Annotated in this window: 47 protein-coding genes (2 of these 47 running past the window's edge); 23 read left to right on the top strand and 24 right to left on the bottom strand. The window is 43.1% G+C overall.

All coding sequences use genetic code 11. From position 1 onward, the window contains the following. The 3 genes from GVT53_RS04745 to cobA all read right to left on the bottom strand — a co-directional run. Positions 1–767, bottom strand: partial view of an alginate export family protein gene (locus tag GVT53_RS04745; protein WP_166247668.1) — the 5' portion only. 529 nt of this gene lie to the left of the window's left edge; only the first 767 of its 1,296 coding nucleotides appear in the window; it begins with the start codon at positions 765–767; its stop codon lies beyond the left edge, outside the window. 50 nt (positions 768–817) lie between these two features. Further along, positions 818–2,218, bottom strand: coding sequence for an MFS transporter (locus tag GVT53_RS04740; protein WP_166247667.1), 1,401 nt, complete (start codon positions 2,216–2,218; stop codon positions 818–820). A gap of 204 nt (positions 2,219–2,422) precedes the next feature. Next, entirely contained in the window at positions 2,423–3,202 is a 780-nt protein-coding gene (gene cobA / locus GVT53_RS04735) for a uroporphyrinogen-III C-methyltransferase (RefSeq protein ID WP_309474619.1), read from the bottom strand. Between the two features lie 119 nt (positions 3,203–3,321). On the opposite strand from cobA, the gene nirB reads away from it, so the two are divergent. The 9 genes from nirB to GVT53_RS04690 all read left to right on the top strand — a co-directional run bounded on the left by nirB (position 3,322) and on the right by GVT53_RS04690 (position 13,389). Continuing rightward, positions 3,322–5,841 carry a nitrite reductase large subunit NirB gene (gene nirB, locus GVT53_RS04730; protein WP_166247666.1) on the top strand — a complete coding sequence of 840 codons (2,520 nt, stop codon included), beginning with the start codon at positions 3,322–3,324 and terminating at the stop codon, positions 5,839–5,841. A 10-nt stretch (positions 5,842–5,851) separates the two neighbouring features. After that, entirely contained in the window at positions 5,852–6,229 is a 378-nt protein-coding gene (nirD, locus tag GVT53_RS04725; RefSeq protein WP_166247665.1) for a nitrite reductase small subunit NirD, read from the top strand. A gap of 20 nt (positions 6,230–6,249) precedes the next feature. Next, on the top strand, positions 6,250–6,840 hold the full coding sequence (locus GVT53_RS04720; RefSeq protein WP_166247664.1) for a DUF4202 domain-containing protein: 591 nt from the start codon (positions 6,250–6,252) through the stop codon (positions 6,838–6,840). A 9-nt stretch (positions 6,841–6,849) separates the two neighbouring features. Further along, on the top strand, positions 6,850–8,709 hold the full coding sequence (locus GVT53_RS04715; RefSeq protein ID WP_166247663.1) for a sensor histidine kinase: 1,860 nt from the start codon (positions 6,850–6,852) through the stop codon (positions 8,707–8,709). Further along, positions 8,699–9,076: a DUF7009 family protein gene (locus GVT53_RS04710; RefSeq protein WP_166247662.1), complete on the top strand. Its 378-nt coding sequence runs from the start codon at positions 8,699–8,701 to the stop codon at positions 9,074–9,076. Before GVT53_RS04715 ends, GVT53_RS04710 begins: the two co-directional genes overlap by 11 nt. Before the next feature lie 1,439 nt (positions 9,077–10,515). After that, the gene (locus GVT53_RS04705) at positions 10,516–11,073 is read left to right on the top strand and encodes a TetR/AcrR family transcriptional regulator (protein ID WP_166247661.1); all 558 of its coding nucleotides are present in this window, start codon (positions 10,516–10,518) and stop codon (positions 11,071–11,073) included. Positions 11,074–11,143: 70 nt separating this feature from the next. Then, positions 11,144–12,118 carry an alpha/beta fold hydrolase gene (locus GVT53_RS04700; RefSeq protein ID WP_240905144.1) on the top strand — a complete coding sequence of 325 codons (975 nt, stop codon included), beginning with the start codon at positions 11,144–11,146 and terminating at the stop codon, positions 12,116–12,118. Between the two features lie 227 nt (positions 12,119–12,345). Beyond that, positions 12,346–12,933: a porin family protein gene (locus GVT53_RS04695; protein ID WP_166247660.1), complete on the top strand. Its 588-nt coding sequence runs from the start codon at positions 12,346–12,348 to the stop codon at positions 12,931–12,933. Between the two features lie 24 nt (positions 12,934–12,957). Then, positions 12,958–13,389, top strand: coding sequence for a hypothetical protein (locus tag GVT53_RS04690; protein ID WP_166247659.1), 432 nt, complete (start codon positions 12,958–12,960; stop codon positions 13,387–13,389). A gap of 103 nt (positions 13,390–13,492) precedes the next feature. On the opposite strand, the gene GVT53_RS04685 is transcribed toward GVT53_RS04690, so the two are convergent. Both GVT53_RS04685 and GVT53_RS04680 read right to left on the bottom strand, forming a co-directional pair. Continuing rightward, the gene (locus GVT53_RS04685) at positions 13,493–14,260 is read right to left on the bottom strand and encodes a LytR/AlgR family response regulator transcription factor (RefSeq protein ID WP_166247658.1); all 768 of its coding nucleotides are present in this window, start codon (positions 14,258–14,260) and stop codon (positions 13,493–13,495) included. Next, the gene (locus tag GVT53_RS04680) at positions 14,257–15,195 is read right to left on the bottom strand and encodes a sensor histidine kinase (protein WP_166247657.1); all 939 of its coding nucleotides are present in this window, start codon (positions 15,193–15,195) and stop codon (positions 14,257–14,259) included. Before GVT53_RS04680 ends, GVT53_RS04685 begins: the two co-directional genes overlap by 4 nt. Before the next feature lie 1,449 nt (positions 15,196–16,644). Here GVT53_RS04680 and GVT53_RS04675 point away from each other — a divergent pair. From GVT53_RS04675 to GVT53_RS04620, 12 genes are all read left to right on the top strand, one after another. Next, positions 16,645–18,042, top strand: a complete 1,398-nt coding sequence (locus GVT53_RS04675; RefSeq protein ID WP_166247656.1) for an MFS transporter — start codon at positions 16,645–16,647, stop codon at positions 18,040–18,042. Between the two features lie 12 nt (positions 18,043–18,054). Further along, positions 18,055–18,693, top strand: coding sequence for an alpha/beta hydrolase (locus GVT53_RS04670; protein WP_166247655.1), 639 nt, complete (start codon positions 18,055–18,057; stop codon positions 18,691–18,693). Position 18,694: 1 nt separating this feature from the next. Further along, complete coding sequence (locus GVT53_RS04665) at positions 18,695–19,168, top strand: hypothetical protein (protein ID WP_166247654.1); 474 nt, start codon at positions 18,695–18,697, stop codon at positions 19,166–19,168. Between the two features lie 10 nt (positions 19,169–19,178). Beyond that, a complete protein-coding gene (locus tag GVT53_RS04660; protein WP_166247653.1) occupies positions 19,179–20,114 on the top strand; it encodes a ring-cleaving dioxygenase in 936 nt (311 codons plus the stop codon). Positions 20,115–20,199: 85 nt separating this feature from the next. Continuing rightward, positions 20,200–20,766 (top strand): Crp/Fnr family transcriptional regulator, encoded by a 567-nt coding sequence (locus tag GVT53_RS04655; protein WP_166247652.1) that lies wholly within the window; start codon positions 20,200–20,202, stop codon positions 20,764–20,766. A gap of 237 nt (positions 20,767–21,003) precedes the next feature. Then, complete coding sequence (locus tag GVT53_RS04650; protein ID WP_166247651.1) at positions 21,004–21,684, top strand: type 1 glutamine amidotransferase domain-containing protein; 681 nt, start codon at positions 21,004–21,006, stop codon at positions 21,682–21,684. Between the two features lie 108 nt (positions 21,685–21,792). After that, complete coding sequence (locus tag GVT53_RS04645; protein WP_166247650.1) at positions 21,793–22,095, top strand: putative quinol monooxygenase; 303 nt, start codon at positions 21,793–21,795, stop codon at positions 22,093–22,095. A gap of 34 nt (positions 22,096–22,129) precedes the next feature. Next, positions 22,130–22,549 carry a GlcG/HbpS family heme-binding protein gene (locus GVT53_RS04640; RefSeq protein WP_166247649.1) on the top strand — a complete coding sequence of 140 codons (420 nt, stop codon included), beginning with the start codon at positions 22,130–22,132 and terminating at the stop codon, positions 22,547–22,549. Positions 22,550–22,564: 15 nt separating this feature from the next. Beyond that, on the top strand, positions 22,565–23,308 hold the full coding sequence (locus GVT53_RS04635) for an SDR family oxidoreductase (protein ID WP_166247648.1): 744 nt from the start codon (positions 22,565–22,567) through the stop codon (positions 23,306–23,308). A gap of 58 nt (positions 23,309–23,366) precedes the next feature. Then, entirely contained in the window at positions 23,367–23,840 is a 474-nt protein-coding gene (locus tag GVT53_RS04630; protein ID WP_166247647.1) for a Dps family protein, read from the top strand. A gap of 131 nt (positions 23,841–23,971) precedes the next feature. Next, positions 23,972–25,366 (top strand): aldehyde dehydrogenase family protein, encoded by a 1,395-nt coding sequence (locus tag GVT53_RS04625; RefSeq protein WP_166247646.1) that lies wholly within the window; start codon positions 23,972–23,974, stop codon positions 25,364–25,366. A gap of 62 nt (positions 25,367–25,428) precedes the next feature. Further along, positions 25,429–26,067 (top strand): NAD(P)H-binding protein, encoded by a 639-nt coding sequence (locus GVT53_RS04620; RefSeq protein ID WP_166247645.1) that lies wholly within the window; start codon positions 25,429–25,431, stop codon positions 26,065–26,067. 638 nt (positions 26,068–26,705) lie between these two features. Here GVT53_RS04620 and GVT53_RS04615 read toward each other — a convergent pair. The 13 genes from GVT53_RS04615 to fabG all read right to left on the bottom strand — a co-directional run bounded on the left by GVT53_RS04615 (position 26,706) and on the right by fabG (position 44,280). Further along, positions 26,706–28,169, bottom strand: a complete 1,464-nt coding sequence (locus tag GVT53_RS04615) for an aminotransferase class V-fold PLP-dependent enzyme (protein WP_166247644.1) — start codon at positions 28,167–28,169, stop codon at positions 26,706–26,708. A 17-nt stretch (positions 28,170–28,186) separates the two neighbouring features. Continuing rightward, positions 28,187–30,130 carry a protein-disulfide reductase DsbD family protein gene (locus GVT53_RS04610; protein ID WP_166247643.1) on the bottom strand — a complete coding sequence of 648 codons (1,944 nt, stop codon included), beginning with the start codon at positions 30,128–30,130 and terminating at the stop codon, positions 28,187–28,189. 32 nt (positions 30,131–30,162) lie between these two features. Further along, positions 30,163–30,609, bottom strand: coding sequence for a protein-disulfide reductase DsbD domain-containing protein (locus tag GVT53_RS04605; protein ID WP_166247642.1), 447 nt, complete (start codon positions 30,607–30,609; stop codon positions 30,163–30,165). A 98-nt stretch (positions 30,610–30,707) separates the two neighbouring features. Next, the gene (locus tag GVT53_RS04600) at positions 30,708–33,515 is read right to left on the bottom strand and encodes a M16 family metallopeptidase (protein WP_166247641.1); all 2,808 of its coding nucleotides are present in this window, start codon (positions 33,513–33,515) and stop codon (positions 30,708–30,710) included. Positions 33,516–33,661: 146 nt separating this feature from the next. Next, entirely contained in the window at positions 33,662–34,792 is a 1,131-nt protein-coding gene (locus GVT53_RS04595; protein ID WP_166247640.1) for a TlpA disulfide reductase family protein, read from the bottom strand. Between the two features lie 6 nt (positions 34,793–34,798). After that, positions 34,799–35,458 (bottom strand): MORN repeat-containing protein, encoded by a 660-nt coding sequence (locus GVT53_RS04590; RefSeq protein WP_205791890.1) that lies wholly within the window; start codon positions 35,456–35,458, stop codon positions 34,799–34,801. A gap of 7 nt (positions 35,459–35,465) precedes the next feature. Further along, positions 35,466–36,938 carry a RagB/SusD family nutrient uptake outer membrane protein gene (locus GVT53_RS04585; RefSeq protein ID WP_166247638.1) on the bottom strand — a complete coding sequence of 491 codons (1,473 nt, stop codon included), beginning with the start codon at positions 36,936–36,938 and terminating at the stop codon, positions 35,466–35,468. Between the two features lie 19 nt (positions 36,939–36,957). Beyond that, the gene (locus tag GVT53_RS04580; protein ID WP_166247637.1) at positions 36,958–39,852 is read right to left on the bottom strand and encodes a SusC/RagA family TonB-linked outer membrane protein; all 2,895 of its coding nucleotides are present in this window, start codon (positions 39,850–39,852) and stop codon (positions 36,958–36,960) included. Between the two features lie 33 nt (positions 39,853–39,885). Further along, a complete protein-coding gene (locus GVT53_RS04575; RefSeq protein ID WP_166247636.1) occupies positions 39,886–40,350 on the bottom strand; it encodes a hypothetical protein in 465 nt (154 codons plus the stop codon). A gap of 93 nt (positions 40,351–40,443) precedes the next feature. Beyond that, positions 40,444–41,577: a FecR family protein gene (locus GVT53_RS04570; RefSeq protein WP_166247635.1), complete on the bottom strand. Its 1,134-nt coding sequence runs from the start codon at positions 41,575–41,577 to the stop codon at positions 40,444–40,446. A gap of 157 nt (positions 41,578–41,734) precedes the next feature. After that, positions 41,735–42,313, bottom strand: a complete 579-nt coding sequence (locus GVT53_RS04565; protein WP_166247634.1) for an RNA polymerase sigma factor — start codon at positions 42,311–42,313, stop codon at positions 41,735–41,737. Between the two features lie 197 nt (positions 42,314–42,510). After that, positions 42,511–43,125: a hypothetical protein gene (locus tag GVT53_RS04560; protein WP_166247633.1), complete on the bottom strand. Its 615-nt coding sequence runs from the start codon at positions 43,123–43,125 to the stop codon at positions 42,511–42,513. 408 nt (positions 43,126–43,533) lie between these two features. Continuing rightward, complete coding sequence (gene fabG, locus GVT53_RS04555) at positions 43,534–44,280, bottom strand: 3-oxoacyl-ACP reductase FabG (RefSeq protein ID WP_240905143.1); 747 nt, start codon at positions 44,278–44,280, stop codon at positions 43,534–43,536. Positions 44,281–44,459: 179 nt separating this feature from the next. On the opposite strand from fabG, the gene GVT53_RS04550 reads away from it, so the two are divergent. Beyond that, positions 44,460–45,716, top strand: a complete 1,257-nt coding sequence (locus tag GVT53_RS04550; RefSeq protein WP_205791888.1) for a spinster family MFS transporter — start codon at positions 44,460–44,462, stop codon at positions 45,714–45,716. A 27-nt stretch (positions 45,717–45,743) separates the two neighbouring features. Here the strand turns inward: GVT53_RS04550 and GVT53_RS04545 are convergent, their stop codons facing one another. From GVT53_RS04545 to GVT53_RS04525, 5 genes are all read right to left on the bottom strand, one after another. Further along, positions 45,744–46,697: an alpha/beta hydrolase gene (locus GVT53_RS04545; RefSeq protein ID WP_166247632.1), complete on the bottom strand. Its 954-nt coding sequence runs from the start codon at positions 46,695–46,697 to the stop codon at positions 45,744–45,746. Positions 46,698–46,814: 117 nt separating this feature from the next. Further along, a complete protein-coding gene (locus GVT53_RS04540; RefSeq protein ID WP_166247631.1) occupies positions 46,815–47,831 on the bottom strand; it encodes a hypothetical protein in 1,017 nt (338 codons plus the stop codon). Positions 47,832–48,166: 335 nt separating this feature from the next. Further along, complete coding sequence (locus GVT53_RS04535) at positions 48,167–49,531, bottom strand: RagB/SusD family nutrient uptake outer membrane protein (RefSeq protein WP_166247630.1); 1,365 nt, start codon at positions 49,529–49,531, stop codon at positions 48,167–48,169. 10 nt (positions 49,532–49,541) lie between these two features. After that, complete coding sequence (locus GVT53_RS04530; RefSeq protein ID WP_166247629.1) at positions 49,542–53,051, bottom strand: SusC/RagA family TonB-linked outer membrane protein; 3,510 nt, start codon at positions 53,049–53,051, stop codon at positions 49,542–49,544. 137 nt (positions 53,052–53,188) lie between these two features. Then, a complete protein-coding gene (locus tag GVT53_RS04525) occupies positions 53,189–54,325 on the bottom strand; it encodes a FecR family protein (protein ID WP_166247628.1) in 1,137 nt (378 codons plus the stop codon). Positions 54,326–54,500: 175 nt separating this feature from the next. Between GVT53_RS04525 and GVT53_RS04520 the strand changes: the two genes are divergently transcribed. Then, positions 54,501–55,073 (top strand): RNA polymerase sigma factor, encoded by a 573-nt coding sequence (locus GVT53_RS04520; protein ID WP_166247627.1) that lies wholly within the window; start codon positions 54,501–54,503, stop codon positions 55,071–55,073. Positions 55,074–55,133: 60 nt separating this feature from the next. On the opposite strand, the gene GVT53_RS04515 is transcribed toward GVT53_RS04520, so the two are convergent. Further along, positions 55,134–57,671: the 3' portion of a M16 family metallopeptidase gene (locus GVT53_RS04515; protein WP_166247626.1), read on the bottom strand. 285 nt of this gene lie beyond the right edge of the window; only the last 2,538 of its 2,823 coding nucleotides appear in the window; its start codon lies beyond the right edge, outside the window; it ends in the stop codon at positions 55,134–55,136.

The following is a 57,671-nucleotide window of genomic DNA, read 5'->3' as shown; positions in this document are numbered from 1 at the left end:
CCCTGTCTTTCCCCGATCTGAAGAAATGCATTGGCCGCCAATCCAAAGTTTTTCTTTTTATAGGTTAAATAGGTTCCAATGGTCTGTAAATTGCTCACCCCATTTGCCCCATCATTTTCATCAAAATTTTGAAAACCGTTATTGAGCACCAGCAAACTTGTTGTAAAATTTTCCCATTTTTGTTTTAGATAAAGCATCTGCATGGTCTTGTAACTAAAAAAACCTGTGGTGCCGTAGGTATTTCCCTCGGATTGAAATCCGCTTGGGTCATCAAAATCTTGATTGTAGGCAAGGGCGAGATCAAGCTCAAAATCTTCTTTTGCATATCGCATCAAGGCAGCATCATGGTTTCGGGCCTGTTGTGTCCAATCCACTTCGCCCAAAATGCGTTCGTCATCGTAAGAAAGCACCTGTCTTCCCAATTTTGTATACCAACCGGAACCCAAATCAATTTGGGCCCATGCCTCAAAAATGGCAAAGGAATTGTTCTCATCATCGGGTCTCAACTGTCGGTTTTCCCCCCAGACCATAACATCTTGCAAGCTTGTATAAAAGGTGTACTTATCGATTTGGTATTTAGCGTTCAGACGAATCCGCGTAGCGGTGGCAAAACCAGGTTCGGACGCTTCGGAAATCAAACCTCCAAAGCCATTTCTATATTCTGTCCTTGGTCGAAACTGCCCGTCCAAAACAAATTGGGCAAAGGAAAGATGCGCTCCAAAAAGGAATAGGCACACCAAGAGTCCTTTTTTACTGATAAACTTCATATTACATAGTTTTTGGTTGATTTATTCAGGAAGTTTGATGGCCAAAAAAGTCAGTTCTCTACGGTGGACATTGCCATTTTGCCTTCCATTTCCTGAAGCACGGCCTCTTCATCGGCAGTCGAGAAACGAATGGCAAATGCACTGATAGCTGCTATTACCACAAAAATTCCAATGATGAAATAACCGCTCGATACGGCGCCGGAGGCAGCCGCCGATTGTGCCGCTCTAACAGCTTCTTCTCCCAAGGATGCATTGGCCTTTATTGCGGCGCTCTCTGCTACGGCCGATTTGGATTTAAGGAACAGGGCCGCTAAAAATGCCCCAACATTCCCCCCTGCGCCCACGATTCCGGAAATGGAACCAATAGCTTTTTTATTGATAAAGGGAACTACGGAAAATGTGGCACCCTCGGCCATTTGTACCGTAAGGCTAAAGGCTACCAAAAAGACGATTCCCACCGCAAGACTAGTGGTGAGCGAGAACACGGAAAGCATGACACCTTCGGCCATCAAAATAAAAGTGAGGAACAATACACGGCCGCGAAGGCCTTTTAATTTTCCAAAGCGATCCCCGAAGAAGCCCCCCAAGGTTCGGGCAAAAATGTTCATCAGGGCGAAGGACAAAACAATGTTTCCGGCCGTGATCCTCTCCAAACCAAAGGTATTTTGCAAGTAATCGTCCATAGTACCATAAACAGTAAGCTCCATTCCAAAACATGCAGCATACACCAAAAACAATATCCAAACGCGATAATCCTTTAAGGTACTTGCGAAAGAAACCTTATCCTTTTTTAAAACGGGCATGTTGCCCGTTCTCCGCAATTCGGCAAAATTTCCTTCTGGTGTATCTTGGGTAAAGAAGAAATAGGCAAGTCCCATCGCAAAGCAAACGACACCGGCAATGACCATGGAATAGCGCCAAGCAACCTCATCGGCCACCCCGAAACTCACCACCGCGGCCGCGATCAATGGCATTCCCAATCTATTTGCACCACCTCCAAGGTTCCCCCACCCGGCTGAAGTCGCATTAGCGGTACCCACTATGTTTGGGGCGAACATTATAGAGGTATGGAACTGGGTAATAACAAAGGATGCGCCTATGAACCCTATAAAAAAGCGACAGAGCAAAAACTGGAAAGGTGTTTGAACCAGACCAATTAAAATTACCGGGATGGACCCGATAATCAACAACCAGGTATAACAGAGTCGCGGCCCGAATTTATCACATAACTTACCTATGAGCAATCGTGCAAAAACTGTCCCGGTAACCGCTAAAATAATAGAGTTCCATTTCTGTGCTGGCGTAAGCCCCAAATCCCTCACAACATCGGGCATAAACGGAACAATCCCGAACCATGCAAAAAAACAAATGAAGAAAGCAATGGCTGATATCCAAAATGTCCTTATTGGAATACTTTTAAGGTTCAGAAGATTTAATCGTGTGGCTTTCATAGTACTTAGATTAATTGATTAGATAATCAAATCTAAGTATTTATACGTATTTATAGATATGTAAAACTAAATAACTACGTATTTTTGTGGGATGAACAAATAATGGCCACCATTTTACAACATCTTAAAATTTAGGCACTTATTATTAATGATTCACAAGTTATTGAGGATGGCATGTGAACCAACTACTATTAAGGTATGGATTTAGAGTTCCACGCCCACAACCCTTTGAATTGCATCTTCAAAAAATGATGGATGGTCGGCTACCACATCGCCTATGACAATGATTCCGGGACTGGACTCATCCAAATCAAGCGATAAACGCACTGCGTCGCTCAAGGTTCCCGTTACACATTTTTCATTGGGCAGCGTTCCATTTTGAATAATTGCAAGTGGCGTATAACTTTCCCTGTAACGGCCAATTTCCATGGCAATTTCGACCAGTTTTCGAATACCCATCAATATCACCAGTGTTGCCGAAGATTGTGCGGCCAATTGAATATCCTTGGAGAGATTGCCTTCCCTTGTGGTTGCGGTAACCACCCAAAAGCTATTGCTCACCCCTCGTTTGGTCACAGCTATCCCTTGACTTGCAGGAACTGCAGTTGCACTGGAAATACCTGGCACTATAGCTACCGGAATCCCGAATGATTCAATACACTCAAGTTCCTCCGACCCCCTACCAAAAACAAAAGGATCCCCACCCTTTAATCGAACAGCATGACCATACTTCAATGCATTTTCTACAATGAGCATATTGATTTTTTCTTGGGAAAAGCTATGTTTTCCACATCGCTTTCCTACGTATATTTTTGGAATATGCCCACCAACCTCTTTCAACAAGGCGACATCCGTCAAGGCATCGTACAAAACCACATCAGCTTGCTGTAAAACCCTCAAACCCCTTACGGTAATCAAATCGGAGGAGCCTGGACCAGCTCCTACCAAGCTTACTCTTGCTTCCTTCATGCCTTGCTTCATCATAAATATTTGTTTTGATTTTTATGGATTTCTCAACAAGGATACGTATTTATTTTCAAAAAAACACAAAATATATACGTACTTATACTTAATTTTGATTCGTATTTCAAAATCACATGGATATGAAAACAGTAATTGTAGTAGGAAATGGAATGGTGGGGTATAAGTTTTGCGAAAAATTCATCGCCACACCTTCAAATAATGCATATAAATTGATTGTCTTCGGTGATGAACCCAGACCGGCCTACGACAGGGTGCATCTTAGTGAGTATTTTGAAAACCAAGATGCCAAAGCCTTGGAGCTTGCCCCTGCTACATGGTACAAAAAAAACGGTATTGAACTTATTACAGGGCAACGCGTAACGGACATTAAAAAAGAGAAACGGGAGATCCATACGGATGCCGGTGATTCACATAGCTATGATTACTTGGTACTGGCCACAGGCTCCGTTCCATTTGTACCGCCTATCTCGGGAGTGGAAAAAGAAGGTGTTTTTGTTTATCGTACCATAGAGGATTTGGAAGAGATGATGGCCTATGCCTCACAAATAAAAGCTATTAAGCCCAATGGAAGGGCGGCAATCCTGGGTGGTGGCCTGTTGGGACTGGAAGCTGGAAAAGCGGTGCTGGATATGGGATTGGAACCCCACGTGGTCGAGTTTGCCCCAAAATTGATGCCCAGACAACTGGACAGCAGGAGCAGTAATGTGCTCCAGTTAAAATTGGAATCCATGGGGATTCAAGTCCATTTGAGCAAGGCCGCCAACCAAATTTTGGGCGATAAGGTAATCGAAGGAATGGAGTTTGGGGAAGATGACCGGTTGGACGTGGATATGTTGATCATATCAGCAGGAATACGGCCAAGAGATGAACTTGGAAGGACTTGCGGCCTTGAAATGGGTACACGTGGCGGAATCGTAGTCAATAACAAGATGCAAACATCGGCAGAAGATATTTTCGCCATTGGCGAAGTGGCCCTTTACAATCAAATGATATATGGCCTTGTTGCTCCCGGATATGAAATGGCCGACGTGGCCGTCAACCAAATATTGGGCAACCGAGAAGTTGTAATGCCCGACGATATTGATATGTCCACCAAATTGAAACTCATGGGCGTGGACGTGGCCAGTTTTGGCACTCCCTATATGCCAGCAGATAGAGGGTTGTCCATCATTTTTGAAAATAAGACAAAGCACCTCTACAAGAGAATCAATGTGAGCCACGATAGAAAAACACTTTTAGGGGGCATTCTCGTAGGAGATGCTTCCGACTACAATATGCTGCACCAAATGTACTTGAACGGCATGGCATTGCCCGAAAATGCGGAAGAATTGATCGTAGGTGCACGTGGCGAGGGAGGTTCTGCCTTTGGCAGTGCCATGGACCTACCGGATACCGCCCAAATATGCTCCTGTGAGAGCATCACCAAAGGGAACATCTGCTCATCGCTCTTGGACGGCAAAAGTGAATCTTTGAAAGATGTAATCCAATGCACCAAGGCCACCACGGGCTGCGGTGGATGCAAGCCCATGGTCACGGAGTTGGTCAACGAGACCCTTAAATCCATGGGGAAAGAAGTAAAAGATGTTATTTGCGAGCATTTTGAATATACCCGACAAGAGCTTTACGGCATTGTCAAGGTAAAGGGCATCAGCACTTACAATGAAGCCTTGGACAAATGTGGAAAAGGGCACGGCTGCGAAGTGTGCAAGCCTGCCCTGGCCTCCATTTTTGCCACCATTTATAATGATACTGCCAATAAAGAAGATGTGATACAGGACTCCAACGACCGTTTTTTGGCCAATATCCAAAGAAATGGTTCCTATTCAGTGGTGCCCAGGATTCCCGGAGGGGAAATCACCCCCGACAAATTGATCGTATTGGGCGATGTGGCCAAGGAATATGGTTTGTACACCAAAATTACCGGAGGACAGCGCATCGACCTTTTTGGTGCCGAACTTAACGACCTTCCCGCTATCTGGAAAAAACTCATCGATGCCGGTTTTGAAAGTGGCCATGCCTACGGAAAAGCGTTGCGGACCGTAAAAAGCTGTGTCGGTTCCACTTGGTGCCGTTACGGTATGGACGAAAGTGTAAGCTTTGCCATTGAACTTGAGGATAGATATAAAGGAATACGATCCCCGCACAAACTAAAGGGAGGTGTATCCGGGTGCATACGTGAGTGCGCCGAGGCCCGGGGAAAGGATTTTGGCGTAATTGCGGTAGAAGGCGGATGGAACCTTTATGTATGTGGAAACGGTGGTGCTACGCCGAAACATGCACAATTATTGGCAGAGCAAATTGATAACGAAACCGTCATCAAGTATTTAGATCGTTTTTTAATGTACTACATCCGCACAGCGGCCCCATTGATGCGTACCGCAGCTTGGCTCGAAAAACTCGAGGGCGGTATTGAGCAACTCAAAAAAGTGGTGGTCGAGGACAGCCTGAACATTGCCCAAGAGCTTGAAATGGATATGCAGTCCCTTGTCGACAAATATGAATGTGAATGGAAACAGGCCGTGGAAAACGAAGAGATCGGTAAACGCTTCAAGCATTTTGTGAATACCGATGACAGGGACGACAATTTGGTGTTTGTGCCCATGAGGGAACAGAAAATGCCAGAACCATGGACCAATTAATCTAAAAGTTATGGATACTTTATTACAACATTACAACCCGGTTTCAACAAATCAAGTGAAGACTTGGTTCAAGGCTTGTCTGGAAAAAGATATTCCAGAAAATGGCGGAGCCTGTATCAAATATCAGAACAAGCAAATCGCCATCTTTAACTACAAACGCAAACAAAAATGGTACGCCTGTCAAAACCTTTGCCCGCATAAAATGGAAATGGTTTTGTCCAGGGGAATGATCGGAGATACCGAAGGTATTCCCAAAATCGCCTGCCCAATGCACAAAAAGACCTTTTCACTGGAAACCGGGGAAAATCTCAATGGCGATTTGCCCTCCATAGCCACTTTTCCGGTAAAATTGGAGAATGGCTTTGTGTATATTGGTTTTTCTGAATAGTTTTAATAAAACCAATATATATGGGCATGTCCAAAAAACTTTTGGAAGCATTTAAGTTGTTTGATGAAGCCAATGCAAAAGATCCCAATACGGAACATTTTGAAGGGGCAGCATTCCCTAAAGAACTTTTGTATGCAAAGCGGATGACGGACATCTTGAACGATTTTGAACCCAGTGCGTCTGAAGCATTGCAATTAACGGCACGCTGTCAACACATCTGTCGATGGGAAATCCCCAGGGAATCCTACGAGATGAACCGGGCGGGGTACCTTAAATGGAGGCAGGAACTTAAAAAGTTCCATGCAGAGAAGGCCAGTAGCATATTGCACAAAGTAGGCTATGATGAAGATACAATCGATAGGGTATCTTTTTTGTTGCTGAAAAAACAACTAAAAAAAGATGGGGAGACCCAAACCTTGGAAGATGTTATCTGCTTGGTTTTCTTAAAATATTACTACGAGCCCTTTCTAGCAAAACACGATGATGACAAAATAATATCGATCCTGCAAAAAACCTGGAAAAAGATGTCCGAAAAAGGGCATAAAGCTGCCTTGGGCCTTTCTTACTCCGATAGAGGACTGGAACTGGTGACCAGGGCAATCTCCAACTAAACCCGTATCATGGCCGAAGTGAACAATACAAAAAACCAACAACAGAATCTGGATGTCTCTACTTTCCAAAGATTCAGAAAGTGGTACCTGTTGGCCCTTTCGGCTATAGCGCTCACCATCATTGTGGCCCAAATCCTGATACAACAGCACCTCAACTCCCAATTAAATGACTCACGGGTGATCAACGTGGCGGGCCGGCAGCGCGCGTACAGTCAAAAATTGGTCAAAGAAGCCCTATTGTTGCAAAGTGGGGAACTTAGTAAAAATGAGCGGCAAGAGCTTTTGCTAAGATTGGACAACACTCTTTTGGTGTGGAAAACCTCCCACGATGGACTTCAAAATGGCAATGATAGTATAGGTCTGCCCAAGGAGGACAATCCGTCCATCTTAAAACATTTTCAAGAACTTTCCCCGCACCACGATGCCATGGTCAATGCCGTGGAAAACATGCTGAAGCATGAAGATAGTACGTTACACGAGCAAGAGTTGGCCATTTTATTGGCGAACGAAGGTCCGTTTTTAGATAAAATGGACACTATTGTCAATGAGTACGATGCCATCAGCAAGGAACGCCTACAAAGGCTAAAGTTCAAAGAGTATTTGTTGCTTGCTTTTTCTTTGCTGATATTGGTTCTTGAGGTGTTCTTTATTTTCAGGCCATTATCCATTCAAATAAAGGAAATCATACAAAAATTGGTGAAGAGCAGATTACGATCTGAGCAGGACGCCCAAGAAATCAAAAAAATATTCCAAGAGAAGGAAAAATCCCTCCAAGAACTCAAGGAGCTCAACTTTGTAATCGACAATGCCGCTCTTTTTGCCAGCGCACGTAGCGATGGCACGGTGGTTTTTATCAGTAAAAAATTCCTGAGCCTTTTGGAGTCCCCAGATATTCCGCCGAATGCCCAGCTCGCCGAAATATTGACCAAAGATGAGGGCCAACGGCAGTACTTGAACGAGGTATTGACCAAACCAAGAAAAAGTATCCGGTCGGAAGAAATAGAGATCACGACCAACTCAGGAAACAAATTGTGGATGGACCTCTCCATCATTCCCATGCACCGGACAAGTCTACGGCAAAGTGTTCTTATTCTGTGCTCCGATATTACCGAACGTAAGCGAAACCAAGAAAAAGTGGAGCAGCTCACGCGTGAGAATTATGAGGATCGGGTACACCAAAAACAAATGCAGGCCAGTCTTATTGTAGAAGGTCAGGAAGAGGAACGCAAACGCATCGCTAAGGACATTCATGATGGCATAGGCCAAATGTTGACAGCCCTTCGATTCAATATTGAATCCATCAATCTTGACCAAAAGGAACGTAGCAGGGAGAAAATAGAGTATCTTAAATCGCTTACCGGAGATTTGATCAAAGGGGTGCGGACGGCCACCTTTAACCTTACTCCTCCCGAACTCAGTGACCATGGTATTTTTCCCGCATTGCAAAAAATGACATCGGAACTGAGCAAACTTACGGGGCAGCACATTTTGTTCGAGAACAAAGCCGAGGAGAACATCCGGTTTGATTCGCTGGCGGAAACCAATATTTATCGGGTTACCCAAGAAGCAGTGAACAATGCCATCAAATATGCCGATGCGAGCTACATATTGGTCACTATTAACCATACCGATAGCTTATTGAGCGTTGTTATTGATGATGATGGAAAAGGTTTTGACCCCGAAATATTGGACAAACCTCCAAAAAATAGCAGTGATGGCGGCATGGGAGTGTTTTTTATGAAAGAGCGAATGAGCTATATTAATGGTAGATTGTTCATTCGGTCCCGACCTGGCGAAGGAACCCGGGTAACCATCAATTATAATTTAACGGATAACAAAATTGCAAAGAACGAGCCATATGAAGATTAGGATCAAAGGAAATTCAATTCGCTTTAGATTGACCAAAACCGAGGTGGAGACCTTTTGTAAAACGGGAAGCTACCAAGAGACCACGGATTTTGGCAACAAGATGCTCACTTACGCGCTCCAAGGCAAAAAAGACATCGATGTGCTTGAGGCCTCTTTTACGGGCAATGCCATTACCTTGTACCTCAATGACAAGGAACGGTCTACTTGGGCCAAATCGGACAGGGTCGGTTTTGATGGCACTATGGATTTGCCCAACGGCAACCAATTATTCCTACTACTGGAAAAAGATTTTGCCTGTCTGGACAATACCACCGAAGATCAATCCGACAATTACCCCAACCCCCTGAGCGGTAGCAATGCGTGCTAAGCAAACTTGAAGGGTCAAGCTAATTAGGTCTCTATTTCTTCTTAATTACCCTGAAAAGGTGCAAATCAATGAATTAGGGAGTAGTTCATTCCCTCGTCAATAATAATTCCATCATGGCCAGTGAGGATGCCTTTCCGATTTATACTAAACAAGTGCGTTCACTATCGATGGAATCCTACAATAAATTATTTGGATATCGGATTGAACCCAGTGTTTAATTGTGAAGGAATTATTTATTAAATTATTGTTTTCCAGTATATTGAAACGTTTTAAACTGTTCATACTGTAAAAGTCAAAACATAAGTAAAATGCTTCAAAAGTCATATAAAACTACAACAATGATTGTAAATGTTTGCGACCAATGGCCACATTCTTGATATGATTTTAGATGGTTTTAAATGAATTCAAACGATATGCTTAAAAACACAAAATACTAAGAATCAAATGATTAACAGTGTTTTGTCTTGACCTATTTCTAGGTTCTTCGGGTTGGCAGCACTTGTACCCCCTACCCCATTATTCTATATACCAATCGATTAGGTGTTTCAAAAACTTCACTGCCAACCGATTTTCGACCAAACTTTAAAATGAACTTGAAGTAATTTGCTTTACTTTCTGATTTTTATGAAGATAACATTCTTAAATACACTAAACAAGCCTACTTTATTTGTGAATTAGAAAGGCTTCAATGACCAAAAATGTATCTCAAATCATAGGTAATATGTACTGCTCTGAAACTTTTGTCTATGTGGAAGATACTTTCTTGAGGAATTTCAATTGAGCTGACTGATTCTTTTGTTCATAGATTTGAACAAAACAAGTTATTTGACAAATATTCCAAACTTTAACCTTTTAATATAAGTACATAAAGTAAGAGTGATTTAATGGATTCTTTGTGGTAAAGTAGGGAATATCTTCAGCTTGATGAAACAGACCATAATATATCTTCTTGCCACTTCGGAAGCTAATAAATGCTATTTTTATAATTTCATTTTTCATTACCATTAGTACCGAAGACCCTCAAATAAATAGGTGCCTAATTTGCCGGACTCAAAAATTCACCATCAGAAACGTCTCCATTGTTGTAATGGACAGCTTTTATCATCAATGCTCTCTAAAATTCAAAATGAACGGCTGTAAGCTAACCCAAAGAATAAATTGGTTTGGGGAAAATTACACTGAAAGGGAAACATTTCAGACTTTGTGAAGTCAAACAAATAAAGCATGGCAAATGTAAAACTGAAAATTGCTAGATAATAGTTTTATGAAAATATATAGCGGCTTTTATAGTATTTGGACGTGCTACGGCAAAGAGTGCTCAAGTTTAAATTGCGTTGGAGCTCAATAAATAATTGGTAGTAATGATATGAAGTATTTCGTATCAAGATGTTATTTTACCAAACGTTTGGTAAATAATCTTATTTTTGTATATTTGCACCATGAGACCGCAAAAGATACAAGACGAAGAACTACTATCTGCCTTGTCGAACGTATTCCGGACCAAAGGCTATGAGGGTGCCAGTTTAAAGGAACTGTCAGAAGCCACCGGCTTACAGAAAGCAAGTCTGTATCATCGGTTCCCCAATGGAAAAAAGGAAATGGCCGAGGCTGTCCTTGCCGATATGGATTTGTGGGTGACAAAACACATTTTTAAAACTCTTGAACAGGAAGGTATCCCGCCCAGCGTCAAATTAAAACAAAGTCTTGATCAAATTTCAAAACTTTATAATGGCGGTAAGGATAATTGTATTTTCAGGGCGCTATCCATGCAAGAAGGATTCGATCATTTCCATGATGTAATTACCAAAGGCTTCAAGGGATGGTTAAAGTCCTTTACCGCTCTTGGCCTATCGGTGGGACAGACAAATCAAATGGCCGAAAAAAATGCCATACAAACTTTGATAGACATCCAGGGAAGTCTAATGCTCTGTAAAGGGATGCAGGATACAAACATATTTATAAACACCCTTAAGCAAATAGAAGAAAGGTATAATTAAAAAAATTTAACCCTATTATTTACCGAACGTTAGGTAATATTTAAATTAACATTCATATAAAACAATAGACATGAAAAAAACAATCCCGATTATGCTTGCCTTATCTCTTGGCATTATGGCCTGTGAACGTTCAGCGGAAACAGCAATCAATAATAATAATACATCTAAAAGCGACACAAATATGACAACAACAAAATTCAAGACAATAGAAATAGACGGCATCAATATTGCTTATCGTGAAGCCGGGAATCCCGATAATCCGACAGTTGTTTTGTTGCATGGTTATCCAGCATCATCACATCAGTATAGAAAAGTGCTTACTCAATTATCGGATACCTATCATTTGGTAGCCCCTGACTATCCTGGCTATGGGAACAGTGATTTCCCTACCCCTGACAGTTATGATTATACCTTTGACAATATGGCCAAAACCATGGATGCGTTTTTAGAGAAGAAAGGATTGGACTCCTACGCCATCATGATGCAGGATTATGGTGCCCCTATCGGGTTTCGTATTGCCGTCGCACATCCGGAAAGAGTCACGGCCATCATCAATCAAAATGGCAATGCCTATGAGGAAGGACTTGGTGAAGGATGGAAACTTATTCGGGAATTCTGGGCCGATAGGAACGAAGAAACTGAAAAAGCCTTGTTACCTGCGTTTACGTTGGAAGGTCTAAAATGGCAATATACCCATGGAACCAGAAATCCCGAGACCGTAAACCCAGATACCTGGCACTTGGATTACCTCAGAATGTCACGGCCCAATGCCCACAAGGTGAACCTTGATCTATGGTACGACTACCAAAACAATGTAAAGCAATATCCTAAATGGCAACAATACCTCAGGGAACACCAACCACCCATGTTGATCGTATGGGGTAAAAATGACGCCTACTTTCCAGAAAGCGGGGCAGCTGCTTTCAAGAAAGACCTCAAGGAAATAGATTATAACATCTACGATACCGGACATTTTGCCCTAGAAGAAGAAGGAGAGGCCATTATCAACAAAATGAGGACGTTCTTGGGTGCGAAGGTGAAATAGGGCATTGTAAAGGGATAGTTTTTGGTGCCACATGTTAAAAACACCCCACACTGCCGGTGCCCGTGTCCAAAATCAAACAGCCTCAAGCTTTGCCATGGGCAAGTGTCAATTCAATGACCCTTTTTTTCATTCCAATGGGCAATTTCAACAGGTCACTTAGAAAGTAAACGTTTCAGATTTGTTCAACCTTAATTTTGCATTCCAATTTTAATTGAAAAAGAAGAACAATGAAGAAACACTTTTTAACAATTGCCGCATTGCTTGCGGCCATTACAACGTATTCCCAGACCAAACCCATTGAATTTGGGTTACGGGGCGGTCTAAACTTTTCCTCTGTCATAAACGAGGACGAAAGTATTGAAAGCCCTAAGGGACGGGCCAATTTTTATGGAGGCTTTCTTATGGAGGCGCATCTGAACGATTGGTTCTCCTTGCAACCGGAATTGTTCTATTCGGCACAAGGGTTTGATCTGGACGGTGACCTGAACAATTTCGACGCCGAATTCCAGGTCGATTACCTACAGCTTCCCGTTTTGGCCAAGGTATACATCATCAAGGGCCTAAGTATCCAGGCCGGTCCTCAGTTCGGCCTAAAAATCAATGAGGAAGCTGATTTTGACCTATTTGAGGAAGGTGGTGACATAGGGACAGATGCCTTCAACGATTTTGACCTTCAGCTTACCGGTGGTGCCGCCTACACGTTTGGGTTCGGTTTTTTTGTGGAGGCGCGTGCCACCCTCGGCCTTACTGAGGTCATCGATGATTCGGAAGCTCACAATATAGTGTTCGCTGCAGGAATAGGGTATTTATTTTAAAAACTTTAAACACATACAGGTAAAATGAAAATTACAAAGCAAATAATAGGATTACTGCTGGCATTGAGCACCTTTACAATGACGGCACAGGAATTAAGTGTTGACAATTCCTCTTCGGTAAATATAGAGAGGCTTCCCGAATATGTGGTCATAACTTCGGAAAACACTAAATTGTTGGGAGGCATGAACATCAACATTGCCAGTAAAAAATCAAATTATGAGAACGTCTTGAAAGATTTGGAGGACCTGCTCCAAAAAAACAAGAACCTCGCCATAAGAAATCAAACAGACCTGCTCAATGCAATGTCCAAACTGGGCTTTGACTATCTGGATGCCTACAATGCCTCGGCAGGTACCGTTGGTGCAGCCGCAGGTGAGGATGTCCAAGCCTTTGGGAGCAATGCAAAATATCGGATCAATATGGTGTTCCGAAAGAAAATGGAGTTTAGGGATTAACCCTCTCTATCCATAAAGATCAGGAACTTATAAGTAAACAGCCAATACGTTAACGTATTGGCTGTTCTGCTTTATACCTGATTCGTGAATCGGGCGCCAATGGTCAATACTCCAACCATGCCTTGAACAAAGGTGCCTTGGTCCTACTGATCATGATACCTCCCTCTTTATTGTTTCCTATAATGAGTTTCAATTTGCCATTGAAGTGATCCTGGACGCTTTCAATGGAATCCATATGGACAATGTACTGGCGGTTGACCCTAAAAAATATATCGGGATTCAATTCTTGCTCCAAGGACTCCAAGGTTTGGGGCACACTCATTTTTTCCCCGCTGAACAAATAGATATAAGAGGTGCTTTCAAAAGAGTGGATAAAGGCAATATCTGCCACATCCACTTTTTTGTAGGTGTCACGATGGGGTATCAAAAAGCGGTTCCTGTATTTTTTAGGCCGAACCTGGGCAATCAATTCCTCAATGACAGGTTTTCCCAGATGAGATTTTTGGGACATACTATCAAACTTCAACAATGCAGATGCCAATTCTTCTTTGTCAACTGGTTTGAGCAGGTAATCAACACTTTTGTACTTGAATGCCTTGATCGCATATTCGTCATAGGCCGTGGTGAAGACCACAGGGCTTCCGATATCCACTTGGTCAAAAATATCAAAACTCGATCCATCGGCCAACTTCACATCCATCAACACCAGATCCGGATCTTTATTGATTGCAAACCATTCCACCGACTTTTTTATACTGGGCAATACGCCAACGACCTTAACGTCCTTTCTGATTTCGGACAGAAGTCTCTCCACTCGGTCTGAATTCAATTTTTCATCTTCCAAGATCAATACATCTATGCTTTTCTTCATTGAAACAGTGAAATTTTTACTTTAAATACCTCATGGCTTTTTTCAATGACAGGCTTGCTCCCTCCTATTAGGGCATAACGGGCGTTTATATTTTCAAGTCCCATCTTTGTAGAGTCTATTTCCCTTGTCAATGGCAATACGTTATTGGATATCTCCAGTTCATTGCCATCGTTCAATTGAACATTTATGACCAAAGGATCGTTTTCCTCTATGCGATTGTGCTTTATTGCATTCTCAATGAGCAGTTGCAAGGTCATGGGTGGAATCCTGAGACCTAGTTTGGTTTTTTCAATATTTACTTGAATTTGGCACCCTTTACCCATTCGGTGCTTGATAAGAAATTGATATGCCTTGAGAAATTCCATTTCCTCGGAGAGATAAATCAATTTCTTTTTGGAATTGACCAACAAATAGCGGTACACCTTGGTAAAGTTTTCCGTATACTCATATCCCAATCTTTGGTCCTTTAGCACCAATTCCGAAAGAGCGCTCAGGTTGTTGAAAACAAAATGGGGGTCAAGCTGTAGTTTGAGGGCCTGAAGTTCCAACTCTGAGACCAATTGACGATTTTGTGCCGCCTTTAACTTATATTCCATGGCCTTCATTGCCGCACCTTTCCAATTTCCCAGCAAATAGGCCCCTGTGTTCAATGAACTGATGACCAATGATAACAACACAATGGACAACAATATATAAATACCCTCCTTAATTTGGATAAGGGGAGGGCTTGTCTCAAAGGAATCCTTGAAGGCCGAGGAAATGATCACAGCCAAGCATACCACTATGAGCGCCCCCAGTATTTGGAACAGGGTTTGGAACAATAAACGTCGCCATGGATGTGCCATCCATGAAATATTTTTGTCCAATATCTTATCTATTTGAATACTTATCACCACCATGACCAAACAAAACGAAAGATTGCTTAACAGTCTCATCAGTATATCGTTTGCTGGGCCCTCGAATTGTGACCTCAAAACAGAAAACGGTAAAAAAATAAAGGTGGTCAAGTAGGAGCCCAGTAACGCAAAAAGGGTGAGCCATACAGTCTTCAGCCTTTCATGGCCAATACCACGGAAACTTGCTGGAATGTGATTATAGATCAATATAGTATTCTTTGGGGAATCAAAATGTCGGATCGGACTTACGCTTTAAGGATTTGTAGGCGTTCGACACTTACAGACCCATCACAGCCAAACACTGCAAGGGTAGAAAACTTTCCAAATACGCTAAAGACGGTCATACCTATTTGATTTGTTGTAAATAATGCATCAGTGGTAAGGTCAGTTATTGGAAAAGTGTTGAAAGTTCCCTTTTAGAATGTATAAAATCCAAGGAAAACATCCACTTTAGGGACAAAGATAACCAATATTTGGACCAATCCGTTACCTTATCCTGATCACTTGGGAAAACTGAAAAAGCGAACCTGAAGCCCAGCTTGGCGGCTTCAAAAAATAACCTAGGCTTTCCTAGAAAAGGCCACGCTAAAGCCTTTCGACCAACTATCGGAACAGGTCCGAGCCTAACAACTAAGATTATTCTGTAGTTTTAGGAAATCGTAAAACACTTTTTAAATACATATCCTTTTTTACGATCGCATAACTGAAGATAATTCCCTTAAAAAAATCCTTGTCTACTGATTTCTCGAGATTCAGAAAGATATAATGCCTATAACTTTAGGAAAATTCTCCAATTAGGATAGCTTTCACAACCTGTCGCTCACCTCATTGTATTAAAACCTTCCCTCCTATTCTCTTTCTCTGCGATTTTTCAGTTCTCCAAATAGGTAATTATGTATATTCTAAAGCTCATGTTTTAAATATAAGTAACAAAGTAAGGTATCTTTTCAACTAGGTCTGCTTGGATTGTAAACGTCGGCCATAATATATCACCCTTGCCGAAACATTATGAGCATGGCAAAACCACTGATAAGTGACTGGATTAATGTTAACTAAAATCAAAGTGGCTCAGACAATGCATTTATCCATATCCAACCCATCCACAATTATAAAGACAACCATTTAAAATTCTCATATATAGGACATATATAAAATTTTAGAATTCCAAAAAACAGCGAAAAACACATAACTAGTTGTTTTTCAAAAAGTTAGTTTTTTGGCATAGAAGTGGTTTAAAATCCATAGGTAAGTCCGCTTTTGGGCAAACAAGGAATACTATTTTAATCTGGAGGCTTGTTGACTCAATACTATTGAAAGAACACTGAATCAATAAAAGAAACAAAAACCATCATGAGCCAATCATAACAGCTTTGACAAAACAAGAACCCATACAATTCACTATGATATTAAATAAAATAGGCTATGGTTGATTGAGTTGGGCATTCTTCAAAGAAGCCGACTCCAAGACTTTAAAAAATAACCTGATCTATGTTTTCATTTACCAATTCATCATTAAAGACAGCATCCACTAAGACTGACATCTTTCCAATTCTACTTGTTAATTTCATTGGAATTCTTGGATACAGCATTGTCGTTCCCATATTGATTTTTATAGTCACTGATTTTGGTGGAAATGGTTTTATATATGGCATTTTGGGGGCCATGTATCCGCTATTCCAATTCTTGGGAGCTCCGATTTTGGGAAGGTTTTCTGATCGCATAGGTCGAAAAAAAGTCCTCATTATTTCACAAGCGGGAACCTTTTTGGCATGGACACTCTTTCTACTTGCCTTTACGCTGCCTGAATTGGAGTTATGGTCTCAAGATTCGAACATTGCAGGCCAATACACGATGACCCTACCGCTATTGACCATTTTTTTTGCTCGGATGCTTGACGGTTTCACCGGCGGCAACATTTCGGTGGCCAATGCCTATATGTCTGATATTTCAACAGATCAGAACAGGAAAGAAAATTTTGGCAAAATGGCAGCATCGACCAATCTGGGGTTTGTTTTGGGACCTGCATTCGCCGGTTTATTGGCCAGTACATACTTTGAGGAAGTATTGCCCTTATTTATAGCGGCCCTAATTTCTTTGGTAGCCATCTTCGTCATTAAACTTAGATTAAAAGAAAGTGTACCCGGGATAGTCGACTCGATGAATGTTTCTTTGAAAGGTATTCGAAAATTCTTTCAAGTGGAGCACAAAGATTGTTATGTGGAGGGAAAACCAGAATCAAACCCTAAAAATTTGGCGAGCTGGAAATTCGTAGTTGGCATACCTCATATTCCTTTACTTTTTTCCATCTATTTTATCACTTTTTTTTCCTTTAGTCTTTTTTACGCAAGTCTTCCGATTTATGCAAATACCATTTTGGAATGGTCGGCCATCGACCTTGGTATTTTTTTTGCGTATTTCAGCCTGATCATGGTTATAGTGGAGGGGCCAATCTTGTCCAGATTATCAAAAAAAATCACCGATTATGTATTGGTCCTTTTTGGTTCCCTATTATTGGGAATAAGTTTTTTGTGCCTTTCCTTTAGCAATACCGCACTACTGTATGTAGCAATTACGATCTTGTCCATAGGCAATGGTCTTATGTGGCCAAGCTTCCTTTCCATTCTGTCCAGCACCGGTCCGAAATCCATGCAGGGTGCAATTCAAGGCTATGGAGCCTCTATGGGGAGCTTAGCAAGTATGTTGGGGCTGATCGTAGGAGGAATTCTTTTCGAGATCATCGGAACTTATGTTTTTATCTCCGGAGGTTTGGTGTTTTTCATCATCACATTTTTGATACTGACACATTTTTATAAAAACCGCAGGGAAGGACTATGTCCAAAGGATAAACTCTGGGGCGATACTTTAATAGGGAATGATTTTAATTAAAATAGATGAACTATGATAATACATAATGAACCCGTTGTACAAGCAGGAAAATCCCTTCAAGAGGCAAAAAATGTCCTGATAATGGTGCATGGTCGTGGAGATTCGGCACAATCGTTCGTACACTTGGCAAAAGAACTTGATATTCCTGGGGATTTTGCCATAATCGCAATACAGGCCGTAGGAAATACATGGTACCCCTACAGTTTTTTGGCTCCTGTTTCCCAGAATGAACCACAGCTCACACAAAGTTTGGATGGCCTGAAAGAGGTGTATGACAATCTCATGGAACTAGATTTTGTCGCCGAGAACATGTTCTTTCTCGGGTTTTCTCAGGGTGCTTGCCTAGCCCTTGAGTTTTGCGCACGTCATGCCAAAAAATACGGAGGGGTAATCGCTTTCACAGGTGGGCTTATCGGCAGCGAAATCAATGCTACGGATTACAGGGGTGAATTTGAAAACACCCCAATATTTATTGGCTCCAGTGACGTCGATCCACACGTTCCCCTTCTTCGGATTGAGCAAAGCGAAACGATTCTAAAAACGATGGGGGGCCATGTAATCAAAAAGATTTATCCTGGAATGGGACATACCATCAATCAGGATGAAATACAAATGGCCAACCTTATACTCAACAAATCACTGAAAAAATAATATGGAAAATTGGGAGCACAAACTGAGTTTGGAACTTAAGGATAAGGTGATAAAAGCTTTGATCACGCGCAAAAAAGAAAAATTAACAAAACTTCGAGAGCAGCAAGTGGAACTAATCGGCAATGCCAACCTAGATGATATCGATTATCAAGACCTTGTGGAAAGTCCGAGGGAAGCGATGATGGCGGAAATGGAATCGAATGCTGGTATTCTCGACAATCTTCGACAAGAAATTGACAGCTTGGAGCTTTTGAATAGCTCCAGACTCCACCGGACAGTCGCTAAAGGTGCGTTGATACGAATGAACACAGGATTGTATCTTATAGCTGTCGGGGAACCAAAATGGAACGTGGAAGGTATCGAGGTAACGGGAATTTCAATGGAATCACCATTGTTCAAGAAAATGGAAGGGAACTCCGCTCACACGGAATTTCATCTCCAAAATATGGAATACTTCATTCTGGAAATCATTTAAAAACAATACTATGGACTATAAAGTAAAAGGGTTGCACCACGTAACCGCCATTGCAGGAAACGCACAACGTAATTTTGACTTTTACACGAAGATTTTGGGCTTGCGTCTGGTAAAAAAGACCGTTAATTTTGATGATCCGGGTACCTATCATTTCTATTTTGGAAATGAAAAGGGCGAACCGGGCACCTTGCTTACTTTCTTTCCATGGGATGGCATCACTACGGGGAGACGCGGGACGGGACAGGCTACTGAAACGGCATTCAGTGTGCCGGAAGGCTCTTTTGATTTTTGGATGGAACGCTTTGAAAACGAAAATGTGATTTATAACAAGCCGTCAAAACGGTTCGATGAAGAATATTTGGTGTTCATCGATCCAGACGGTTTGAAACTGGAGCTGGTCTCTGTAGCAGGAGACAATCGCAGCCCTTATACCACAGAGGAAATCGATCATACCAAATCCATACGGGGATTGCACGCAGTTACCCTTACATTGGAAGGATATGAAAAAACAGCATCCATTCTAACGGAACTGTTTGACTATGAACAGACCCATGAGCAGGTAAACCGCTTCCGCTTTGAATCACGTAACGTCAAAGATGCAGGTATCATCGATTTGGTCTGCCTTCCAGAAGAACGTCGCGGAATGGTGGCGGGAGGAAGCGTTCACCATATTGCCTTTCGGGTTGAAAATACAGCTGTGCAGCAACACTTTCGTGATAAACTGGTCGAACGTGGTTTGAATGTAACGCCTGAAGTAAATAGGGATTACTTTAAATCCATCTATTTCCGTGAGCCTGGCGGTATTTTATTTGAAATCGCGACCGACGACCCCGGTTTTACTGTGGATGAACCCTTGGAAAAATTGGGAACCAGTTTGAAACTTCCCCAAATGTATGAGGTAAAAAGAAAAGATATTGAAGCGATACTTCCAAGAATTGAGGAATGATGACGCACAAAACCCGGGGTGCTAATTTATTCCAAAGGGTTGACGCTTAGCTTAACCTTTCATATTATTAAATCAATCAATTACTATGGAAAAACTCCGAAAACATATTGAAGAAATAACAGCTATAACCGATGAGGATTTTGAAGCGGTAAAACCCTTTTTTACGATCCGTAAAGTATTAAAGCACCAATACTTGATCCAGCAAGGGGACGAAGCAAAATATGAATATTTAATACTATCGGGGATTTTCAGGGTATTTTATCTTGATGAAGACGGCAAGGAGCATATCGTACAGTTCGCCACGGAAAATTGGTGGATGTCCGATTACATTGCGTATTTCAACCAGAAAAAAGCAAACATGTACGTCTTGTGCATGGAACCTGGGGAGGTCCTGAGCCTGACCTTGGAAGGTCGGGAAAAGCTTGCCACCATCCTACCCCAAATGGAGCATTTTTTCAGGGTCAAACTGACCAATGGATATATGGCACTCCAAGCAAGGATCGTATCACTGCTTTCCAGCAATCCCCAACAGCGCTATGAGGAATTCGCCGAACTCTATCCCGACCTGATACAGAAGATACCCAAAAAATATATTGCCGAATACCTAGGGGTAAGCAGGGAAACCTTGAGCCGCCTATATACCGCTCCCTGAACACGCTCAAAAGTGTGATTCAAATCACACATTTTCCGTGATTTGGGTCATCGTGTTTCAGTATGGGCCTACCCTAAATTTGTGCTATAAATAAGTAGTAACAATTTAAAATTTTTAGCAATGAAAAAAATGATGGCATTAACAGTAGCACTTGCTTTTTTTTCTTTCAACACACCGGATAAGAAGCAGGATGATGCAACAAAACAAAGTAAATCAAGTATCACAAATCAGACAAAAATGAAAAAGAAAGTTTTAATTATTGTATCAAACGCCAATATCATTGGCCCAAACAACAGAAAAACAGGAATCTTTCTTCCTGAGGTAGCGCATCCCTATGCGGAATTCACAAAAGCCGGGTACCAAATTGATTATGCAAGTCTTACAGGGGCCACCCCATATTTGGATGCCCTTAACTTGGCCAGCGACCCGGACAATTTGGAATTTCTTACGGGAAAAGGCTGGGAAGACATGCAAAAGGCCGTAAAACTGGCGGATGTCGATGTCAGTGAGTACGATGCCATTTTTGTACCTGGTGGATTGGCCCCGATGGTCGATATGCCGGAACACAAATTATTGAAGCAGGTGATCAAGGAAACCTATGAACGCAATGCGGTGGTAGGTGCCGTATGTCACGGTCCCGTATCCCTGTTAAATGTAAAACTCAGTAATGGAGAGTATTTGGTAAAAGGTAAAAATATGACTTCGTTTACCGATGAGGAAGAAGAAGCCTATGCCGTTGCAGATGTTCCATTTTTATTGGAGACAGCATTGACCGAACAAGGTGCCAAATTCCATGCGGCAGCCCCATGGAGTGCCCATAGTATTGCAGATGGAAATTTGGTAACCGGGCAGAACCCTGCTTCGGCCAAGGGTGTTGCTGAAAAAATGATCACCGTTCTAGAGCCGGCTAAAAAGTAAACTGTTTGAAAATGGCCTCTTTACTGAATAAAAAGGAGGCCATTTCAATACATCTTTTGTAGCGGAGTAAGTTCAATTATTTATTGTATTCGCAAAACTTAAAATCAAATGGAAAATCAAAAAAACGTACATGTTTTTGCAACATGGCAGGTTAAAGAAGGGCATATAGATACTGTTTTAAATGTATTGAAAACGGTCAGGGAAGAAAGTTTAAAAGAGCATGGGAATCTGTTTTATACCGTTCAACAAAGCAATACGGATACCAATACGCTGATTCTTTTCGAAGGATATCGTAATGAAGCGGCCGTTGAAGAACACAGGAACACTTCACATTTTCAAGACTTGTTACTGGGACAGATAGTCCCCTTATTGGCCAATAGGGAAATTGTATTGACCACGCCGATAGCCTAAGGGGTAAAATGTCCTCCCACTAAAAACAATACCGATGAATATTACGGAAGCCCAAGCGGAAAAAGTCTTGAAAGCAGCCATATCCAAAGCGAAAGCGATCAAGGTTCCCATGAACATTGCCATCATGGATGAAGGAGCAAATCTGAAGCTGTTTTATCGTATGGATGGTGCATTGCTGGGAAGTGCGGACATAGCTATAAAAAAGGCAAAGACCTCCCGCCTTTTTGAGATGAATTCAGAAAAACTGGGAGAATTGTCCCAGCCCGGGGAAAGCTTGTTCAATGTGGAACACTCCAATGGGGGATTAATATCATTTGCCGGTGGTTTGGTATTAAAAAACAAAAACGATACAATCATTGGTTCAATAGGTGTTTCCGGCGGCACCGTAGCAAAGGATTTTGAGGTCGCCAATGCCGGATCACAAGCATTATTAAACAACAAGTACAATTTATAGTTTAAAAAATAAATCATGGAAAACAACATCACAAACAAAGTAATTGTAATTACAGGAGCCAGTAGTGGCCTTGGAGAAGAAACAGCCAAATATCTGGCTAAAAAAGGAGCGATGGTAGTACTGGGTGCTCGACGCGAAGATAGGTTGGAAAAGATAGTAAGTGAAATTACTTCTGAAGGAGGAAAGGCAGTATATAAGGCAACCGACGTGACCGTAAAGTCCCAAGTACAGGCCCTTATAGATTTAGCACTGAGCACATACAACCGTATTGATGTAGTTATCAACAACGCAGGTATTATGCCTATTGCCCCGATATCGGAAGTTCGTACCGATGAGTGGGATCAAATGATAGATATCAATATAAAAGGTGTGCTGTATGGCATCGCTGCTGCATTGCCCATTTTCCAGGAACAACAGTCGGGTCATTTTATCAATCTGGGTTCGGTTGCGGGAATCAAGGTCTTCAGTCCGGGGGGAACCGTTTACAGTGGAACCAAATATGCCGTAAGGGCGATTACGGATGGATTAAGACACGAAATTGGAGGGAACATCCGTGCTACGACCATAGAGCCCGGAGCAGTGGATTCTGAATTAAAATTCAGTACAAACCATGAAGAAAGCTCTAAAGGGGTTAAAGAGTTCTATCAGATCGCTATTCCGGCTGCTTCGGTAGCAAGAGCTATCGCCTTTGCCATTGAACAACCTGCCGATGTTGATATCAATGAAATAGTGATGAGACCGACCCAACAGGAATTTTAAATTTTTGATTCATAGGGTTCGACGAGTCAAGGTCTTCAACCCAAAAAAGAAAAGAAGCATGAATATAAATATTGGAATATCAGAAAATAATCGACAAGCTGTTGCGAACGAATTATTGAAAATCCTGGCAGATGAGTATGTACTGTATACCAAGACAAGGAATGCACATTGGAACATAGCGGGACCCGACTTTTACGACAAACACAAATTCTTTGAAGATCAATTTGAAGAATTGAATGAAATCATTGATCGTGTAGCGGAACGTATTCGTTCATTGGGGCAAGGAGTACGGGGTAGTTTGGGATACTTTTTAAGTATCACCCAATTGGCCGAATCCGATAACGAAAAAACGGATAGTGAGTATTTTATACAGGAACTGTTGGTAAATCATGAGCGCATTATTCAGACCTTAAGAACAGATATCAAAATATTTGAAAGCGATTTTGGAGATATCGGTTCAAGTGACTTTATAACCGGGCTACTTCAGGACCATGAAAAGATGGCTTGGCTTTTACGTTCTCATATGAAATAAGCCAATTCAGAATTGTGACCAAACCTTAACATTACGCATCATAGCCTAATTACAGGGAAGCCAGAATAGGCTTAGGACTGCATTGTAACCCAATGTTGATGAGATTATTTCCACTTTAAATTAAACGTATCATGGAAAAAAGCATAAAAGTAGTATCCCCATACGATTTAAAAGAAATCAAAGAATTGCCGCTAATAAGCAGTGAAGATCTTGAGCCTATTCTAAAGACTGCACACGAATTATTTAGTGACCGGTCCAATTGGCTTCCACCCTACAGGCGCATCGAAGTACTGGAAAAGGCTGCTTTACTGATGAGTGAGCGTCTGGAAATGATAACTCAACTCACGATAAGTGAAGGAGGGAAACCATATAAAGATTGTAAAGCAGAGGTGCTTAGGGCCATTAAAGGAGTTAAGTTGGCCGCAGCGCATATTTCCCAGTTAAAGGGAGAGCAGGTGCCAATGGCACTTACGCAAGCCACACGTAACAGGTTGTCCTTTACCACAAAGGAGCCCATTGGCGTTGTGGCCGCAGTCAGTGCTTTTAACCATCCGCTCAATTTGGCCATACATCAGATAGCTACAGCTGTGGCAGCAGGCTGTCCGGTAATCTTTAAGCCAGCCATGACCACTCCTTTATCGAGTTTGGCTTTTGCAGAAATATTGAAAGAGGCTGGATTGCCCGAGGGGTGGCTGCAGGTGGTGCTTTGTGACAGGGAAGTCGCAGAGCAAATGGTTACAGATGCCAGAATTAATTTTTTCACGTTTATAGGTTCGGCCAATGTAGGGTGGTACCTTAAAAGTAAATTATCCCCCGGAACACGATGTGCACTTGAACATGGAGGGGCTGCACCTGTTATTGTGGAAAGCGATGCCGATTTTGAAGAGATGATTCCCGATTTGGTGAAAGGTAGTTTCTACCACGCAGGTCAGGTCTGTGTGTCCGTGCAGCGTATTTATGTCCATGAAGGAATTTTGGAGTCTTTTGTTGAGGCCTTTGCTGCAGCAACAGCCCAGTTAAAAGTTGGAAATCCTTTAGAGCATACTACTGATGTCGGCCCACTCATAACCCCTAAAGAAGTGGATCGAATCGAAACATGGGTGAATGAAGCACTTTCGGAAGGAGCCGAGTTAATTTTAGGCGGGGAGCGAATTTCACAAACGCTTTTCCAACCCACTATTTTGTTGAATCCATCGGAGCGTTCAAAAGTTTCACAGCAGGAAATTTTTGGACCGGTGGTATGTATCTATACGTATAAAAATCGTGATGAAGCCATCCAACGAGCAAATGCTTTGGAGGTACATTTTCAGGCAGCGGTGTTTACAAAGAATGTGGATGTTGCCCTGGATACCGTAAAGAAATTAAATGCAACTGCCGTGATGGTGAATGACCATACAGCATTCAGAGCTGATTGGATGCCTTTTGGAGGAAGAGATGCCTCAGGTATCGGAATGGGAGGTATATCACATACCATTGAGGAAATGACGAGAACCAAACTGACCGTTTTTAAAAGTAAATATATATAGGAACAGTCTTGGAAGTCAACATATAAAAAGTACATTATATTAATTAATTTAAATAGTATAGCATGAATATATTAGTCGTAGGTGCCAGCGGACGTGTTGGCCTAAATCTGGTTAAATTATTACTGGCAAATGGTCATACCGTAATCGGTACATCCAGAAGTAAGGGCAGTGTATTGAAACATGATAAGTATTCACAAATTGAATTGGATCTTACCGATGAACTGGAAATAATTAAAAATAAAATACCCGATACCGTAGAGGCCATATATTTTGTTTCAGGCTCCAGGGGTAAAAATTTGCTTCAAATAGATTTGCATGGCGCAGTAAAAACAATGCAGGCAGCAGAATTTAAAGGTATTGAGCGTTATGTCATGCTAAGTGCCATTCATTCCCTGTCACCTGAAAAATGGCAAGAAGAAGAACTTGAAAGCCTTACAGATTATTATCTGTCTAAACATTATGCAGACCTCTATTTAATGCAACAGACAAAATTAAACTATACCATTTTACAACCGGGAGCCTTAACTGAGACCAAAGGCTCAGGCTTGATAGCATTGAATGTGGTTCACCATAAGGAAAATGCTATTGAAAATGTAGCGGAAACACTTTCAAAATTATTGAATAGTGCCAACACGTATCAAAAAGTGATAAGTATGCACGATGGAGATGTTCCGATACAGCAAGCGATCGATAATTTATAAATTATAAATTATACCATATGATTATGGCATATTCGGTGTAGGCTTGCCTTAAAACCGAACTGTTAAAAAGATAGTTTTTTGATAAAAGCTTGAATTATGATTAGTTTTAATTTTTAGCATTGATAAAAACACACAAGTTTTGTGTATTTTTTCAGCCATGCCATAATCTACTTTTTCACTCCTTTCAACCAACAAGTCATTTATTCAAATACTCTAAGGTTTTTCATTATTGTGTCTGAACAAAGTAAAAATAGTCCCTAATTTTTCCGGGCAATGAGGGTTCCAAAAAATCCGTAAGCAAATCAATAATTTAACTGAAATACTTCCATTCATATATGAACTTTTGACCATTGAACCTTAGAATTTTTCGGCTGTTGCCAAAACCAATGAAAGACTGATATGAAAAAGTGTTTTCAAGTAGGTTACAACAGGGCTATTTTACAATATATCTTCCCTTAAACTCCATCATTCCAAGTATAATTTCAAAACTGAGCCATTATATATCAGCTATTTCATTCATTTTTCTTAAAGAGGCCGCCCCAACATGGGAGCAGCCTCCTGACTAACTCAAAAAAACTATGCTCGAAGGCAGGCCTTAAGGGATATATACCAACCCGTTCTTTTTGTAACTGATTCCCCTAAAGTCCAAAGAAATGATATCGCCCCATATCAACGATATTCCTGTGTATATATTCGTATTCATTATTAAGGGGGTTATACTTATAATCCTTGGCCCATTCTTCATGACCATTGACAATTTCCCGAAGGGCTTCAGTTATGAATTCCACATCCGCACTGTTCATGGTCGGGTGAAGGGACACACGGACCCACCCTGGTTTGTTTTTGAGGTTTTTTTGGTCAATTCCATTCATTATCTCCGATGATCTTGTCCGATCCATTCCAAATAGATAATGGGCAAAAGTGCTTGCACATGACCATCCGCCTCTGACCTGGATTCCGAAACGGTCATTGAGCAATCGAACTACTAGGTTATAATGGATATCCATTAGATTGAAAGACAGACAACCGATACGCCGGGCATAACTATTCCCATAATACTGTATATCTCCGATATCTTTGAGTTCATCTCGAAAGAGACCCAACAAAGCCAATTCCTTTATGGAAATCAGTTTGGTGTCCATCTTTTCTTTCAATTGTATCGCAAGGGCAGCCTTTATGGTTTGGATAATCCCTGGCGTTCCCCCATCCTCCCTTATCTCTATGTTCTCAAAAAATGAATGTGTTCCCCAGGGTGTGGTCCATTTTACGTTTCCGCCACCTGGAATGGCAGGCACTTTATTTTTGTACAACCATTTGTTGAAGATCAATACCCCACATGCTCCCGGGCCGCCCAAAAACTTGTGGGGCGAAAAGTAGATGGCATCCATCCGGCAATCAGGGTCCGATGGGTGCATATCAATATCCACATAAGGTGCGGAGGCGGCAAAATCAAAAAAGCAGATACCCCCATGGGCATGCATGGTCTTTGCCAAACCCTTGTGGTTGGTCATCTCTCCAGTCACATTGGAACATGCTGTAAATGCACCTATTTTAAGGGTCCTATCTTTATAGTTCCATAATAGTTCATCCAACTTGTCCAGGCTGGGCATCATATTTTCCCCGGGAGGGACAATCACAACATCTGCCATGGCCTCCAGCCAGGATACTTGGTTGGAATGATGCTCCATGTGAGTGATAAATACAACAGGAACCTCGTTTGGATTCGATGGCCGTTTCCCTTTAAGGCCCATTATTTGCAGCAGTCGGTCCAATGCCCCAGTCATACCGCTACCCGTGGTTACCAAAACATCATCTTCATCGGCATTCACATGCCCCTTGATACGTTCACGAGCCTCCATATAGACTTCAGAGGTCACTTTGCCCGTCTCACTTGAATAAGAATGCGTATTTGCCAGATAAGGCCCCAGGTTTCCCGTGATTTTCTCCTCAATGGGGCGGTATAGCCTCCCGGTGGCAATCCAATCAGCATATAGGATTTTTTGGGTTCCATAGGGAGACATAAAATACTCGTTGTTACCGATTACACCATTCCTTATCTCCCTAAAATGGGATTCCAAGTTCGTTTTTACCATTTTGTCCATAAGTCTACTTAATTAGGTCATTGTAACTTATAGGTATCCAAGCCTTGCCTCAACCAGGCTTCATATACTTCTACATCTGGTGTGTAACCCACTGGGGCATTAAGGCTTTTACCTTGTCCATCCACTAACACATAATAGGGCTGGGCATTGGCTCGGTATTTCGTAATCTGAAAATCGCTCCACTTGTTCCCGATGGTCTTGATCCTTTTCCCCGTTGCCTCAGAAACATATTGCTGATCCTCTGACATCTCGCGTTTATCATCCACATAAAGTGAGACCAAGACCACCTCATTGTTGAGTATATCCAATATTTGTGGGTCACTCCATACGCGTTCTTCCATTTTCCTGCAGTTCACACAGGCGTGCCCGGTAAAATCGATCAAAACAGGTTTGCCCACCTTTTTGGCATGGGCCATTCCTTTCTCATAATCCTTGAAGGTTATAATATCGTGCGGACCGTATGTTGCTCCTTCCGGAAGTGGTTTGTTCGAAAATGACCCTCCTGTCGAACTGGTAAACCCAACGCCGTTCGGGGATTCGCTGTATTGCATGGGCGGTGGAAAACCACTGACCAACTTTAAGGGAGCGCCCCAAAGTCCGGGGATAAGGTATAGTGTAAAAGACAGTGTCAGTATTCCCAATCCGAGCCTACCGACCGAGATATGTTGTACCTGAGAATCATGGGGCAATTGTATCTTCCCAAACAGGTACATTGCCAAAATACCAAAAATGGCAATCCAAATGGCAATGAATATTTCTCTTTCCAACCAGTGCAATTGCAAAACCAAATCGGCATTGGACAGAAATTTAAAGGCCAAAGCAAGTTCCAAAAAGCCCAAAAATACCTTTACGGAATTCAGCCAGCCCCCAGATTTGGGTAAGGAGTTGAGCCATCCGGGAAAAAGTGCAAAAAACATAAAGGGCAACGCAAGTGCCAAGGAGAACCCAAACATACCGATAATAGGCGCCATTCCCCCCTTGCTTGCTGCCTCGACGAGTAGGGTTCCCACTATCGGTCCCGTACATGAAAAGGATACAATGGCCAAGGCCAAGGCCATAAAAAGAATCCCAAGGACACCTCCCTTGTCCGCTTGTCTGTCCACTTTGTTTACCCATGTATAGGGCAGAACGATCTCGAACGCCCCAAGGAACGATGCCGCAAAAACAACGAGGAGTATAAAGAAAATTAGATTGAACCATACATTGGTCGAAAGAGCATTCAAGGAATCCGCACCAAAAACCGCGGTTACCAAGGATCCCAATATCACATAGATCAGAACGATCGAGATACCATAAAAAATAGCGTTTTTGATTCCTTGAGCGCGGGTCTTGCTCTGTTTTGTAAAGAAACTAACGGTCATAGGAATCATCGGAAACACACAGGGCGTCAATAATGCAGCAAAACCTGAAATGAAGGCAATGAAAAAAATAGACCATAAGCCTTTCCGGTGTCCTGTCCCTTCAATTCCTTGGGAAATGTCGTTGGTATTGGTTTCCTTTGCTTGTTGCGCACTTAAATCGAAAAGCAATTCTTCTTCCGCAAGTGGCAGACAACGGGCATCATCGCATACCATATACTCAACAAATCCCTGAATCTTGGAAACCGTTGGCAAGGTCTCCACCCTTTGCTCAAAAACCGCCTCTTTCACAAAGCCCATTACCATAAGGCCGTACAGGGGTTCCCGAACCTTGACCGTAGTTTTCTCCTCGGTATTGCCCATAAGTTTTGTGGAGGTATCGACATCATATAGGAACATCGTCGGGGAAATACCTTCTCCTTGGACGTCCTGTCCCAACAAATGCCATCCTTTTTCAATGGAGGCCTTGGAAATCAGACGATACTCCGTATCCGATATTCTTTCCACCGTGGTGGTCCACTGTACTGGTTGGGTGTCCTGGGCGTTCAACACCCCAATGACAAAAAACAAGGTAAACCACAATTTTGTCTTTACGTTTACCATATGCCGGGTTTCCCCTAAGTTGAAGTGTAAAATCATTGAACCACAAAAACTAAGTCGACTTCCTTTGGCGGTAGGCACTTGGTGTTATCACACACCATAAATTCCACAACAGCATCAATACGGAACCCTTTTTCACCCTTTACCTTGATCCGTTGGACAAAGGTGGCCTTGGTCTCAAAATATTTGATTTCCATGTTGAAAATTGGGTCTTCAACGGTATGACCACTTTCTTCCCTCGTGTTGCCTTTTTTAAGGTACTGTTCACTGCCGTTGAATATAAAAGTTGTAGGCAAAGGTCCATTATCGGGTACATTTTGGGAATACAGGTGCCATTGGTCCTCTATAGTGGCTGTAGCGATCAAATCATAATCCGTATCGGACACCTGTTTGACGGTCGCGGTCCATTTTACGGGATCATAAATCTGTGCCTTACCGTAAAAAAAGCTCAGCAACAGGGCAAGCAATAGTAGTCTTTTCATTTTTTGAAAATTTAAAAAGGGTGCAGTACTGCACCCTTGGGTTAAGAAATAGGGAGCTAATCCAAAAACTTGAAAACAAAAATTTCCAGAATCCTATTTTAATTATGGTTTTTAGGTTTGAACACAATGGAATAGGACTTGGCCTCTTTCAACAATTCTTGGGTGAACGCTTGGAGATCCTTTGGGGTGATTGACTGTATGATGTCCTCAAAATTCTTCGGGTCGTCCATATCATACCCTTCCCTGTAAAAGATCTTCAGCAGATCCATATCAAAACTATTGTAGTCCTTGTGCTGTTTTCGTTCCTTTAGATAACTGGTCAGGGTCTTGTCAAGGTCAAGTTGTTGGATGTCCCCCTTGGCAATTTTAGTAATTTCATGTTGGGCGATCTTGGTCAGGGATTCCACCTTTTCGGGATTGCAATCAAAGTTAACAGCGATAGAAGCCTCCTGCACCGGACGTTTGGAGAGATTGCCGTGGGCCCTTGCCCCGTAGGTCCCCCCTTCCTCTTCACGGAGTGTCTCGATGTACCGCAAGGTCAAGATATCGCCCAGGGTCCTGGCCAACATGGCATTTTTCAAGCTGTATTCCATATCGTTCTTGTAGGCTATCCGTACCGAGCTTTTGGGATCCTCCATTTTTAGGTAGATCTCTTTTTCAATGTTATCCTTGATCCACATATCCGAATTATTCTTCCATTGTTCCCTTGTAGCCTTTGTGGGAATGCTGGCAATATAGGTTTCCAATAGGGGTTTGAGGGAATCTTTGTGCACATCGCCGACCACGAAAAACTCAAAATCAGCGGCATTACCAAATCGGTCCCTATAGATGGCCTTCATCCTTTCGAAAGACGCATCGTTGATGTACTTCTCATCGAACAACCGTCGTTTGGGATGATTCTTTCCATAAAGGGCTATGGTGGTACTATCCGCCATTTTTTCACCAAGGTTCTCACTTCGGCTTATCCTATAGTTTCTCGCATTCTCCAGGACCACCTTAAATCCGTCCATATCGAAGCGGGGAGCAACAAACCGCAGATGAACCATCTGCATCAGGGTCTCCACATCCTTAGTTGCGGAATGTCCTGAGATACCTTCTATCAAACCATCCAAATGAATGCTTGTTCCAGCGGTTTTTCCTGCCAGTACCTTTGGCAGGTCGCTTGGGGAATAGTTCCCCAGACCTGAGGCATTGATTACATGGCCCAACATATCGGCAGAGGGCAGGTCATCGTTGGAGAGCAGGGACTTTCCCCCATAACTGATGGCATTCAGGCGTACATCGTTCTTGTTCTTATCGGCAAATTTATAATGCACCTTCACCCCGTTGCCCAAGGTAAATGTGGTGGCTCCCAGACTATCCGCTTCTTCCGATACGATGCTTCCTGGTTCAATGGCAAGCCCTGTCACCAAGGTCTTGCCCAAAAAAGCATCGGTATAGGGCATTAGACTGTCATCACTTTCCACAGCATCCATAAGGGCCACCGCTTCCGCTTTGGTCAAATTGTTCCTTCCCTTCACCCCAGTGACCAATAAAAACCTGTTATTGGTACCATACAGATTTCTAATGGCATCGTGCAGTTCTTGGGGGTCAAGGTTATCAAGCATGACCTTCACCAGTTCATACTCCTGTTCCATATCGGTCATGGCCGCATGGTTCAGGTAGTTGTTCTGGATGATGGAAACAATCTGACCGTGTGACCTATCGTCCTTTTTTATGATCTGGTTTTCATAATCGTTCTTCACCTCATCGATTGTCCGTTTGATTTCCGCCGTGGTAAAACCATATTTCACCGCCCTAACCACTTCCGACAGCACTGCCTTGAACGCTTCCTGTTGTTGGTCAGGTTTTGGCGTGATGGAAACATTGAAGGATTTTGTGGTCCTGGAGTGATCGCCATAGTTGATATGGGCCCCTAAAAATGGGGCATCGGGTTTTCTGGATAGTTCACTCACCCTTTTGGACAGCATGTTCATTGCCATGTTGTCCAATACCGTTTTCTTTAGATCGCCCACGGTTTTACCCTCCAATGAGTAGGGATGTACAATGCCCAAGGATATACTGGAGGTCGTCACTTCATCGTCCATGGCCATGGTAAACAACAATTCCTGGTTTTGTGGTATCTCCACAAGAAATCGCTCTTTGGGGTCTTTCACCTGTTCAATAGTGGAGAACATTTTCTTTATTTTTGCCTCTATCGTATCCACGTCCACATCCCCGACTATGGCAATGGCCTGCAGGTCCGTTCGGTACCAATCATGGTAAAAGTCACGCAGGGCCTTGTATTCAAAATTTTGGACCACCTCCATGGTCCCTATGGGCATGCGATCCGCATATTTGGTGTGGTTGAAGACCGAAGGAAGGGATTTAGTAAGGATACGCATCCCTCCACTTTGGCGGGTCCTCCATTCTTCGGTGATGACCCCCCGCTCGGCATCGATCTCCTGATCGGTCAACAAGAGGGCATTGGACCAATCGTGCAAAACCAACAGGCCGGTATCGATGAGTTCCGGAGTTGTCGGGACGTTGTTGATGTTATACACGGTCTCATCAAAGGACGTATAGGCATTAATGTCCCGTCCAAAGAGCAGCCCGTGTTGTTGCATGGTGTTCAATATGCCCTTGCCCTCAAAATTCTTGGTCCCGTTAAAGGCCATATGTTCCAAAAAGTGCGCCAGGCCTTGTTGATCATCGTTTTCCAAAATGGACCCCACGTTCTGGATGATATAATAGCTGGCCACCCCTTTGGTAACATCGGTACTTTTGATGTAATAGGTCAATCCGTTGGGTAATATACCCTTCTTGATCTCTGGATCGGTCGGGAGCGGTGCGCCCAGGTCCAGGTCCTGAGTGTACCCGATGAGCGAAAGCCCAAAAAATAAAAGATATGTGATGGTATGTCTCATGAAGATGTTTTCTTAAAGTTTATGTAGTTATTGACCACACCCTATCCTGTCTGCCCAAAGGACAGTGACCAGAACAATGTCCATTTGAACCAGAAAAGTGGGAGGATTGGCTTGTAATCAATAGGATGAAAGGGGGACCTTTTGCCTTAGTTGAAATATTCGTTTAAAAATTCCTCCAGTTCCTTTCCCCTAACGGATTCTCCCAATATCTCACCTTCTGCATTGACCAAAATGTTATAGGGAATTCCCGATATTTCATAGTCCTTGACAGTTTTGGACTTCCAAGCCTCCAGATCGACGGTATTGATCCAGCTTGTCTTTTCCTCATCCAAGGCGGTCAGCCATTTCTTTTGGCTATCATCCAAGGAAACGGCATAGATTTCAAACCCTTTCTCCTTGTAATCCTCATAGGCCATGCGCAAATGAGGGAACTCTGCACGGCATGGGCCGCACCAGGATGCCCAGAAATCCACCAGCACCAATTTGTTCTCCTTCAAGATATCGGACAAACGATGGGTGTTCCCCTCGACATCAACGGAGGCGACATCAACAAAGGCTGTACCCACACGGGACTTCCGGGACGTACCTGCTTCCTTTTTTTCCTTCTCCTCTTTATAATAGTCATAGGCAAACCCAATTCCCATGGTCTCTGGATGATCGGGAAAACGCTCCTGAAAGTATTTGACTTTTGTCTCAAAGGCATCAAAGTCGGTCTTGGGATCCAACTCATATAAGGTATAGAGCTGATAGGTGGAGTGTGATTCATCGAACCAGTCTTTATCTATGTTGTACATATAACCGCCCAACTTCCGCTGCAATTCCTGTAGGACCAATTTTTCTTCATCGCTGGTCTCCCTTGCTTCCATGTCCATGACCTTTTCACGCAGGTTCAGATAGGCCGTATCCTTATGGGAGGCATATATTTTATGTGCATATTTACTTCCCTTTACGTCGAATATGGGGTATCTGGTAAATTGCCCGGAATATTCCACGGATCTTTTTTCAACGAACAGCTGCCCATAAAGGGTATCCTTCTCCGGGGTGGTGACCATGGTATAATAGCGATGCTCATGGGGAACACGTCCGGTAATGGTGAACTTCCCATCCGTCACGGCAGCTCGGGCAAAAGGGACCAGATCCTTACGGACCACGTTGCATATAAAAATGGAATCGGCCTCTTTGATATTGGAAAAGTTCCCTTTGATCTTAAAATTATCTTCCTGTGCAGTACCCGATAGGGCCAGCAATATTACAGCAATATATAGTATTGTCTTCATATGTTTTTAGTTTAATCCCTTGATATGGGTGATGTCGGTCCTTATCTCCCAAAGACCGGGTTGAAAAATTTCAATCTCGATAAAATCCCTACCATAGTTCGCTTTCAACTTTATCGGAAAGGTGACATTGGTAAGCTCCACAAAGTCATTGTTGTTGATCTGGGTCTGATATCTCCCGGAATGGACTACAAAACTGAAGCCAGGGTAATCCTGCTGTTCCTGGTTCACCCTTACATAAAACCTTAAATTGTTGATGTCATCCTGCACTTTGTTTATGGTATAGCCGGAAACATTAGCGGACTTATCGATTTTCCGATAGGGTTTTTCAAACCGGCCAATATAGGCATCCTTTTTCCAGAATCCGGTCACTACACTATCCGGGGCAATGGTCAAGGTCCCTTCCCCTTCTTTTTCCCCTTTGTCAAACTGTCCTTCATAGACCTTTCCATCCTTCCAGGTATAGGTACCCTTACCATGGGGCAATCCTTTTCTAAATTCACCGCTATAGGTATCCTCTCCTTTTGCGATTCCTTCGCCGTCGGCCTTACCTCTTTTACAATCCCCCTCGTAGGAACCGCTAATGGATTTCATCAGTACTTTACACTCTTGCCCGTTCATAACGGTCAAGGTCATAAAGCACAATAGCATTACTATCTTGTTCATCATATTATATTTAATAATTAGGATTTTGTTCCACCACATTCTTGCCTGCTTCAATGGTGATATAATCTATGGGCAGGATATATTTGTCCGGGTCGGTGGCCGATGGCTTTACCGTGGACACATCAAAGCCGTCCACGAAGTGGTACCGTACCATATCAAACCAGTCTTCACCTATTTCAACCCCTAGTTCCATTCGTTTTTCAATGCGAACTGCTTCCAAAAACTGGGGCAAGCTGATGGTTGCCGGATAGGTTTCAAAGCCATCTCCTCCTGTAGTAGTGGCTCCCGCCCTTGCCCTAATTTCGTTAAGGGCGTTGAGTGCATCCGGTGTTACTGCATTTTGGGCACGAGCTTCCGCTTCCGCATAAATAAGATATACTTCGGCCATGCGCAGATGATAGATCATTTCATACCTGTTATTGGCCGGTTCAAAATTGAAGTTGGACTTTAAACTATCAAACCCAAAAAAGCCTTCCATGATCGTTCCGGATATCCGCCCCCCATCATGAACGATGGTCTGACCTCCTACTTCCGTCGTTCCGACCTCTGAAGCTATATATTGAGGCGATACGATATAAATGGTTCCGATAACGTTACCAATGCCCACACCTGCTACAGGATCTCCTTTGGTACCGAATACAATCTCGCTGCTATCAAAAAGCTCCGGGGTGGCATGGTTCAAGAAAATTTCACCATAGGTATCGGCCAATGCAAATTCTCCTGGCGAGGCATCCATGACGTCCCTGGCCAAAGTGGCAGCCTCGTCATAATTTCCCTGATACAATAACACCTTTGCCTTAAGCCCCATGGCATACGCGCGATTGGTATAACTCTTTGTTCTAATGTCGGGGGCATTGGCTATGGCATAATCCAGATCCTCCATAATCACCTCATATGTTTCACGCACCGTACTTCTAGGGAGCGCCTCCCCAGATCGGGAAGGTTCGGTCCTGATACTGATGCCATATTTGGAGTCCATATCATAGAACTGTCCCCAAAGACGCAACAAGTAGAAATTTGCGGTCGCTCGCAACATCCGTGTCTCCGCAAGGATTTCCTGTCTCCTGCCAGGAGTGGGAAACTTGTCATCGGTGAGTTCGCTCGCTTTCTCGATCAACCAATTGGCACGATTGATCACATCGTACATCCGGGTATAGGCCCCCAACCCTTGACTGGTATTGACCGCCAGTGGATTATTGTTGACATATCCCTGTACCTCATCGGTATTGATCAGGAAGGAGTTGACCAATGTCCCGCTCATCAGCGAGGGAATGGTATAGATTTCCGGAATGCCGCCTCCCCCACTTTGTTGGTGGAATCCTGCATAGACCCCAGCCAGGGCCAACTCTGCCGTGGACTCATCCACAATGGCCTTGTTCGCGTCCAGGGCATTGAGCGGCTCATAATCATCCAGATCTTCGGCCAATTGACAGGAGGACAGAAGTCCCACTATAAGAATAAATATATATTTGAATGTTTTCATCTTTCGGGTTTTTAATGGATTATAAACTTAGGTTGAATCCTATGGTAATGGTCCTTGCCTGTGGATAGGAGGCCCCGGTATCACGGGCCAATTGCACTGTGGCTCCTCCTTGTTGCGTTTCAACACTTTCTGGGTCAATGCCCGGATAGTCGCTGATGGTGAACAGGTTGTTCCCGGACAGGCTCAATCGCAGGTTATCGATGCCCGTGTTAGCCAACCACTCTTTTGGAAAGTTATAGGACAATGAAGCTGATCTCAACCTTATATAGTCGCCGGCCTTGACATTTTTACTTGTCGTGGTCGTATTGCCATGAGTGGCCGATTCCAGGCGGGCATATTCCGCATCTGTATTATCGGGCGTCCAAGTGTTGTAAATCTGTGTTGTGACATTGGATGTGGTGCTTATGGACGAAAACTCCGTGGCACCCCTGTACCAATTTCTCTTGTTGCCCTGTACAAAATTGAAATTGAAGGAAAAATCAAAGTTCTTGTAGCTCAAGGAATTGTTCCAGCCCCCGTAGTACTTTGGATTGATATCCCCTAATGGGGTAATGTCCTCCGGGGTGATCTCATTGTCACCATTGACATCCCTGAAGATATAATCCCCAGGCTGCACCAATCCACTGTAGTAAGTACCGCTGGGAGCCTCGCTGTTCAAGGCGTCTATTTCTTCCTGTGTCTGTGCAATGGACACCACATCATAACCCGTGATGACTCCAATGGGTTCACCTTCTAAAATACCGGTGCTGCCAAAGTTGGTGGTGGCCCCATTGTTCAGGGCATCCACATTGTTCTCGATAAAGGAAATGTTGAAGGATGAATTCCACCTAAAGTCCTTTGCCCGGATGATGTCCCCCCCCAGTTCGATTTCCCAACCTTTATTGGACACATCGGCAATATTGGCATTCCAACTGGAATAGCCCGTTTGGGATGGCACGGGCACAAAAAGGATAATACCACTGGTCTTCTTTTCAAAATACACCACTTGGGCATTCATGCGCCCATTGAACATGCCAAGTTCCAAACCAAGATCCAATTGATCGGTCTCCTCCCATCTGATGTCCAGATTGGGTACACCGTCCACAGCGATCCCATTGACGCCATCGTAATAGGAATCCGTACCGTTCAAGGACAAATAATTCACCAAATATGAAAAAGCGGGCAAATTATCCGAGCCTGTTCGGCCCAAACTTGCCCTAAGCTTCAACTGGCTCAACAGTTCACTGTTGCTCAGGAAGTTTTCATTGTGTACGTTCCAAGCCAGTGCGGCCGATGGAAAAAAGCCGTGCCTGCTGTTGGGCCCAAACTTGATCGACCCATCATACCTCCCTGTAAAAGTGGCCAGGTACCTATCCTTAAAATTGTAGTTGACCCTCCCGAATAGCGAGTTCAAGGCCGTTTGGGTGGCTTGGCTGGACACATCCAAGACCGTTTGTGCCGAATTGATGTCCGTTAGGATCTCATCATCCGGAAATCCCAAATAGCTCTGGGCATCCAAATTTAATCGGGAATGGTCCCAAGAGACCCCGGCAAGCGCATCAATGGTATGGTCATTCGCAATTGTCGTGTTGAAGTTTAAGGTGTTCGACCATGAGGTGCTCAACCCTTCCGAGTGCTGGACAAACAACAAAGCTCCATTTTCCAAGCCCCGTCTGGTATAGGAAGGATGAAATACATCACTCCGGTCATTGTTCAGGTTGATGCTCAATTGGGACCTGAACCGAAGACCGGTAAAGAGCTGATATTCCCCGTAGACCGTCCCCAATACGTTTTTGGCCACGGCCTTGCTTCTTACTTTGGCCTCATCCCCAAGTGGATTCAAACGCTGTAAGCCTGAAAAGTCTTGGAAAGAGTAGCCCCCATCGGCATTGAACACCGGTAGGTCCGGGCGATAAAATGCACCTTGTCCCAAGTTGCTCAATGCAGATTGTTTATTATCGGTATAATTGTAACTAATATGGCCGCCTACACGTAACCTATCCGTTAGGTCAGCGTCCAGACTTGATGAAAAGGTATATCGATTCAACTTGTTGCCCAACATGATGCCCTCTTGATCGCTCACATGCCCGGACATCAAGTAGTTGATTTTATCACTACCGCCAGAAATTCCGACACTATATTGGCGCCAGAGCGCATTGTTATTGGTCACTTCTTCCTGCCAATCTGTATCACCATTGCCAAAAACGATTTCGTCTTCCCTTCCTTGCTCAATAAGATACTCCCTGAATTCCCGTGCATTCAATACGTCATAGGTTCGGGTAGGGTTCTGCATGGTGGCGCTGTAAGAGAAATTAAATCTTGGGGCCTGGTTTCTATTGCCTCTTTTAGTGGTGATGAGTACCACCCCATTGGCCGCCCTGGAACCATAAATGGCCGCAGAGGAGGCATCCTTTAGCACATCCACCCGCTCGATATCCGCAGGATTAATGGACAACAATGGGTTTTGACGGTTGTCGCTGAGGGCCGTACTGCCCGCAACTCGGGGATTTATGATAATGGGCACCCCGTCCACAACATATAAAGGTTGGTTGTCCCCGACCAACTGGCTAAGTCCCCTTACATGGACTATGGCACCACTGCCCGGTGCCCCGGACTGTGCGGAGACGTGAACCCCGGACATTTTTCCAATAAGAGCCTGATCGATGGTCTGGGAATTTATCTGTACGATCTCCTTGGCTTTCATGGTGGCCACTGATCCCGTCAGGTCTTTACGCTTGGTGGAACCGTATCCCACAACAACAACTTCTTCAAGGGTACTGACATTTTCTTTTAATTCAATGGCGTACACATTCTTATTACCAGTGATTTGTTCGGAGTACATGATGTAGCCTATCCCAGTCGCCACCAGATAGTGGCCGGGCTTAGCTTTCAAGGAAAATTTCCCGTCCATATCCGTTGCGGTCGCCTCTACCAAACTTTGCCTGTCAAGTCTTTCCCCAATCGGTTTTTAACTAGATATATAAACGGTCATACCGGGCAGGGGGATGCCATTGACATCCTTGACCTGTCCTGTTACGAGAACGTCTTCCTGTGGACTTGAAACCCAGTTCTCACTAATAACAATGGTGTTGTCATCTGACATCTTAATGATGAAATTTCCCGAAGAAAGACTGTGTTTCAAGAGTTTTTCAGCCTTTATCAATCCCTTTTTGACACTGACTTTTGGATATCCTTCGAATAAATCGGATTTATAGATAAAGTTGTAATCGGTCTGTTGTTTGATGACCTCAAATACCTCATCAATGGTCATTGTCGCATCCGAAGTAATCTTTATCGTTGCGTTCTGTGAAAAAATGGTTCCCGAAGTAAGGCTGAAAACTGAAGAACAAAATAAAAATAAAAAGGTCTTCATAATTGCGTCTAGCATGCGCTTCCATGTTGGGAAAGCGACCCTGCTCAAATTAATTTCCATAAATTTGTAGTGTTAGTTATTCATTTAATTAATGTAGGGGAACAATGAGGGCTGTTTGGTGAGATATTCGACCCTCGGTTCCCTTTTTCTTGGTTATTTAAAAATCACGGTTTTCTTATTTATTTCATACTTCATATTGGTGGTTGTTTTAATGGATTCCAGTATCACTTCGATATGTTGGTTTTTTCGCAACACCCCGGTAAAAGAGCTGTTTTTTAGGGCAGGGTCGCCAAAGACCACATCGATATCGTACCATCTTGCCAGAACTTTCATGATTTCCCCAAGGGGCATATCGTTAAAACTGAAAATCCCCTTTTTCCATGAGGTAGCGGAATAGACATCCACTTCCTTGACCTCGATTTTATTGGAGCCAGGAAGCACAATGGATTGCTGCTTGGGCCTCAACATGCTACTTTCCTTGCCAACATTGACCTGCACCTTGCCTTCCACCAAGGTTGTCTGTATGGTTTCCTCATCGCCATAGGCCTTAATGTTGAACTGGGTGCCCAACACCGTAACCTCTTGGGTTTCTGTGGCAACCTTGAATGGTGCACCGTCGTTTTCCGTACTGGGAGATACCTCAAAATAGGCTTCCCCATAGAGCAGCTCCACTACCCGTGTCCCCCCTTTGGCAAAGGCAACGGGATATTTCAACTGTGATTCCGAGTTCAACCAAACCTGGGTACCATCGGATAGGGCCACTGAAAACTGCCCTCCCCGGGGAACGGTCAAATAATTGAATTCGGGAGGGACCGTTTCCTCTGAATACGTTGGTTGGTATACGATTTCCTGACCATTGGAAGTAGCATTCCCCAACGTCTGGGAACTTCCCTTCTCCAAGGCTATTTCGGTACCATCGGTCAGTGTCAAAATGGCTTTGTCCGTTCCTATTTTCAGTTCAGACCGTACCACTTCAGTTTGCGATTCGGGATGCAAGGGAGCTTGCACGTCTTTCCTGAACAAAAACGTTGAAACCACAATCCCTGCAAAAACGGCAGCAGCGGCATACCTCCATATGCGGTACTTAGTCTTTCTTTCCAGTTTTCTTTCAATAGTACGCCAAGCCTTGTCCTGTTTGATCGTTCCTACATCCTTGTCGTGCATGACCTTCACCTTTTCAAAATAGGCCGCATGTTTTGGTGACTCATTGAACCATTGATCAAAGACCGTTGCCTCCTCAGGGGTCAATGTACCGTTCAACTTTTTTATGATGAGTTTGAATTCCATTTCTAAATCTTGCTACTAAATGGTTGACTTCAGGTTAACGTAAACTTAACCCTTTGTTGATATGGCACATTTTATCTTAAATGGGTGACAAAAATTTGGAAATAATTTGAAGCTTTTATTAAAAAATGATTTTTTCTGCTGTGAAGTGCGGGTTTTCCTAAAAATAGGTCAGCAAAAAAACAATAAACGCAATTGCTTCGTTTATCTTGGCCTTTGCCCTTTTGAGCTGTGTTTTGACCGAGTTGATGGAAATCCCCATTTCCTCGGCTATATCAGCATACTTGTAATCTTCAAAGAATTTCAACTGGAATATTCGCTTCATATTATCGGGAAATTCTTCCACCACATCCATCACCTGCTGGTAGACTTTTTGCTTTTCTTGGGGTTCGTGACCTTCCATTTCATAATCGGAGGTCAGGTTGGCGTTCAAATCGATCAAATTAAGGTCATCCTCGATCTTTATGTCCCTTAATCGATTATAGCATTTATTTCGTACAGAAGCATATAAATACGACTTTATGGAAGTATGTATATTCAATTCATGGGAATTTTCCCAGAGTTGGATAAAGACGTCTTGGACCAGGTCCTCACTGGCTTGGAGATTATAGAGAAAATTGTGCGCATAAACCACCAACTCCCTATAAAATAGATTAAAGACTTTTTTATAGGTAGCTTTGTCCCTGATATCAGTAATGGGTGTGCCCTTATCCAAATACGTATGGTATATGGAAAACAAACCTAATAAAACAATTTCAAATCAACGGTAATTTGTATTGACAACCCTTAGAAGCAAAACTTTATAGTAATGGATCATATTGGAAACGCCCGATAGTTGATACCACCAAAAGCGGAAAACCATAAGATCAACAGTGTTTTGATGTTACTTAATTAAGCTAATTCGGGGTGGGATGATCATTAAAAAATGTCGAACACCTATTGTACTGTATTGTTAACATAAGCATTTTCCGGTAATGGAATCCGGGACTCTTCCAAAATGCCATTTGTAATTGCGTACCCATTTATCGTTAAAGGTCTCGGTTTTTTTTCTTGATATAAGGTTCCCCTAAGTAGGTAAACAGTTTTGTTGTTTTTTATCCGGGATTCAATTTCATGGTAAATCAAAGATTCGCCGTACAAGGAAGAGGCAATTACTTTGTTGTTGAATTTATATAGCGCTATATTTTTGATATTGTTTCCCAAAAAGCCCATTTTGGTCCGCCAGGAGAAAACCCCTATGTTTTTGTCTTTGGAAAAGGTGAAAGTTATTTGTAAGTCCTCATTGTATGCCTTTAAGAGCTCGTCGAACTGTTTGGGAGAGCGTATATTTTCAATAAGTCCTCGCATTTTTTCATTGAGCGTAACAATTTCATCCAATTTTTTACTGTTAGAAGTGTCTATTTGGTTTAATTGAAGCAGTAGGTCATCCAATTCTGCGAGCGTATCCGCACCGTTAAACTTTTTTTCTGGTGTATTGGAGGGGTTGCAACTCACAAAGAGCATCAGAAATAGCAACTTCAATGGAACTGTTTCACTCATATTTAATCTCATAGCAATGTATTTTTTCTTAAAGTGGGGGGCATTTAAATCAATGCTTATGGCCATAATCAACCAATGACCATATAAATTGAAAAATAGCCCTTTCCTCTATAGATTCAGAAAAAATTATGGGTTGGGTGCTTTATCAAATATTTAACAGGGTACTCATTCCAACTTTTTTGGATTGAATCTCATCGTACCATTGTTATGGATGATAAATAATTGAAAAAAGTTTAAAAAAGAGGCATAGTATATCACTGGTCAAGCATCATAGTATCCAAACTCTCCATAGAACCGAGGCATGATGCCATCGAAAAAACTTAAAAATAAAAGTTAACTTCAGCAGTGGAACAAATTGAACTTGTGCATTTGATTGACAACTACTCACTTTCATCCGCCACATGTGATGCATTGACCTCCCTATCTGGAAATCCCGCCATCAATCGTTAGGCAAATTCCAGAAACATACCGTGCTTCATCGGAAGCCAAGTATAGGTATCCGTAGGCAATATCCATGGGTTGGGCAACGGTCTTTAACGGAATGCTTTCGATAATGGCATCCAGCTGCTTTTCTGGAATCTTCTCTACCATTTCGGTCATTGTCAGGCCCGGCGCCACGGCATTTGCCGTGATTCCATACTTGCCCAATTCCAAGGTCCAGGTCTTCGACATGGCGATGATACCGGCTTTGGTGGCCGCATAATTGGTCTGTCCAAAATTGCCTCGTAGCCCAACATTGGATGCCGCACTCACGATCCTGCCCCATTTATTTTCTTTCATATAGGGGACTACGGCTTGCGTACAATTAAAGACCCCTTTTAGATTGACGTCCATGACCATTTCCCATTCTTCTTGGGTCATCTTTTCCAAAGTTCGGTCCCGTGTGATCCCTGCGTTATTAATAAGGATGTCAATACGTCCATATGCGGCAAAGACCCTTTCACATAATTGGTTCACTGCATTTTTGTCCGTAACGGAAAGCAAGTAATATTCGGCTCTACCCCCATGGGACCGGATATCCTCAGCAATCACTTTACCCTCTTCCAGAACATCCAAAATAACCACTATGGCACCATGGGCAGCAAAGAGTTCGGAAATGGCTTTTCCTATACCTCGTGCACCACCGGTCACCAAAGCCACTTTATCTTTTAACCTTTTTTCCATCATTTTTATTTTTTTAAAAATAACCCTTTCAATTCATCTAGTTTAAAAATAACCTTGATTTTTAAGGCAAATGACTATCTTTAGTAACGGTCCTAGGGAGAAGGATTACGTTCGCAGAGAAAACCTTACGGACACGCTTCCTAAATGCAATCAATAAAGCAACTCGACATACCCATACGGTTTTGAAAACAGACGATTCGATTTTCACCCCAAAATACCGGGCTTATACCCTGTTTGTACTAACTGCTGTGTATGTATTCAGTTTCATCGACCGTCAAATCTTGGTTATCCTTCAAGAATCCATAAAAGAAGAACTATCACTTTCCGACACCCAATTGGGATTGATGTCCGGATTCTCCTTCGCTTTGTTCTATGTATCCTTCGGTTTGCCCATAGCACGACTTGCGGACAAGGGAAACCGTAGGAACATCATTGCGCTGTCCCTTTTGATATGGAGTGCCATGACCGCGCTATCCGGTCGGGCAAGCAACTTTGTGCACCTGCTTCTGGCCCGCTTCGGTGTGGGTATTGGTGAAGCGGGGTGCAGCCCCCCAGCACATTCCATTATTTCAGACTTATATCCACGTGAAAAAAGAGGTACGGCCATGGCCATTTATTCAATGGGAATATCCATAGGGATTCTTGTTGGCTTTCTGGGCGGTGGCTGGATCAATGAATATTTTGGTTGGCGAACTGCATTTTTGGCCATAGGGTTACCTGGAATTTTGCTTGCGCTGTTGCTACGATTTACTGTCAAAGAACCACCAAGGGGACTTTCTGATAACAAGGAAATCAAGGAGGATAGTCCTGACATTGGGACGGTCGTCAAAATGCTTTGGAACAGTACTGCCTTTAGATACCTTGCCCTAGGGGCCAGCTTATCCACGTATACCTTGTACACGCTCAATTCTTGGCTTCCCCCTTTCTTGAACAGGATTCATCATATGGGAAGTGGTGAGATAGGCACCTGGCTGTCCCTGCTTTTTGGAATTGGCGGTGGTCTTGGTTATTTTTTTGGAGGGTATCTGTCCGATAGACTGGGGAGAAACAATGAAAAGTGGTATATGATTCTTCCCGCCATCGGCATTTTGTCCGCTATACCTTTTACAGCGCTTACCTTGTTCAGTAATCAGTCATGGCTTGCACTAGTTTCTTTTGCCCTTCCCGTGTTCTCCATTTCCATGTATCTGGCTCCATGTATTGCCATGACCCATAGCATTGTTGGCGTACGGATGCGGGCCTTTGCCTCTGCCGTCCTTTTTTTTATCATCAACATCATTGGACTTGGATGTGGCCCTCTGATAACGGGGGTGCTCAGCGATTTATGGCACCCTTCCATGGGAGATGAATCCTTGCGTTGGGCCTTGAGCACTTGTCTTATTGCCCATCTTTTGGCTGCCTTTTTCTATCTTAAGGCTTCACGCGCCCTAAAAAATTAAGACCATATAATACATATCCAGTTCCAACTACATGGGGGCACTATCAAAATGCTGACGATCCAACCAATCCACGAGCTCATTCCAGCAGGAAGGTGGAAAAGTGGCATGTAGGGCATTCTCGATGACCCAAAATTCCTTGTTATCACCGGGTATACCATTGTACAGTTCCCGAACGGCATCCACAGTGAACAATTCATCCCGATCTCCAACACCTACCAATACCGGCATCGGAGGCTCATCCTGAAAAACCAGTTCGCTCTGATCATCCAACATGGTGGCAAAGCGTAATGTATACACATAGTTAAAAAGAGGATCTTCCCGTTTTTCCATTCCATCACGCTCATAAGCGATGACGGCCGTACTGGGTCGAATAACAGAATTCGTAATTATGGTAAGTTTTTCGAACCAATTGAACTCCCTTGGTGGCAACTTACCCTCATATGCTCCCGAAAGCAGTACCAGTCCATCCAATTGATCAGGTGCAAGTTTGGCCAAGAAGATGGCAGAAGCAACCCCAAAACTATGCCCAATCACAATGATTTTAGAATACCCCAGTTCTTTAATAAACTGCACGGTTTCAAGGTAGTCGGCCTTGGACCGCTCCTTACCGGGGCTATCCCCCCGGGGGCCTCCGGAGAGACCATGTCCTCGATAATCCAATCCAAATGTGGTGTAACCTGCATTGGATATAGGTTTGGCCATAAAATCATAGGCCTTGCTATGCGCTGTAATCCCATGTAAAATGAGTACGGCAACACCTTTTTTGGTCAAACTGTCCACTGGGTCCCACCTTCGGACAAATAGCGTTTCGCCGTCACTGGTTTCAAGCAAGTGATAGGGCTGTTCCACTTCCTGTCGTAAAAGTGCAAGGTCCAGGTCCGGATTTTTGGGAACCGGTGTAAGCAAGGTAATGGCAACCACAGTCAATACCAAAGCCAGAATGACGATCAATACCCATTTCAAAATCTTTTTTACTATCATTTTACATGTATTTTACCTATGGATCACAAGGAAGGTTTTGCTTGTTTAAAGCCATATGAACACACAACTTCCCTTTCCCTAATATAGTCAGTTTTATTCAAGTAAAAAGGTTTATCCCTAATCCTTGTTTGCCAAAAATGGATCAATGGAGATTCCTATTTGAAAAAATCCAGTGGGCCTTTGCTCATTCTTATATATAAAATCCCCTGTAGGCTCTCCCTTTTCGGTCAAACGATTGCCGATAAAATGCAGAACACCCGCCTTAAAGGTACTGATCAGGTAATCATTGAAACGGTGTTCATAGGTTATGCCCGACCTTATTTCCAATTGGCCATATTCATAAACATTGGCATAATCAGGGTGATCCATGTTGACATAAAATCCAGTCGAGCCAAAAGTACTCCCCACGGATAAACGGTCATTTTCACCAATATACCTTCGCAACAATAAACGTTGGGGCAAAATAAAATCAAGCTCCCATGCTGGATTCCTAAAGTGATAATTATAGGAAAAGGCGGGAAAAAAAGGAATTTGGGAGGTGGGATCAACAAATACAACTGCCCCTAAAGTCATGGTGACGCGCTTGGTTTGTTTGAGTACAAACGATAGTCCCAGCATACCTTTCATCCGTTCCAATCCATTTTCATTCCCATCGATGAGCAGATTTGCATTATAGATGACCGGCCTATTAAAAAGACAACCATAAAACATCGACCTGAGCGTAGTTGAAAAATAATGAAATTTGATACCGCCATTTTGATCGGCATCCTCCACCCCCTCAACGACCATGTTATCCAATTCGAATGCCGTGTACCGATAGTTGAATGATCCCATGAGATACCAACGTTGTGAGGCATAGAAAGGAAGATTGGCCGTGGCCTGAAAATTTTGTTGGAACCTGACCTCACCCTCCTGAAAATGCTCCCCAAACAATTCGGATTCAAATTGCCTGTCCAAGCTTTGTCCATATTCAAAATTCAATAGTCGTGTACCGGGAAACTTTTCTTTGATACGCTTTTCGGTCTTCGCCAATAAAGAATCAGGGCCATAACGTTCCTTTGATTTCTCTTGGCCAAAGACCCACCTTGGATTGACCGTCAAACAAATCATTGTCAAAAAAAAATATCTGCACATAATCAAAACTCTTTTGCGCTATAGGCGACTACTGCCCAACCCAGTGTATAGGACCAAACTTTTCGTCCAGGGTTGATAAATCGCGAACATTTGCGCCCATTGGATGGGAAAAATCCAAATTGGTTGTTTTGAAATTGGGTTGATTTCCTCGGCGGGCATTTCCACAAAAAGTCACCATTAAACGGTTTTTGGTCATATATTACTGACCATAAAGCACATAAGAAATTTTAAAAAAATAGGGATGTTATAAAAAAGTATGGTAGCAATGATTTCTAAAAAAACCTAAGAAAAATGTAGGAACCCTCAACAAGGTGCACCTCACTGACCGGGAGAAATCATTCCCAAGGGTTCTGTGTCCAGTCCGGATGGTATTGCATTACTTGTATCGGGATTTGCAGGGTGTATTTTGGGCTGTTTTTGGGCAAGGTAGCAATCACATTGCCCTCGGCATCGTAACGATAAACGGTCTCCATACGGTTTTCCTTATCCAACCTTCGCATATCAAACCATCGCATTCCCTGAAAGGGGAGTTCCAATTCCCTTTCCCTCAGGGCCCATTCAAGGACCGTATCTTGATCGGTCGATTGCAAAGGCTCATAGTTTTCGGGAGCAAAGCGATTGATACGTATTTCATTGAGCTGTTTTAATGCTTCGTCCAGATCATTGTTTCGAGCGGCTGCTTCGGCAATGATCAATTTCATCTCCTGAACGGATGTGCCCAGATTGATGAGGGCCAAGGTTGGAACCATGATAGCTGGGTAATATTGGGTTGCCCCACGTTCCGTATAAGTTCCATTGTCTTGGTTCACGAAAAGTAGACTGAATCTCAAGTCATTCGGATCGAACTTGTTTACATAGTCCAATGAGCATATAAAACCGGCACTTTCCGTGAATCTGGCATAAATGGCATCAGGTCTCATAATGAACAAGGGCAAATCAGGAAATGGACCATTATAATCGATCATGGCGGCATTTCCCTCGTCAATGGCAAGCCGAGCGTTTTCTTGGGCCTCGGTATAAAAACCAGCATAGAAATACAATCTGGCCAAGACACTATGGGCGGAAGCCACAGAACCACGATACCTATTTGTACTGTTATCCGAAGGCAAGTCGGGCAATGCGGCCTCAATATCAGCGATAATATGATCAAAAATCTCTTGAACGGATGACCGCTGGGGAACGGGGTCAGAAATATCATTGGATTCCACAAATGGGACGGCTAAATCGTTTCTGGCGCTTTCGGCATCATACATCGGGGCATACTCGTTCATTAGGTAAAAATACTCCAAAGCCCTTCCCAAAAGCGCCTCAGCTTTCAACATGTTCTTTTCTGCTGGGCTGCCGGTCGCCCCATCGACTCCATTAATGACGGTATTGAAGCCGTTTATGCGGTTATAATGGTCTTCCCAAATAACTGCTTTTGCCGGTATATCAATAGCATATTGATTCGCCCAGATATATACCAGGTCGTATATCTGGGTAGGGGGCATCGCTATGGACGGGTTATCGATAAAATCGTTTAATTGGTTCAATTCAGAGGGGCCTTCCATCAATGCGACATCATTTAACCAGTTATGGTAATCCCTTGTTGTGTTCAATAATACATACCCTTTTGGTTCCACATCAAGGTAATCCCCACATGAGCAGAATGCCATGAGCAATACGAAACATATACGGGCGGTGAAATATCTGGGTTCCATTGAAAGTTGTTTAGAAATTCGTGAATAGGCCAAAGGAATATGTAGGGGTAACATAGGGTTTTGCGTAGCTCCCCGTTGCACTGCTATAGTTATACCTGTTCAATCCAACGGTCCATACATTGGAAACTTGCGCCTTGACTTCAAAAAGATCGAACCCCAGTTTTTTAAAAAACCCATTGCGAAATGCATACGATGCCGTGAGGTTGCCAATTGTAATATAGTCTCCGTCCACCACATGGCTATCGGAATAGTTATAGGCCAGCATAGCATAAGTATTGGAATAGGAGTCAAGGTTGGGCACATTGGTATCCTCCTCATCTCCCGGTTCTCTCCAGTAATTCCCCGCGCCTTTTAAGGGTCGATAGGAAGAAGGTCTTGCTCCTGGCACAAACACCTTAAAGCCGCCATAATAATTAATCATGGCAAAGAAATACAAATTGCCAATATCCACCCTATTATGGAGTCCTATACTTCGGGTAGGAATTGACGATCCCACATACTTGGATACCCCTGAGTTAGTATCCCCCTGCATAATATCAAACAATTCCTCGGGAGGCAATGCAGTAGAGTACACTTGATCCCCATTGGTCACTTGAGGATACCCCTGATCGTCCAAACCGGCCCAGTTGTATGCGAACATGGCACCAATGGGATACCCCTCTATAAAACCGGCATTATTGTAAAACAAAGGGCTATAATCCAACTCGGCGAACACCTCATCCACCTTACTGGTGTTTTTGGAGAAGATAACGTCCGTGTTCCAATTGAACTTAGGGCTGCCGATCCAATTGGCGTGTAAACCAATTTCCAATCCCTTGTTGGTCACGATCGCTTGATTGAGCAGGGCGGGACTTTCTCCCAAGGTTGGGTCAATTTGGGCATTGGCCAATAGATCGGTACTTTTTTTGGTGTACCAATCCACGGTACCACGGATGTTCTCCAGTATCCCATAGTCCAATCCTATATTTATATTCTTGGTCTCCTCCCATCGTAGGGAACTGTTGACATAGGATGCCCTGGTCAGTGCCACTGAAGCCGGATTCGTCAAATTGTTCAAATAGCGTTCAGCGGTGACCCGGGGAATTGAGTTTTTCGCAAGATTGCCATTCAGTCCGTAGGCAACCCTCAATTTTAATAGATCCAACCATTCCATATCGTCCAAAAAGGGTTCCTTGCTGGCCACCCAAGCGGCACCGACGGACCATAAGGGATTATTCAAATACGCGATGTCCGTGCCGAAGAGGTTAGATCGATCAATGCGAGCACTCCCGCTAAGCGAATACCTGTCCTTAAAGGTGTAAACGACATTTGAATATAGGGACACATAACGGTCATCCACAAACCTTTGTCCGAAATATGAGTCATAAGGGAAAGCGTTCACCCCATAAAAAAAAGGGCTAAAAAAAAGAGATCCCGTGCTTATAAGCTGATAATTTCCCGGTTGTTGCAAAAGGGTTTCATCGTCATATCCAAAATAAGAGGCGGTACCCCCCCTTTCGAGTTCGTTCCTGATTTCCCCGCCCAAGATGGCATTTATGGAATGGTCCTCCCCGACATGCCCATCATAATTGAGTTGCGCCCTCAAGGTATAGTTGGAAGTCGTTGTATTGGTTTCTTTCAAGTATCCTCCTATTGGAATGTTAAAGATCAATTCACCATTCTCATCCAGGGAAGCAAAACGATTGGTCAATTGACGGGCCTGCGATGATTCTCCGTCCGCATAATACCTCTCATTGGTGCGGGAGGTCTCATAGATGCCTCCCACGGAAAGACTGAATGCATTCCCCATATTGTAATTCAAATGGGCCATTATCCTATTGTTGACTGTGTTGGCCTCATTTTTAATATGATGGGCGTCCACCAGGGGATAGTACCGATGGTCCAATAGGCCATTGTTCTGAAGTACCTCGTTGTAGTAAGGATTGACCCCCGACCCATTGGTTACCGCTGTTGGGTTTCCATTGCTATCCTGAAAAGGTTCATGTGGATATATTGCATCAACCGATGGAATTGGGGCAGTGTCAACGTTCCTTACCTGAAAATCCAAGTTCAGGTCCAATGTTAAACGATCGGTTAACTGGAAGGTACTGCGCCCCGAAAGTAATATCCGATTATTCCCATTATTGATCTGCTCCAACCGATTTTGGGTATAATTGGCCGAAAAATTATAGCGCACCTTGGTGCTTCCTCCCGATACACCGAGCATATAGGACTGTGTTACCGCCGTCCTTAGAAATAGTCTTTCATAATCGTGCAGGTTATTGTAGTTGGAAAGTGCATCAAAACGTTCTTCAGCTTGGGCAGGGGTTATCACATTGGCACCTAGTTCTGCCAAAATATACAATGGCGTCGGATAAGAAAACCGGAGCGAAATTGTCCCAAGCCCCTCATAGACGCTTGCCGTACCACTGGGCGTATACCTATTTCGCAGGTACGCCGTGCTTATGGCCGAGGCATCATCTGCCCAGCGGTACCGATCGTAATTGGTTTTGGGGGTAAAACCCAAGGTAGTCCGAAAGGTAAACCTCGGCTCACCCACACTCGCCTTTTTCCGTTCAACAACAATGACCCCATTGGATGCACGTACCCCATAAATGGAAGCGGCTGCGGCATCCTTGAGCACCGTTACCGATTTGATATCATTCGGGTCGAGCATATCGAGTGTAAATGTGGTCGGGTAACCATCTATTACGATAAGGGGATCCGAGTTTCCCAAGATCGTGGAAACCCCACGGATATTGAATAAGTTTCTGGATGTCTCCGTGCCATCCAGATTACTGGTGAATTGGACATCATTGTTGATCAAAAGCCCTGGCAATCTGTTTTCAAGACCATCCGCAAAATTGGTGGTTATCTGGCTCTCGTATGCCTTTGTGGAAATGGTGGCCACACTTCCGGTGCTCTGTTCCGGTTCAATCTTTTGATACCCCGTACTGACCAGTTCCACCCCGTCCAATTCGACCACTTCCTTTAGGAGCACAACATTTATGGTGTCCCTTCCATCTACCTCAACTTCATCACCGACAGACCCAATGGACGTAAAGACAAGGGTATCCCCCCCATCCACCCTATCAAGGGAAAACGTACCATCAATATCCGTGGCCGTTCCTTTGGAAGTTCCTTTGACCACCACAGAAGCCCCTATCAACGGGAGCCCTTCCTCATCGGTTACTTTACCCGATATTGTCCGTTGCCCGCCCTTTGGAGAACCATTGTCCCTTGAATACAAGAGAATCAAATTTCCGTCAAATTCATAAAGAAATCCACCCCTGGCCAAGCTCATATCCAATAAATCTGAAATTTTTATACTACCTCTGGGCACCTCGATTTTAGGGTAATTTTCAAACATGTTCACATTATAGATAAATTCGTACCCTGTCTGATCTTGTATCAAGTCGAATACTTGATCCACCGACATGGAACGGTTGGACTCGATACTTATGACCGGGTCTTGTGCGAACACTTTGCCCGGTGCAAGAGCCAACATAAAGATGCACCATAAAAAAAAGGACAGCCTCATAATTTATCGTTAAATACGCTCTTCAAAAAATCTTATGGACAGCTAATCTAATTATTGTAAATTAGAGAAAATAACGATACATATGGCTAAATGAAAGGGGTTTAGCGCTTTTTTTGCAAAGATTTGCACATCCCTATTCAATTAATAAATATTTGGTGATCGTTGATCTGATAATCAACATTATTTGTTTTTTTAAGGCTTGTCAGTATTTTTTCGATGGCTTGATTCCTGCTGAGCCTACCCTTAAACCGTTGTTGCTTGGTCTTTGAATCCGAGGCAATTTTGATTTCCACATCATACCATCTGGACAATACCCTCATGACTTCCTCCAAGGAATCGTCATCAAAGCTAAACTCTCCATTGATCCAGGCAATTTCTTTGTCCACATTGACTTCCTGCACGGCATAGGACCCGGAATCCCTAAAATAACGCAACTGTTCTTTGGGAGAAAGGAGTTCCCTGGATTCCTGGACCGCTAAAGCAATCGTACCTTCAACAAGGGTCGTGTTGATTTCATTTTCATTCCGGTAAGCCTCAATATTGAATATTGTTCCAAGTACCTCGACTTCCTGCCCTGCGTTCAATACTTTAAAGGCACTGCTTTGGTTCCCTGCACTCTTGGATACTTTGAAATAAGCTTCACCATAGACCAGTTCCACTTTACGTTCCGTGCCCGGTATAAAGTTCACCGGATATTTGATCTTGGTCTCAGAATTGAGCCAGACTTCGCTTTGGTCCGACAGCACCAAATGATATTTTCCCCCTCTGGGAATGGTCAGATAATTAAATCCCATTTCGGAACCCGTTCCTACTTGTGGCCGATAAACAATCCTTGCCCCATCACTTGCTACATTATCGGAAATATAGGTCGCCCCATTTCCGAGCGCCACTTGCATACCATTGCCAAGAGTCAGGGTTGCCTTATCCGTTCCTATCCGTATGTTGTTCTTGACCACGGTTGGCTCCATACCATCGGTTTTGGAATCAAAAAACACAAAACTGATGGCAATCAGCACCAATATTGAAGCTGCCACTGCCGCATAGGGCCAGTACATTTGGAAGGTGGTCTTTTTGTTTTCCCTAAGCTTGCGCTTTACCTGTTCCAAGGCAGCCTCCTCATCAATTGCAGTTAGGCTATAATTGAATTCGAAGTCCTCCTTGACCAAAGCTTGGAATTTCTTGGCATTGCCAGGCTTCTCCAGCCATTTCAAAATTTCTTCAGATTCGGCCTGATCAATCTCATCTGTTAAATACTTAATGATCTTTTTTTCCATTTTTGGGAATGTCATGCATATATTAAGGTAACGACATGAGAAATTAAAAACCTCTAGTTTCCAGATAAAAAATAAAGATAAACATTGAATATTTAACCAAAAATCAATATAAATATCCCAAAAGTCAGGATAGGCTGATTATTTCTGTATATTTCGTATTATCGCCAACCGCTGTATGGAAGACCACGAGTTGATAAAAAGGATTAAGGAGAACGATCTTCAAGCGTATGATCGGTTTTTCAAGAAACATTACAAACCCATGGTCATTTACATCAGGTCATTTTCCAATGATTTGGATGTCGCCGAAGATATTGTTCAAAATGTCTTTATGGAACTCTGGGTCAAACGGAAAGAACTTAGCATCAGTAAATCGGTCAAGGGTTACCTCTATTGGAAAGCCTATACCAGTTTCATTGATCAATACAGAAAGGACAAGCGAAGGCGCGATCTCTTGGAGAAATTCAGGGAAGAGTCCATCCGGGCCGCCATTCCCGAAGACCATGAATTGATGAACAAACGTGCCCATCGGCTTAATGAACTCATTGCATCTTTGCCCCCTACCTGTAAAGCCGTGTTTGAGCTCAACAAAAAAAATGGGCTAAGGTACCATGAAATCGCCGATCGACTCAATATCTCCAAGAAAACGGTAGAAAGCCATATGAACACCGCATTTAAAAAGATTCGGGAAGGATTCAAAAACAGCGGGTTTATTTTGTTCATGATTAGAAAATTAATGTTCAAGGCATAGTACTTCCCTGCGAACATGGGATTTTGCCATTACATTTGGCTTACAAATAATGGTACAACATTAAGATTCATTCTTTTCCTTTGGTCTGAATATAACCTCAAAAGTGTCGGCACCATCAAACATTTGTTGCGCAAATTGCTGGATTGCCTTAGGTGTTATGGAGTCCAGGACATCCTCATGGTTTTTGGGATGGTCCATATCATATCCTTCCAACACATAAGTTATTAACCGCTTCATATCATGATCCATATAATTCTTTTGGGTTTTTCTTGAGTTCTCGTGGCTTCTCAGTGTCTTGCTCAGATCGGATGTATCAATATGTCCATGGCTCATTTTTTCGATTTCCCGATAAACGATTCCGATCAACTTTTCGGTCATTTCGGGATTACAGTCAAAAGCAATGGTCATTTTCGCCTGCTCCTTGGGAATCCTGACCACCGATGTTCGCACCGAAGTACCATAGGTACCCCCTTCGGCCTCCCTTAAGGTTTTCATAAAACGTTGCTGCAACATCGCCGCTACGGTCTGCGACAATACCGTATTCTTCAATGAATACCGCATGCTATTCCTGTACCCGATGTACACGGACGCCTTTGGCTCCTCCATAGCTAGAAAAACTTGTTTTTTAATGGTTCGGCCAAGCCATTTCTCCTCACTGTTCTTCCAATTTTCAGAAGTTTTGTTTTTGATCGGGATACTTGCGATATAGGTTTCCAATAGGGGCCTTAAACATGCTATTTCGATATCTCCGACAATAAAAAATTTAAAATCGGAAGCGGGATTGAAACGTTCGGAATAGATTTTCTGCATTACATTGAAATCCAGGTCATCTACAAATGATCGGTCCCATATCCTGTGCCTGCGGCTTTTATTTCCATAGAGGGCGGTAATTAGACCGTCATTGATTTTATATCCAATATCCTCCTTCTTTATTTTCAGGGTATAGGCAAGATCCTTTTTCAATCTCTGAAAAACCTCAGGGTCCCATCGAGGGCTTACAAATCTGAGGTGCACCAGTTGCAACAAAGTCTCAGCATTTTCCCTTACCGCATGTCCGAGAATGGACTCGCTCTGATCGGATAGCATTATAGCTGTACCCGCTGTTTTTCCTGCCAAAACCTTTTCGAGTTCTTGGGCGGAATACTGTCCCAGGCCAGACTTCTCCACGAAATGCATCAAGAGTGCCGCCGATGGGATTTCCTTGTCATCAAGCAATGATTTACCTCCATAGCTAAAGGCCTCCAGACATATGTTGTTCTTTGTCTTATCGGAATATTTAAAGAAAACCGTGGCACCATTGCTCAATTCGATAACAGTAGCCCCTATATCGTCCAGTTCGCTCTCTCTAACAATTTTTCCGGCCTCGATGTGAACGCCGGCAATTAAGTCTTGATCTTCAGACCTGTCTACATAGGGGGTTATGGACGGATCCTGTTCAGCGTCATCCATAATGGAAATCGCTTGTTGCCTGGATAGATTATCTTTTCCTTCAACCCCGGTGACCAACAATACTTGATTCTTTTTTGTATAGAGCTTTCGAAATTCATTATGGACTTCCATGGCGGTAATCTGCTCGAGCAATTGCTTTACAATGCTGTTTTTGGCCGTAAAATCGGGAATCGTTTTATGTTCGAGGAAGTTTCTTTTGACCAAATCGGCCATATCCTTGTGTGAGAGATTGTCCTCATTGGCCCTTTGGTCCTCAAAGATTTTTAAGAACTTCTTTTTGGCCCTTTTAATCTCCGTATCCGTAAAACCATACTTGACCGCTCTATTCAATTCTTTAATGACCAATGCAAAAGCTTCTTGCTGTACATCCGGGGTCTTGGGGTAGATTTCAATCGAGAACTGTTTTGTACCTCGGGTCAATTTGGAATATTTGACCGATGTATGCAGGAAAGGGACATCCGTTTGTTGTTGACATTCCTTCAGCCTGCTGTTGAGCATGGATAGGGCCATCGACCTAATCAAGGAGGATTTAAAGTCGCCGACCGTATCGGCTCCTGTCCCATCACAATGCTTGATGAAAAAATTGATACCGGTAGTAGCGACCTCTTTGTCCGTGGCCAAGTTATATATCAGTTCGTGGTTTTCGTCCACATTGAAATCATCGCGCTTTTTTGGGTTTTTTACCCTGGGTATCCCTGAAAATTTATTTCTGATTCTCTCTTCCATATCATCTAGTTTAAAATCTCCAATTATTACTATGGCCTGCAAATCTGTGCGGTACCAATTGTGGTAGAACTCTCGTAAGGTTTTATATTCAAAATTTTGGACGACATCCATACTTCCCATAGGCATTCTTTGGGCATAAATTGAATTGTGGAAGCGCGAGGAGGCATGCTTTTCATAAATGCGCAATCTTCCATTTTGTCGTACTCTGTTCTCTTCAACGATTACCCGCCTTTCTTCATCGATGTCTTGCTCCGACAACAATAAATTATTGGACCAACCATACAGCACTTCCAAGCAGGTATTGATTAGGGTATCCGCTATCGGAATATGATTGATATGGAATACCGTTTCATCGTATGACGTATGGGCATTGATATCCCTTCCAAAGACCGCCCCTGCCCTTTCCAAGGTGTTCAAAAGACC

The organism is Flagellimonas oceani (assembly GCF_011068285.1).
Taxonomy (GTDB): Bacteria; Bacteroidota; Bacteroidia; order Flavobacteriales; family Flavobacteriaceae; genus Flagellimonas; species Flagellimonas oceani.
This window is presented reverse-complemented; position numbering and strand designations above follow the sequence as displayed.

Excerpts from the sequence above, each read along its gene's own strand:
- GVT53_RS04740 (WP_166247667.1), bottom strand. The coding sequence starts at position 2,218 with ATGAAAGCCACACGATTAAATCTTCTGAACCTTAAAAGTATTCCAATA.
- cobA (WP_309474619.1), bottom strand. The coding sequence starts at position 3,202 with ATGATGAAGCAAGGCATGAAGGAAGCAAGAGTAAGCTTGGTAGGAGCT.
- nirB (WP_166247666.1), top strand. The coding sequence starts at position 3,322 with ATGAAAACAGTAATTGTAGTAGGAAATGGAATGGTGGGGTATAAGTTT.
- nirD (WP_166247665.1), top strand. The coding sequence starts at position 5,852 with ATGGATACTTTATTACAACATTACAACCCGGTTTCAACAAATCAAGTG.
- GVT53_RS04720 (WP_166247664.1), top strand. The coding sequence starts at position 6,250 with ATGGGCATGTCCAAAAAACTTTTGGAAGCATTTAAGTTGTTTGATGAA.
- GVT53_RS04715 (WP_166247663.1), top strand. The coding sequence starts at position 6,850 with ATGGCCGAAGTGAACAATACAAAAAACCAACAACAGAATCTGGATGTC.
- GVT53_RS04710 (WP_166247662.1), top strand. The coding sequence starts at position 8,699 with ATGAAGATTAGGATCAAAGGAAATTCAATTCGCTTTAGATTGACCAAA.
- GVT53_RS04705 (WP_166247661.1), top strand. The coding sequence starts at position 10,516 with ATGAGACCGCAAAAGATACAAGACGAAGAACTACTATCTGCCTTGTCG.
- GVT53_RS04700 (WP_240905144.1), top strand. The coding sequence starts at position 11,144 with ATGAAAAAAACAATCCCGATTATGCTTGCCTTATCTCTTGGCATTATG.
- GVT53_RS04695 (WP_166247660.1), top strand. The coding sequence starts at position 12,346 with ATGAAGAAACACTTTTTAACAATTGCCGCATTGCTTGCGGCCATTACA.
- GVT53_RS04690 (WP_166247659.1), top strand. The coding sequence starts at position 12,958 with ATGAAAATTACAAAGCAAATAATAGGATTACTGCTGGCATTGAGCACC.
- GVT53_RS04685 (WP_166247658.1), bottom strand. The coding sequence starts at position 14,260 with ATGAAGAAAAGCATAGATGTATTGATCTTGGAAGATGAAAAATTGAAT.
- GVT53_RS04680 (WP_166247657.1), bottom strand. The coding sequence starts at position 15,195 with ATGAGACTGTTAAGCAATCTTTCGTTTTGTTTGGTCATGGTGGTGATA.
- GVT53_RS04675 (WP_166247656.1), top strand. The coding sequence starts at position 16,645 with ATGTTTTCATTTACCAATTCATCATTAAAGACAGCATCCACTAAGACT.
- GVT53_RS04670 (WP_166247655.1), top strand. The coding sequence starts at position 18,055 with ATGATAATACATAATGAACCCGTTGTACAAGCAGGAAAATCCCTTCAA.
- GVT53_RS04665 (WP_166247654.1), top strand. The coding sequence starts at position 18,695 with ATGGAAAATTGGGAGCACAAACTGAGTTTGGAACTTAAGGATAAGGTG.
- GVT53_RS04660 (WP_166247653.1), top strand. The coding sequence starts at position 19,179 with ATGGACTATAAAGTAAAAGGGTTGCACCACGTAACCGCCATTGCAGGA.
- GVT53_RS04655 (WP_166247652.1), top strand. The coding sequence starts at position 20,200 with ATGGAAAAACTCCGAAAACATATTGAAGAAATAACAGCTATAACCGAT.
- GVT53_RS04650 (WP_166247651.1), top strand. The coding sequence starts at position 21,004 with ATGAAAAAGAAAGTTTTAATTATTGTATCAAACGCCAATATCATTGGC.
- GVT53_RS04645 (WP_166247650.1), top strand. The coding sequence starts at position 21,793 with ATGGAAAATCAAAAAAACGTACATGTTTTTGCAACATGGCAGGTTAAA.
- GVT53_RS04640 (WP_166247649.1), top strand. The coding sequence starts at position 22,130 with ATGAATATTACGGAAGCCCAAGCGGAAAAAGTCTTGAAAGCAGCCATA.
- GVT53_RS04635 (WP_166247648.1), top strand. The coding sequence starts at position 22,565 with ATGGAAAACAACATCACAAACAAAGTAATTGTAATTACAGGAGCCAGT.
- GVT53_RS04630 (WP_166247647.1), top strand. The coding sequence starts at position 23,367 with ATGAATATAAATATTGGAATATCAGAAAATAATCGACAAGCTGTTGCG.
- GVT53_RS04625 (WP_166247646.1), top strand. The coding sequence starts at position 23,972 with ATGGAAAAAAGCATAAAAGTAGTATCCCCATACGATTTAAAAGAAATC.
- GVT53_RS04620 (WP_166247645.1), top strand. The coding sequence starts at position 25,429 with ATGAATATATTAGTCGTAGGTGCCAGCGGACGTGTTGGCCTAAATCTG.
- GVT53_RS04615 (WP_166247644.1), bottom strand. The coding sequence starts at position 28,169 with ATGGACAAAATGGTAAAAACGAACTTGGAATCCCATTTTAGGGAGATA.
- GVT53_RS04610 (WP_166247643.1), bottom strand. The coding sequence starts at position 30,130 with ATGGTAAACGTAAAGACAAAATTGTGGTTTACCTTGTTTTTTGTCATT.
- GVT53_RS04605 (WP_166247642.1), bottom strand. The coding sequence starts at position 30,609 with ATGAAAAGACTACTATTGCTTGCCCTGTTGCTGAGCTTTTTTTACGGT.
- GVT53_RS04600 (WP_166247641.1), bottom strand. The coding sequence starts at position 33,515 with ATGAGACATACCATCACATATCTTTTATTTTTTGGGCTTTCGCTCATC.
- GVT53_RS04595 (WP_166247640.1), bottom strand. The coding sequence starts at position 34,792 with ATGAAGACAATACTATATATTGCTGTAATATTGCTGGCCCTATCGGGT.
- GVT53_RS04590 (WP_205791890.1), bottom strand. The coding sequence starts at position 35,458 with ATGATGAACAAGATAGTAATGCTATTGTGCTTTATGACCTTGACCGTT.
- GVT53_RS04585 (WP_166247638.1), bottom strand. The coding sequence starts at position 36,938 with ATGAAAACATTCAAATATATATTTATTCTTATAGTGGGACTTCTGTCC.
- GVT53_RS04575 (WP_166247636.1), bottom strand. The coding sequence starts at position 40,350 with ATGGAAATTAATTTGAGCAGGGTCGCTTTCCCAACATGGAAGCGCATG.
- GVT53_RS04570 (WP_166247635.1), bottom strand. The coding sequence starts at position 41,577 with ATGGAATTCAAACTCATCATAAAAAAGTTGAACGGTACATTGACCCCT.
- GVT53_RS04560 (WP_166247633.1), bottom strand. The coding sequence starts at position 43,125 with ATGAGATTAAATATGAGTGAAACAGTTCCATTGAAGTTGCTATTTCTG.
- fabG (WP_240905143.1), bottom strand. The coding sequence starts at position 44,280 with ATGATGGAAAAAAGGTTAAAAGATAAAGTGGCTTTGGTGACCGGTGGT.
- GVT53_RS04545 (WP_166247632.1), bottom strand. The coding sequence starts at position 46,697 with ATGATAGTAAAAAAGATTTTGAAATGGGTATTGATCGTCATTCTGGCT.
- GVT53_RS04540 (WP_166247631.1), bottom strand. The coding sequence starts at position 47,831 with ATGTGCAGATATTTTTTTTTGACAATGATTTGTTTGACGGTCAATCCA.
- GVT53_RS04535 (WP_166247630.1), bottom strand. The coding sequence starts at position 49,531 with ATGGAACCCAGATATTTCACCGCCCGTATATGTTTCGTATTGCTCATG.
- GVT53_RS04530 (WP_166247629.1), bottom strand. The coding sequence starts at position 53,051 with ATGAGGCTGTCCTTTTTTTTATGGTGCATCTTTATGTTGGCTCTTGCA.
- GVT53_RS04525 (WP_166247628.1), bottom strand. The coding sequence starts at position 54,325 with ATGGAAAAAAAGATCATTAAGTATTTAACAGATGAGATTGATCAGGCC.
- GVT53_RS04520 (WP_166247627.1), top strand. The coding sequence starts at position 54,501 with ATGGAAGACCACGAGTTGATAAAAAGGATTAAGGAGAACGATCTTCAA.